At 70.1% G+C, this 47,150-nt stretch carries 40 protein-coding genes and 6 pseudogenes; 10 read left to right on the top strand and 36 right to left on the bottom strand.

The window, feature by feature from the left end; translation table 11 throughout:
- Positions 1 to 18: 18 nt before the first annotated feature.
- The 5 genes and pseudogenes from ABD993_RS32870 to ABD993_RS32885 all read right to left on the bottom strand — a co-directional run bounded on the left by ABD993_RS32870 (position 19) and on the right by ABD993_RS32885 (position 4,045).
- Positions 19 to 462, bottom strand: a complete 444-nt coding sequence (locus tag ABD993_RS32870; protein ID WP_345426947.1) for an MFS transporter — start codon at positions 460 to 462, stop codon at positions 19 to 21.
- A 133-nt stretch (positions 463 to 595) separates the two neighbouring features.
- Complete coding sequence (locus tag ABD993_RS32875; RefSeq protein WP_345426949.1) at positions 596 to 757, bottom strand: zinc-binding dehydrogenase; 162 nt, start codon at positions 755 to 757, stop codon at positions 596 to 598.
- Positions 758 to 821: 64 nt separating this feature from the next.
- Positions 822 to 1,142, bottom strand: a pseudogene (locus ABD993_RS37015) (zinc-binding dehydrogenase); the annotation flags it as partial.
- A 15-nt stretch (positions 1,143 to 1,157) separates the two neighbouring features.
- A complete protein-coding gene (locus tag ABD993_RS32880; RefSeq protein WP_345426950.1) occupies positions 1,158 to 2,075 on the bottom strand; it encodes a hydroxymethylglutaryl-CoA lyase in 918 nt (305 codons plus the stop codon).
- The gene (locus tag ABD993_RS32885) at positions 2,075 to 4,045 is read right to left on the bottom strand and encodes an AMP-binding protein (RefSeq protein ID WP_345426951.1); all 1,971 of its coding nucleotides are present in this window, start codon (positions 4,043 to 4,045) and stop codon (positions 2,075 to 2,077) included. The genes ABD993_RS32880 and ABD993_RS32885 overlap by 1 nt, the downstream gene beginning before the upstream one ends.
- A gap of 115 nt (positions 4,046 to 4,160) precedes the next feature.
- Between ABD993_RS32885 and ABD993_RS32890 the strand changes: the two genes are divergently transcribed.
- Positions 4,161 to 5,282: an NDMA-dependent alcohol dehydrogenase gene (locus ABD993_RS32890; RefSeq protein ID WP_345426952.1), complete on the top strand. Its 1,122-nt coding sequence runs from the start codon at positions 4,161 to 4,163 to the stop codon at positions 5,280 to 5,282.
- A 41-nt stretch (positions 5,283 to 5,323) separates the two neighbouring features.
- Here ABD993_RS32890 and ABD993_RS32895 read toward each other — a convergent pair whose 3' ends face one another.
- From ABD993_RS32895 to ABD993_RS32955, 13 genes are all read right to left on the bottom strand, one after another.
- Positions 5,324 to 6,130 (bottom strand): enoyl-CoA hydratase/isomerase family protein, encoded by an 807-nt coding sequence (locus ABD993_RS32895; protein ID WP_345426953.1) that lies wholly within the window; start codon positions 6,128 to 6,130, stop codon positions 5,324 to 5,326.
- Positions 6,127 to 7,359 (bottom strand): acetyl-CoA hydrolase/transferase family protein, encoded by a 1,233-nt coding sequence (locus tag ABD993_RS32900; protein WP_345426955.1) that lies wholly within the window; start codon positions 7,357 to 7,359, stop codon positions 6,127 to 6,129. The genes ABD993_RS32895 and ABD993_RS32900 overlap by 4 nt, the downstream gene beginning before the upstream one ends.
- Positions 7,359 to 8,525, bottom strand: coding sequence for an acyl-CoA dehydrogenase family protein (locus tag ABD993_RS32905; protein ID WP_345426957.1), 1,167 nt, complete (start codon positions 8,523 to 8,525; stop codon positions 7,359 to 7,361). The genes ABD993_RS32900 and ABD993_RS32905 overlap by 1 nt, the downstream gene beginning before the upstream one ends.
- 10 nt (positions 8,526 to 8,535) lie before the next feature.
- Positions 8,536 to 9,357, bottom strand: a complete 822-nt coding sequence (locus ABD993_RS32910) for a mycofactocin-coupled SDR family oxidoreductase (RefSeq protein WP_345426959.1) — start codon at positions 9,355 to 9,357, stop codon at positions 8,536 to 8,538.
- A gap of 105 nt (positions 9,358 to 9,462) precedes the next feature.
- Positions 9,463 to 9,780 (bottom strand): EthD family reductase, encoded by a 318-nt coding sequence (locus ABD993_RS32915; RefSeq protein WP_345426960.1) that lies wholly within the window; start codon positions 9,778 to 9,780, stop codon positions 9,463 to 9,465.
- 3 nt (positions 9,781 to 9,783) lie between these two features.
- The gene (locus ABD993_RS32920; protein WP_345426962.1) at positions 9,784 to 10,959 is read right to left on the bottom strand and encodes an LLM class flavin-dependent oxidoreductase; all 1,176 of its coding nucleotides are present in this window, start codon (positions 10,957 to 10,959) and stop codon (positions 9,784 to 9,786) included.
- A 40-nt stretch (positions 10,960 to 10,999) separates the two neighbouring features.
- Positions 11,000 to 11,830, bottom strand: coding sequence for a mycofactocin-coupled SDR family oxidoreductase (locus tag ABD993_RS32925; RefSeq protein WP_345426964.1), 831 nt, complete (start codon positions 11,828 to 11,830; stop codon positions 11,000 to 11,002).
- 140 nt (positions 11,831 to 11,970) lie between these two features.
- A complete protein-coding gene (locus ABD993_RS32930) occupies positions 11,971 to 13,611 on the bottom strand; it encodes a flavin-containing monooxygenase (RefSeq protein WP_345426965.1) in 1,641 nt (546 codons plus the stop codon).
- A gap of 22 nt (positions 13,612 to 13,633) precedes the next feature.
- The gene (locus ABD993_RS32935; RefSeq protein WP_345426967.1) at positions 13,634 to 15,148 is read right to left on the bottom strand and encodes an aldehyde dehydrogenase; all 1,515 of its coding nucleotides are present in this window, start codon (positions 15,146 to 15,148) and stop codon (positions 13,634 to 13,636) included.
- Positions 15,149 to 15,202: 54 nt separating this feature from the next.
- Positions 15,203 to 16,156: an alpha/beta hydrolase gene (locus ABD993_RS32940; RefSeq protein WP_345426969.1), complete on the bottom strand. Its 954-nt coding sequence runs from the start codon at positions 16,154 to 16,156 to the stop codon at positions 15,203 to 15,205.
- Positions 16,157 to 16,237: 81 nt separating this feature from the next.
- Entirely contained in the window at positions 16,238 to 18,193 is a 1,956-nt protein-coding gene (locus ABD993_RS32945) for a GAF domain-containing sensor histidine kinase (RefSeq protein WP_345426971.1), read from the bottom strand.
- A complete protein-coding gene (locus ABD993_RS32950; protein ID WP_345426973.1) occupies positions 18,181 to 18,843 on the bottom strand; it encodes a response regulator in 663 nt (220 codons plus the stop codon). The genes ABD993_RS32945 and ABD993_RS32950 overlap by 13 nt, the downstream gene beginning before the upstream one ends.
- Before the next feature lie 152 nt (positions 18,844 to 18,995).
- Positions 18,996 to 20,192: a CaiB/BaiF CoA transferase family protein gene (locus ABD993_RS32955; RefSeq protein WP_345426975.1), complete on the bottom strand. Its 1,197-nt coding sequence runs from the start codon at positions 20,190 to 20,192 to the stop codon at positions 18,996 to 18,998.
- A 109-nt stretch (positions 20,193 to 20,301) separates the two neighbouring features.
- Between ABD993_RS32955 and ABD993_RS32960 the strand changes: the two genes are divergently transcribed.
- Positions 20,302 to 21,030 carry an IclR family transcriptional regulator gene (locus ABD993_RS32960; RefSeq protein WP_345426977.1) on the top strand — a complete coding sequence of 243 codons (729 nt, stop codon included), beginning with the start codon at positions 20,302 to 20,304 and terminating at the stop codon, positions 21,028 to 21,030.
- 243 nt (positions 21,031 to 21,273) lie between these two features.
- Positions 21,274 to 22,290, top strand: a complete 1,017-nt coding sequence (locus ABD993_RS32965) for an LLM class flavin-dependent oxidoreductase (protein WP_345426979.1) — start codon at positions 21,274 to 21,276, stop codon at positions 22,288 to 22,290.
- 750 nt (positions 22,291 to 23,040) lie between these two features.
- On the opposite strand, the pseudogene ABD993_RS37020 reads toward ABD993_RS32965, so the two are convergent.
- The 7 genes and pseudogenes from ABD993_RS37020 to ABD993_RS32985 all read right to left on the bottom strand — a co-directional run.
- A pseudogene (locus ABD993_RS37020) lies at positions 23,041 to 23,316 on the bottom strand (SDR family oxidoreductase); the annotation flags it as partial.
- 29 nt (positions 23,317 to 23,345) lie between these two features.
- A pseudogene (locus ABD993_RS37025) lies at positions 23,346 to 23,495 on the bottom strand (SDR family NAD(P)-dependent oxidoreductase); the annotation flags it as partial.
- 35 nt (positions 23,496 to 23,530) lie between these two features.
- Positions 23,531 to 23,743: pseudogene (locus ABD993_RS37030) on the bottom strand (SDR family oxidoreductase); the annotation flags it as partial.
- Between the two features lie 102 nt (positions 23,744 to 23,845).
- Positions 23,846 to 24,814: an alcohol dehydrogenase catalytic domain-containing protein gene (locus ABD993_RS32970; protein WP_345426981.1), complete on the bottom strand. Its 969-nt coding sequence runs from the start codon at positions 24,812 to 24,814 to the stop codon at positions 23,846 to 23,848.
- A gap of 112 nt (positions 24,815 to 24,926) precedes the next feature.
- Positions 24,927 to 25,316: a nuclear transport factor 2 family protein gene (locus ABD993_RS32975; protein ID WP_345426983.1), complete on the bottom strand. Its 390-nt coding sequence runs from the start codon at positions 25,314 to 25,316 to the stop codon at positions 24,927 to 24,929.
- Between the two features lie 32 nt (positions 25,317 to 25,348).
- Positions 25,349 to 26,950: an FAD-dependent oxidoreductase gene (locus tag ABD993_RS32980; RefSeq protein WP_345426985.1), complete on the bottom strand. Its 1,602-nt coding sequence runs from the start codon at positions 26,948 to 26,950 to the stop codon at positions 25,349 to 25,351.
- Positions 26,951 to 27,291: 341 nt separating this feature from the next.
- A complete protein-coding gene (locus ABD993_RS32985) occupies positions 27,292 to 27,903 on the bottom strand; it encodes a VOC family protein (RefSeq protein WP_345426987.1) in 612 nt (203 codons plus the stop codon).
- Between the two features lie 402 nt (positions 27,904 to 28,305).
- Between ABD993_RS32985 and ABD993_RS32990 the strand changes: the two genes are divergently transcribed.
- Positions 28,306 to 28,740: a nuclear transport factor 2 family protein gene (locus ABD993_RS32990; protein WP_345426989.1), complete on the top strand. Its 435-nt coding sequence runs from the start codon at positions 28,306 to 28,308 to the stop codon at positions 28,738 to 28,740.
- 61 nt (positions 28,741 to 28,801) lie between these two features.
- Here the strand turns inward: ABD993_RS32990 and ABD993_RS32995 are convergent, their stop codons facing one another.
- The 10 genes and pseudogenes from ABD993_RS32995 to ABD993_RS33040 all read right to left on the bottom strand — a co-directional run bounded on the left by ABD993_RS32995 (position 28,802) and on the right by ABD993_RS33040 (position 40,888).
- Entirely contained in the window at positions 28,802 to 29,494 is a 693-nt protein-coding gene (locus ABD993_RS32995) for a GntR family transcriptional regulator (protein ID WP_345426990.1), read from the bottom strand.
- Positions 29,495 to 29,591: 97 nt separating this feature from the next.
- On the bottom strand, positions 29,592 to 30,305 hold the full coding sequence (locus ABD993_RS33000; protein WP_345426992.1) for an acyl-CoA dehydrogenase family protein: 714 nt from the start codon (positions 30,303 to 30,305) through the stop codon (positions 29,592 to 29,594).
- Positions 30,293 to 30,754 (bottom strand): acyl-CoA dehydrogenase family protein, encoded by a 462-nt coding sequence (locus ABD993_RS33005; RefSeq protein WP_345426994.1) that lies wholly within the window; start codon positions 30,752 to 30,754, stop codon positions 30,293 to 30,295. The genes ABD993_RS33000 and ABD993_RS33005 overlap by 13 nt, the downstream gene beginning before the upstream one ends.
- 146 nt (positions 30,755 to 30,900) lie before the next feature.
- Positions 30,901 to 32,664: an FAD-dependent monooxygenase gene (locus tag ABD993_RS33010; RefSeq protein WP_345426996.1), complete on the bottom strand. Its 1,764-nt coding sequence runs from the start codon at positions 32,662 to 32,664 to the stop codon at positions 30,901 to 30,903.
- Between the two features lie 130 nt (positions 32,665 to 32,794).
- Positions 32,795 to 33,367 (bottom strand): VOC family protein, encoded by a 573-nt coding sequence (locus ABD993_RS33015; protein ID WP_345426998.1) that lies wholly within the window; start codon positions 33,365 to 33,367, stop codon positions 32,795 to 32,797.
- Between the two features lie 84 nt (positions 33,368 to 33,451).
- Positions 33,452 to 34,624, bottom strand: a pseudogene (locus ABD993_RS33020) (2-oxo acid dehydrogenase subunit E2); the annotation flags it as partial.
- A 43-nt stretch (positions 34,625 to 34,667) separates the two neighbouring features.
- The gene (locus tag ABD993_RS33025; protein WP_345427000.1) at positions 34,668 to 36,992 is read right to left on the bottom strand and encodes a transketolase-like TK C-terminal-containing protein; all 2,325 of its coding nucleotides are present in this window, start codon (positions 36,990 to 36,992) and stop codon (positions 34,668 to 34,670) included.
- A gap of 88 nt (positions 36,993 to 37,080) precedes the next feature.
- Positions 37,081 to 37,929, bottom strand: coding sequence for a fumarylacetoacetate hydrolase family protein (locus ABD993_RS33030; protein WP_345427002.1), 849 nt, complete (start codon positions 37,927 to 37,929; stop codon positions 37,081 to 37,083).
- 65 nt (positions 37,930 to 37,994) lie between these two features.
- Positions 37,995 to 38,858: an NAD(P)H-binding protein gene (locus tag ABD993_RS33035; RefSeq protein WP_345427004.1), complete on the bottom strand. Its 864-nt coding sequence runs from the start codon at positions 38,856 to 38,858 to the stop codon at positions 37,995 to 37,997.
- Positions 38,855 to 40,888: an acetoacetate--CoA ligase gene (locus ABD993_RS33040; protein ID WP_345427006.1), complete on the bottom strand. Its 2,034-nt coding sequence runs from the start codon at positions 40,886 to 40,888 to the stop codon at positions 38,855 to 38,857. The genes ABD993_RS33035 and ABD993_RS33040 overlap by 4 nt, the downstream gene beginning before the upstream one ends.
- A gap of 123 nt (positions 40,889 to 41,011) precedes the next feature.
- On the opposite strand from ABD993_RS33040, the gene ABD993_RS33045 reads away from it, so the two are divergent.
- A complete protein-coding gene (locus tag ABD993_RS33045; RefSeq protein ID WP_345427008.1) occupies positions 41,012 to 41,275 on the top strand; it encodes a hypothetical protein in 264 nt (87 codons plus the stop codon).
- Positions 41,276 to 41,317: 42 nt separating this feature from the next.
- Here the strand turns inward: ABD993_RS33045 and ABD993_RS37035 are convergent.
- Positions 41,318 to 41,797: pseudogene (locus ABD993_RS37035) on the bottom strand (helix-turn-helix domain-containing protein); the annotation flags it as partial.
- A 686-nt stretch (positions 41,798 to 42,483) separates the two neighbouring features.
- Between ABD993_RS37035 and ABD993_RS33050 the strand changes: the two are divergent.
- From ABD993_RS33050 to ABD993_RS33070, 5 genes are read left to right on the top strand one after another with little or no spacing between them, the layout of a single operon-like run.
- The gene (locus ABD993_RS33050; protein WP_345427010.1) at positions 42,484 to 42,990 is read left to right on the top strand and encodes a hypothetical protein; all 507 of its coding nucleotides are present in this window, start codon (positions 42,484 to 42,486) and stop codon (positions 42,988 to 42,990) included.
- On the top strand, positions 42,987 to 43,259 hold the full coding sequence (locus ABD993_RS33055; RefSeq protein WP_345427012.1) for a hypothetical protein: 273 nt from the start codon (positions 42,987 to 42,989) through the stop codon (positions 43,257 to 43,259). Before ABD993_RS33050 ends, ABD993_RS33055 begins: the two co-directional genes overlap by 4 nt.
- A gap of 1 nt (position 43,260) precedes the next feature.
- On the top strand, positions 43,261 to 44,346 hold the full coding sequence (locus ABD993_RS33060) for a hypothetical protein (RefSeq protein WP_345427014.1): 1,086 nt from the start codon (positions 43,261 to 43,263) through the stop codon (positions 44,344 to 44,346).
- Complete coding sequence (locus ABD993_RS33065) at positions 44,343 to 45,806, top strand: SCO6880 family protein (RefSeq protein WP_345427016.1); 1,464 nt, start codon at positions 44,343 to 44,345, stop codon at positions 45,804 to 45,806. Before ABD993_RS33060 ends, ABD993_RS33065 begins: the two co-directional genes overlap by 4 nt.
- 15 nt (positions 45,807 to 45,821) lie before the next feature.
- Entirely contained in the window at positions 45,822 to 47,129 is a 1,308-nt protein-coding gene (locus ABD993_RS33070) for a hypothetical protein (protein ID WP_345427017.1), read from the top strand.
- Positions 47,130 to 47,150: the final 21 nt, after the last annotated feature.

Raw genomic sequence — 47,150 nt, forward strand, 5'->3', positions numbered from 1 at the left:
CCTGACAGAACGAGAAGATCACGCGGTAGTCGTCACACACCACGCCAGCGGACTTGACCGACCGCTGCGGGCGCCACGGCTCAGCGGGTGGCCAACGCTACCGGAGAGTCGAGCGAAGAGCGGGCGCCTGAGAAGCGGAAGGATGCTGGTCCGCGGCGTCGCGGAGTGGGAGGTGACTGATGCCGGTTTGCCGTGAAATCGTGGCATCAGAACAAAGACGATCACGGCGCAGGGCATGATTACGCCGCCGATCCACCAGTACCCGGTACGCCAGTCAGTCGCAAGTGTCGTGCCCAGGATGGCCGGGACGAGGTAGACGACGATGCCCGCGAAGGTGTTTGAGATGCCCAAGGCGATGCCGCGGGCCTTATCGAAGCGCTCGTTGACCGCGCGGGTGAGGGAGACCGGCGTGGACGGCGAGGCAAGGGCAACCATCGCTGTATACATCACCGCGTCGAGCACGAAGGACGACTCGCCCGCCTGGAGGACGGGACCTTCATCGGATGAGCCTGTCGTCGCGCGGGCCCGCACCCTTCTGGCAAGCCGAGAGCGCCGGGGATCTCTCCTGACGGGGAGCCATGGCGGCGGAGGTGGGTCAGGGCCGGAGCACGACCTTGCCGAAGGCGGCGCCGCTCTCCGGGTACCGGTGTGCTGTGGCGGCCTCGACGAGCGGAGACTCGCGGTCCACCAGCGGGAGCACGATCTCGTGCCGCACGACGAGGTCCAGGACGTCGACGAGGTCCGCGGGGCTGCCCATGGTCGTCCCCCAGGAGACTGAACTGACCGAAGTAGAACCTCCGTACGTCGAGGTCCGCCACCGCCGCGAGGGCCGAGCCGAGAACCACTATCCGACCGCCCGGCTTCAGGGCGTCGATCGCGCGTTGCCAGTCACCCACCGGGTCGAGCACCGCGTCGAACCCGGCCCCGTCTGGGGAGAGCGCGCGGGCCTTCGTCGGCCGGTCGTCGTCCCGGTAGTCGAAGTCGCCGACCGCGCCCAACGCCACCGCCGCCTGGGCCTTGGCCTCGCTCCCGGCGGTGACCGCGACGGAGCACCCGATCCCGTGCTCCGGCTCGGAGTCGGGCACCGAGCCGGGCCGGAGGCATTCGGGGCCGCCGAACTCGCTCAGGATCGCCGCGCGCATCCGTCTGGCCTTCGCTCAGGCGTCCTGCAGGTGCCACTCGATCGGGCCGGCGACCAACGAGTGGCTGGTCAGGGTGCGCCCGAGCACCCGCTGGGCCTCACGGGCGGCGTCGATGACACCTCGCAGGTCGACGCCGGTCTCGGCCCCCATCTCGTGCAACATGCTCACCAGGTCCTCGGTGGCGATGTTGCCCGTCGAGCCCGCGGGCACCGGGCAGCCGCCCAGCTCCCCGAAACTCGACTCGAAACTCGTGCACCCCGCCTCGAGAGCCGCATAGGCGTTCGCCAAGCCCTGTCCGCGGGTGTTGTGGAAGTGCGCGGTCACCTCCACGCCCGGAAGCCGCTCCAGCGCCGCCGCGAAGAACTCGCGGGCATAAACCGGGTTGCACATCCCGGTGGTGTCGCCGAACCCGATCTCCGTGGCCCCGGCCTCAGCGAACCGCTCCGCCAGCGACAGCACCCCGTCGAGCTCGACCTTGCCCTCGTACGGGCAACCGAACGAGGTGGCGACGACTGCAGCGCAGCCCAGGCCCTCGGCCCGGATCCGTTTCGCCATCACGTCGTTGTCCGCCATCGTCTCGTCGACGGTGCGGTTGACGTTCTTCTTGTTGTGCGTCTCCGAGGCGGACACGAAGATCGCGGCCTCGTGGAAGCGGTCCCGCACCTTCAGCGCGTTGTCCAGCCCCTTGCTGTTCGGGATCAGGACCATCAGCTTCACGTGGTCCGGCACGTCGATCCGGTTCAACACCTCGACGCCGTCCGCCAGCTGCGGGATCACGTCCGGCCGCACGAAGCTCGCGACCTCGATGCGGTCGAACCCCGCCCGGGCCAGCGCCTCGATCAACCGGACCTTGTCGTCCGTCGGGATGCGCTCGGGCTCGTTCTGGAAGCCGTCCCGCGGCCCGACCTCACGGATGTGTACACGCTTGCTCATCAGTCCTCCTGGGTGCTGTCGGGACGCACGGCCGCGCGGACGACGTCCAGGGCGCCGGGGTTCTCGGCCCCCGACAGGTCACCGGGGTCGAGACCCAGCACGGCGGCGCGGACGGCCCGTCGCATGATCTTCGCCGAACGGGTCTTCGGCAGCTCGGAGACGCGGCGGACCAGGCTGGGGGCGAAGGGCTTGCCGAGCTCGCCCGCGACCCGGGTCCGCAGCTCGGCGGCGACCGCGGCCTCGTCCCCGACCTCGGCACCGACCCAGAAGGCCCAGACCGCCTCGCCCTTCGTCTCGTCGGGGACCCCGACAACCGCCGCCTCCGCCACGGCGGGATGGGTGATCAGCACGGCCTCGACCTCGGCGGGCGCCAGCCGCTTGCCCGCCACGTTCATCACGTCGTCGGAGCGGCCGCGCAGGAACCACTGGCCGTCGGCGTCGACGATCGCGTGGTCCCCGTGTCGCCAGAGACCGGGGAACGTCGACCAGTACGCCTCGAGGTAGCGCTCGCGGTCCCGCCAGACTCCGCGCGTCATGGCGGGCCAGGGCTGCCTGCACACCAGCTCCCCCACCTCGCCGCGCACCGGCTCCCCCGCTGCGTCGACGACGTCCACGTCCATGCCCAGCGACGGCCCACCAAGCGAGCAGCTCGCGATCGGCTCGATCGGGTACGGCGCCAGGAAGGAGCCGCCCACCTCGGTCCCACCGGAGAAGTTGATGATCGGCACCCGGCCGCCGAGCACGCTCTCGGCCAGCCACTCGTAGGACTCGGGGTCCCAGGGCTCGCCGGTGGAGCCGAGCGTGTGGACCGAGGACAGGTCGAACCTGCCGACGGCCTCGGCGTCGACCCCGCGGATGGTCCTGATCAGGGTCGGCGAGACACCGAGCATCGTGACCCGGTGGCGCTGCACCAGCTGCCAAAGCCGGGTCAGGTCCGGCACGTCCGGGGAGCCCTCGAACAGAACCAGGCCGCCACCGTTCGCGTGCGTGCCCACGATCGACAGCGGCCCCATGATCCAGCCCATGTCGGTGATCCAGCAGAACATCCCGCCGGCGCCGAGGTCGAAGGAGTACGCGACCTCGGATGCGGTCTTGACCAGGAACCCCGCGTGGGTGTGGACCGCGCCCTTCGGACGTCCGGTCGTTCCCGAGGTGTACGCCAGCAGGAGGGTGTCCGAGGACCCGGTCGCCGCGGCGGGGCCCTCCTCGGGCGCGTGGGCGAGCAGGTCGGACCAGGCGACTTCACCGGGCTCCGGCTGCCCGACGACCACGACGTGCCGGACGCCGCGGCACTGCGCCACAGCGTCGCGGACCGCAGGCGGCATCTCGACGCCGCGCCCGCGTCGCACGGTTGACTCCGCCGTGACGACGGTGCGGACGTCGGCGTCGGAGAGTCGGGAGGCGATGGCGCCCGCGGCGAAACCGGAGAACAGCGGCACGGCGACCGCCCCGAGCCGGGCGACGGCGTAGAAGGCCACGACGGCCTCAGCGACCATCGGCAGGTAGAGCGCCACTGCGTCGCCCCGGCCGACCCCCAGGCCACGCAGCCCGGCCGCGACCCTGCGGACCCGGTCGTCGAGCTCGGCGAAGCTCAGCGAGTCGACCGTGCCGTCCTCCGCCTCGTGCACCACCGCGACCCGGTCACGGGCGACCGGATCGGCGGCCCACCGGCCCAGGCAGGCGTCGGCGACGTTCAGCTCTCCGTCGACGAACCAGTCGGGATCGGTCACGCCCTCCGAGAGGTCCAGCACCCGGCTGTAGGGGGCCCGGAACTCGATGCCCAGGTCCTCGACCACGGCACCCCAGTACCACCCGACGTCGGCGACGGAACGGGCGCGGAGCGCCTCGATCCCGTCGATGCCGTGTCTGCGGGCGAACCGGGCCACCCGGGACTCGGTGAGACGCGTCGCGTCGGGCCGCCACACGTAGGCCGCTGCGGACGTACTCGGGACCAGCGCTCCAGTCGACACGTACCCCACCGTGTCATCCCGGGAGGGGCCTGAGGACTGGCGGAACCGAGAGTCCTGCTATGCCCGGGGGGCGCCGACGATGGAGCCCTGAGACGGTGCTGTCGGAAGGAGTGCGATGAGGACGCAGGGCGCGGTCATCACCAAGGCCCCCGGTGAGTACGAGATCGTGGACCTCGACCTGGAGGACCCCCGGCCGGACGAGCTGCAGGTCGAGCTGGTCGCCGCCGGACTCTGTCACTCGGACGACCACTACGCCACCGGCGACCTCCACCTGGGCACCTACCCCACGGCGGGCGGGCACGAGGGCGCCGGGATCGTGACCAAGGTGGGGCCCAACGGCAAGGGCATCGAGGTGGGCGACCACGTCGTCTTCTCGTTCATTCCCGCGTGCGGCCATTGCCGCTGGTGCACCCGCGGGATGCAGAACCTGTGCGACCACGGTGCGTCGATCATGGCGGGCCCGCGCTGGACGGACGGCTCCTACCGCCTGCACCTGCCGGACGGCACGAACGTCGGGCAGGTCAGTGGCATCTCCACCTTCGTCCGGCACACCACGGCCTCGCTGGAGTCCGCCGTGAAGATCGACGACGACATCCCGCTCGACCTCGCCTGCCTCGTCGGCTGCGGGGTCGGGACGGGCTGGGGATCCGCGGTCAACTCCGCCGAGGTTCGTCCCGGACAGACCGTGGTGGTCATGGGCATCGGCGGGATCGGGACCAACGCGGTGCAGGGCGCCCGGCACGCCGGTGCGGCGAACGTCATCGCCGTGGACCCGGTGGCTTTCAAACGGGAGAAGGCCGAGGAGCTCGGCGCCACGCACACCTGTGCGAGCATCGAGGAGGCGGGCGAGCTCGCCCGACTGCTCACGAACGGCCAGGGCGCCGACTCGGCCATCGTGACGATCGGGGTGCTTACCGGGGAGGCCATCGCCCAGGCCTTCGCCACCGTCCGCAAGGCGGGCACGACCGTGGTCACCGCGGTCGGGAACCACGAGGCCGTCGGCGTCCCGCTGCCGCTCAACGAGCTCACGCTCTACCAGAAGCGCCTCCAGGGAGCGCTCTACGGCGGGTGCGGCCCGAACTGGGACATCAAGGCCCAGCTGCAGCTCTACCGGGAGGGCGCACTCAAGCTCGACGAGCTTCTTACCGCCCGCTACCGCCTTGAGGACATCACCCAGGGCTACGACGACCTCCGCGCGGGCAAGAATATCCGCGGCATCATCGACTACACGCTCTGAGAGCACCGCCGTGGGCGTGGCGCCCCGTCGCGCCCACGGCGTCAGCGCATCGCCCAGACCGGGTCGCGTTTCTCGCGGAAGGCGGCGACACCCTCCTTGATGTCCTCGGTGCTGAAGGCGAGGGCGAGGCGGGAGCGCAGGGAGTCCAGAGCCTCGGGCAGGGCCAGGTCCCGGGTGGCCGCGACGGCGTCCTTGCCCAGCCGCATCAGAAGGGGCGACTTCGCGGCGATCTTGTGCGCCCACTCGCGCACCGTCGCGTCGAAGTCGTCGGCGTCGACGACGGCGTTGACGAAGCCGAGCCGGTACGCCTCGTCGGCGTCGACCGCCTCGCCCAGCATCATCAGCTCGTTGGCCTTCATACGGTCGATCGAGCGATAGATCAGCGCGGAGATCATGAAGGGGAACACCCCGACGTTGATCTCCGGACAGCCGAAGCGCACCCCGCGCCGCGCGATCACCAGGTCACAGGCGAGAGCGAGGCCGAACGCGCCCGCGAGCACGTCGCCATTCGCGGCGCAGAGCACCGGTTTGCCCAGCTCGCCGAGGAGGCGGTAGAGGCGCGGGAACCGGTCGAGTCCAGCGTACTTCTCGATCAGCGGGGCGTCCGAGGCGAAGGCCTTGAGGTCGCCACCCGCGGAGAACACGCGCTCGTGGGAGGAGGTCAGGACGACCACTCGCACCCGGTCGTCACCCCGGGCCTCGGACAGCCGTGCGAGCAGAGCGTCGAGGAGGGCGTCGCTCAGCGCGTTGCGGGTGGCGGGCTGGTCGAGTGTCAGGGTCGCGACGCCGTGGTCGTCGACGCCGTAGCGGACGGCGTCGGCGTGGCCGGCGGTGTCGTCTGTCGTCATGCGCCGGCTCCGTGCAGGTCCTTCAACAGTGACTCGCGGTGCTCGGGCGCGGCGACCGCCGCGATCCGGTGCCCCCGCTGGGCGAGTGGACAGCCGCGCAGCATCGCGATGCCGTGCTCCGTCACGACGGCGTCGACGTCCGCCCGCGCCGTGGTGACGATCCCCTCCGGAAGCTGCGGGACGATCGTCGACAGGCCCCCCGCGGTGGATCGCAGGGCGATGACGGACAGGGCACCGGTGCGGGCCGCGGCGCCAGAGAAGTCGGCCTGTCCGCCGATCCCGCCCAGGTAGCGGCCGCCGGAGACCTCGGAGCCCACCTGCCCGGTGAGGTCCACGGCCAGCGCCGAGTTGATCGCGACGAGCGTGCTCAGCCGCCCGAGCACGCGGGGGTTGTGGGTGTAGCTCGCGGGGCGGAACTCGCACGGCAGGTCGCCGACCGCCTCGTACAGCGCGGAACTCCCGATGGCGGCGCCCGTGACGACCGTCCCCGGGTCGATCTCCTTCCGGCGACCGGTCAGGACGCCCCGCTCCACGAGCCGGACGACCGAGTCGGTGATCATCCCGCCGTGGAAGCCCAGGTCCACGTGGTCGGTGAGCCCGTCGAGGATCGCCGTGGGCAGTGACCCCACGCCCATCTGGAGGGTGTCGCCGTCGTCGACCAGCTCGGCGACGTGGCCCGCGATGGCGCGGTCGACCTCGTCGGGGGCCCGTTCGGGGACGCTCGGGAGCGGTCGGTCCGTCTCGACGTGGGCGGCGAGGTCGCTCAGGGCGATGCCGGGCGTGCCGATGGTCCTCGGCATGCGCCGGTTGATCTCGCCGACGAGGACGCGCGTGTGGCGGGCCGCGTCTCCGGCGTAGTCGGGTCCGATGCCGAAGGAGCAGAGCCCGTCCGGCCCGGGCGGGGAGAGCTGGACGAGCCCGACGTCCGTCGGCAGGGTGTGCTCGGCGAAGAGCCGCGGGAGCACTGAGTAGTGGGCCGGGACCACGTCGAGTCGCCCGGCTGCGGCGACCGCGCGGAGCTCGCCCATCGCCCCGTAGGAGAGCATGTGCAGCTCGGGGGGCAGCTCTCGAAGGCGCCGGTTCAGGCTCAGCCCGGTGAAGGCCCACACCGGGCCGATCTCGGACACCTGGTCGAGGAGGGCGTCGACAAGCGGGGTGGCCTCGGCACCGGCCTGCCCCCACCAGACGCCGTCCCCCTCCTTGAGGAACCTGCGTAGATCGAGGGCCATCAGTAGCTGCGGGGCAGGCCGAGGACGTGCGATCCCAGGTAGTTGAGCACCATCTCCTGCGGGAGCGGCGCGATCTTCAACAGCCGGGCCTCCCGGAAGTAGCGGGCCACGTTGTACTCCTCCGAGTACCCCATCCCGCCATGGGTCTGCAACGCCCGGTCCGCCGCCTGGAACCCCGCGTCCGCACACAGGTACTTCGCCGTGTTCGCCTCCCGGCCACACGGCTTGCCGTTGTCGTAGAGCCAGGTCGCCTTGCGCAGCATCAGCTCCGCCGCGTCCAGCCGAGCCAGCGAGTCCGCCAGCGGGAACTGAATGCCCTGGTTCATCCCGATCGGACGGCCGAACACCTCGCGCTGGTTGCCGTAGGTCACCGCACGGTCCAGCGCCACCCGACCCAGCCCGAGCGCCTCCGCCGCTACCAGCATCCGCTCCGGGTTCAGCCCGTCCAGGATGTAGGTGAACCCCTTGCCCTCCTCGCCGACACGGTCCTCCACCGGGACCATCAGGTCGTCGATGAACAGCTCGTTCGAGGTGACCGCGTTCCGCCCCATCTTCGGGATCGGCCGAATGTCGATCTTGGAGCGGTCCAGGTCCGTCAGGAACAGCGTGATGCCGTCCGTCTTCTTCGCCACCTCGCCCGGCTTCTGTGTCCGGGTCAGCAGCAGGACCTTCTCGGACTCCATGGCCTTGGAGATCCACACCTTGCGCCCGTTGACGCGGTAGTGGTCGCCCTCGCGCTTCGCGAAGGTGGTGATCTTCGTGGTGTCCAGGCCCGCACCCGGCTCGGTCACCCCGAAACACACGTGCAGCGAGCCGTCCACGATCCGCGGCAACGTACGCGCCTTCAGCTCCTCCGACCCGTGCTTGATCACCGGGTGCATGCCGAAGATCGACAGATGGATGGCGCTCGCGGCGTTCATCCCGCCACCGGACCTCGCGACCTCCTCGATCAGCAGCGACGCCTCGGTGATCCCGAAACCGTGCCCGCCGTACTCCTCCGGAGTGGTGATCCCCAACCAGCCGCCGGAGGCGAACGCCTCGTAGAACTCCGTCGGGAAGCGCTTGTCCCGGTCGTGCTCCATCCAGTACTGGTCGTCGAACTTCCCGGCAAGATCCCGGACCGCGTCCCGGATCGTGGCCTGGTCCTCCGTGAGCTCGAAGTCCACGACTCTCCTTCTACTTGATGAGGAACCCTGCGTCGACGGGCAGGGCGACCCCGGTGACGTACCGGGACTCGTCCGACGCCAGCCACGCCACTGCGGCACTGATGTCCCGCGGCGCGACGACCGGCACCGGCATGTGGTTGGCGAGGACGCCGGCGGCGTCGGGGTCCTGCTCCAACCACTCGGCGATGACGTCGTTGTTGACCATCGGGCTGTCGACGCCGGTCGGGTTGACCGTGTTGACCCGGATGCCCTTGGGCGCCAGCCAGTACGACCAGGTCCGCATCAGGCCGGTGACGCCGTGCTTCGAGGCGGTGTAGCCGTCCTGGGCGCCGGACCCGTTGCCGCCGCGGCCCGAGAGGGCCTGCGTGGAGCCGGTGAGGATGATCGACCCGCTGCCCTGCTCGATCAGCTTGTCGACGGCGGCGTGCACGGTGTTGTACACGCCGGTCAGGTTCACCGCGACCGTGTCGAGGAAGGTCTGCAGGTCGTCGCTCTCGCGGACGGACTGGCAGGCGATACCGGCGTTGGCGACGATGATGTCGATGCGGCCGAGCTCGGCGATGCCCTCGGCCACGACCTTGTTCAGCGTCGCGGCGTCGCGCACGTCCGCCTGGCGGGCCACGATCCGCCGGTCCAGCTTCTCGACCTCAGCGACCGTCTCGTCGAGGTCGGCCGGGTTGGACATCGGGTAGTGCACGGTGTCGATCTGGCCGCAGATGTCGACGGCGATGATGTCGGCGCCGTCCTCCGCCAAGCGCAGCGCGTGCGACCGTCCCTGGCCGCGGGCTGCGCCGGTCACCAGGGCGACCTTGCCGGTCAGTGGACCACTCATGGGAATCTCCTCTCCTCGCTCGCGGCGTCGTCGCCGCAGGTGGGGACCGGTCCGGCCCCGGGAACGGGCCGCCGTGGACCCGGGGTCCACGGCGGCCCGGAGGGTCTACTCCTCCCAGCCTGCGCCCGCCTGCAGGGTCAGGCCGTACCGCTCGACGAGATGTCCACCGTCGGCGTGCATCGCGTGCCACTCGTCCGAGCCCGCGCTCTCCGCCATCGCCTCCGGGGAGTCAAAGTACATCTCAGCGAGCCGGTAGAAGGCGGGCTCCGCGCCCGCGAAGCCCTCGCCCGCGCGGGTCAATGTGATCCTCCGCAGCCCGGGGACCGCCTTCGCCAGCGGCACGTGGACCTCGGCGTAGTGCTTCTCGAACTCCTCGACGTCCGCCTCAGCGGGTGCCGACCACAGACCGACCAGCTTGAACATCGCTCAGCCCTTCGCCGACTCGGCGGCGTGCTTGTTCATGGCGTTCACGACGCTCTGCATCTGCGCGCCGCCCAGGGTGCCGCGCTCGGTCGCCGCCCAGTCCGCGCTCGCCTGCAGCGAGTCCAGGCTGCCCTGGAACGCCGGGAACACCCGCTCGGCCATCAGCTCGTAGCTGTGCAGGGTGTCCGCCCAGTTCGCCCACTCGTGGGTCATCACCAGGTAGGCACCGAAGCCACCGTTGGACTGCGCCTGCAGCTTCGAGATCTGCTCGACCGCGTCGTCCGGCGTGCCGATGACGCCGAGCCCCGAGTTGATCACGAAGTCGATCCGCTCCTCGGTGTCCTTGCCCGCCACCTCGAAGTGCACCGCCGACTGGACGTCCTGGAAGTAGTCGAACCAGGCGTCGATCCCGTGCCGGACCTGCTCGCGAGCCTTCTCTCGGGTCTCCGCGATGTGCATCGGCCCGACCAGGCGCCACTTCGACCGGTCCGCGACCTGGCCGTACTGGGCGGCCTTCTGCTCCATGACGTCCCAGTGCAGCGCCAGGGTGTCCACGCCGTCCGGTGCCATCGCCGACATGGTGGCACCGATCGAGAGGATCCCGTCGCCGTACTTGCCCGCGATCCGCGGACCGGTGGGCGAGGCCACCGCCGCGACCGCGACCTCGAAGTCGGAGTAGGGACGGGTCTGGGTGCGGGCCTCGACCAGCTCGTAACGCGCGGTCTTGATCGACACGATCTCGCCCGCGAAGAGGCGCTTCAGCACGTCCACGTCCTCCTCGAGCGCGTTGCGCTGCTCGAGGGGGTCGAGGCCGATCATGTACGCGTCCGTGGTCAGCGCACCCGGGCCGAGGCCCAGCATCGCCCGGCCGCGGGTCAGGTGGTCGAGCAGGATGAAGCGATCAGCGACCCAGAGCGGGTTGTGGTAGGGCAGTGACAGCACGCCCGTGCCCAGCTTGATGTTCGACGTCTGGGGCGCCACGTTCGCGATGAACGTGATCGGGTCCGGGATGAGCTCGGACCCACAGGAATGGTGCTCGCCGATCCACGCCTCGTCGAAGCCGAGCTCGTCGAGGTGCTTCACGAACTTGACGTCGCGGTGGATCGCCAGGTTGGGGTTCTGTCCCATCGGAAGGTGGTACGGCGCATGGAAGACGCCGAAGCGGAGTCGGTCCGTCATTGGATCTCCTTGTCTCGGATGGACATCTCCTGCGAGGGCGTCAGGCCTTGACCACGATCCCGGCGTCGACCGGGAGGGTCGCACCGGTGATGTACCGGGCCTCGTCGGACCCCAGGAACAGGACCGCGTTGGACACGTCGACCGGTTCCACCCACGGCACCGGTATCAGGTTCATCCCGACCGATACGCCGACAATGTCGTCCTTGGTCGGGTTCTCGAGGTCCGGCCGGAACATCCGGTAGATCTCGTCGTGCATGATCATCGGAGTGTCCACCTGGGTGGGGTGGATGCTGTTGACGCGGATGCCGTGCGGGCCGAGCTCGTTGGCGAAGGCCCGCATGAGCCCGACGGTGCCGTGCTTGGCCGCGGCGTAATGCGCGAGGCCGGGCGGGGTGATCAGGCCCGCCGCGGAGCTGATGATCACCATCGAGCCCGACTTGCGCTCGATCAGGTAGGGCGTGGCGGCCTTGAGCGTCTGCCACACGCCGATCAGGTCGATGTCGATCATCTCGCGGAAGGCGGCGTCGGTGATCTCATGGGCCGCCGCGTAGCTGGCGATGCCCGCGTTGGCCACCACGATGTCCAGCCCGCCGAGCTCGGCGACGCCCGTGGCCAGCGCCTCCGCGACGGCCGCGCCGTCGCGGACGTCGACCTTGGCCGTGACGATCCGCCGGTCGAGCTTCTCGACCATGCTCGCCGTCTCGGCGAGGTCCGCCTCCGTGCCCGTCGCGTACGTCACCGTCTCGACCGGGGCGCAGATGTCGATCGCGATGATGTCGGCGCCCTCCTCGGCGAGGCGCACCGCATGGCTGCGGCCCTGACCTCGCGCGGCGCCGGTGATGAACGCGACCTTGCCCTCGACACGACCCACGGCCGTCCTCCTCGTAGTCGTCGTCGGCGTCCGCACCGGTGTGATCCCGGGGGGAGACCCCGACCCGTTCTGGACGCTAGGGGGCGCAAGACGCCCGCCCTACTGGTAGTTCCGCCAGGAATGGCGGACCGTCGCCCCGATCAGCCGCTGGCGGCCTCGGCGGGGTCGTGCTCCCGGCTCAGGACGAAGCCGTCATAGCCCTTCGCCGCGATCTCGTCGCACCGGTCGCGGTAGCGGTCGAGGCCTCCGGCGTAGGGCAGGAACCGGCGCGGCTTGCCCGGCACGTTCTCGCCCGTGTACCAGGACTTGGCCCGCACGTAGAGCGTCTGTCCGCCCACCTCGTCCACGTGGTCAGCCCAGGTCTCGTCGGACTCCGGGGTCGTCTCGATCGTGCCGACCCCGTTATCCCGCAGGTACCCGATGCAGTCGGTGATCCACTCGACGTGCTGCTCGGCGAACGCGACCACGTTGCCCAGCACGGCCGGGCTGCCGGGCCCGTTGACCAGGAAAAGGTTCGGGAAGCCCGCGACCTGCAGGCCCAGCGTGGCCTTCGGACCGTCGGCCCAGTAGTCCTTGAGCGACACCCCGTCCCTGCCGCGGACGTCGATCTCGGTGACGGCGCCGCTGATGGCGTCGAACCCGATGGCGAGCAGGATGACGTCGACGGCGTACTCCTCGCCGCCCGCGACGAAGCCACCCGCGGTCACCCGCTCCAGCGGCTTCTTGCGCAGGTCGACGAGCTCCACGTTGGGCCGGTTGTACGCCTCGAAGTAGTCCGTCTCCAGGCACAGCCGCTTCGCGCCGAACGGGAAGTCACGCTGCGACAGCGACTCCGCCGTCTCCGGGTCCCGCACCGTCTGCGCGATCTTCTCCCGCGCGAAGTCCGCGACGAAGACGTTCACCCCGGGGTCCGTCATGACGTCGGTGAAGCCGCGCAGGATCGCGGGCGCGCCGCCGATCGCCCACATCCGCTCGTAGACCTCGCGGCGCGCCGCGTCCGAGAGGTCCTTCCCCGGGCCGGGCTTGGCGGCCGCGGGCACACCGGACGCGGTGCGCCGCGCGTTCTGCCTGCGCTCGGGGTAGGTCGCCTTGACGGTGTCAAGCTCACCCTCGCCGAGCGGGCGGTTGCCCGCGGGCACGACGTAGTTGGGGGTGCGCTGCAGCACGTAGACCTGGTCCGCCTCGCGGGCGACCATTGGCACCAGCTGGACCCCGGTCGAGCCGGTGCCGATGATCGCCACCCGCTTGCCCGCGAACTCGACGCCCTCCTTCGGCCAGCGCGCGGTGTGGAAGCTCTGGCCCGCGAAGTCGTCGAGCCCCGCGATGTCCGGCTTCTTCGGCGCCGACAGGCCGCCCGACGCCATCACGCAGAACGTCGCCGACACCGTGTCGCCCTGCTCGGTGGTGACGACCCAGCCCGACCCGTCGAACTCGGCCGTGCTCACCCGCGTGTCGAAACGGATGTGTCGGCGCAGGTCGAAGCGGTCGGCCACGTGGTTCAGGTAGGCGAGGATCTCCTCCTGGGCCGCGTAGCGCTCCGACCACACCCACCCCTGCTGGAGCTCGTCGGAGAACGAATACGAGTAGTCGATGCTCTCGACGTCGCAGCGCGCCCCCGGGTAGGTGTTCCAGAACCAGGTGCCACCCACCCCCGAGCCCGCCTCGAGGACCTGCACGGACAGCCCCATCTGCGTCGCCCGGTGGGCGAGGTAGAGCCCGGAGAATCCGGCGCCGACGACCACGACGTCCACGTCGCGACTAGAGACCTCATCGTTCTGCACGTGCGCAGTCCTTCCTGACACGTCAGCCTCGTGGGACGGAGAACGGGTCGCGCGTCGCGCCCGAGAGCTCCAGCCACACCGACTTGACCTGTGTGTAGTCGAGAACGGCATCGAGGCCGTTCTCACGTCCGAACCCGCTCTGCCCCATCCCACCGAACGGCACGTGGGGCGAGGTGTTGCGGTAGCAGTTGACCCAGACGACCCCGCAGCGCAGCCGCTTCGCCATCCGGTGGGCCCGCTGGACGTCCCGCGTCCAGACACCGCCCGCCAGCCCGAACACCGTGTCGTTCCCCAGCTCCACGGCGTGCTCCTCGTCCCGGAACGGGACGACGGCGAGCACCGGACCGAAGACCTCCTCGCGGGCGAGGCGATCACCCGGCCGCACTCCACTGATGATCGTGGGCTCGACGAAGTACCCGTCCGCGTGGGTGGCCGGGGTGGCCCGCCCGCCCCCGGTCACGAGGGTGCCGCCGTCGGCGACCCCGCTCGCGATGAGGTCGAGCACCCGGTCGAGCTGGACCTGACTGACCAGGGGGCCCATCTCGCTCGCTGGGTCCTGCGGGTCGCCGAGCACGATGGCCTCGGCCCGCGCCTTGAGCCTCGCGACGAGCTCGTCGTGGATGGACTCCTGGACGAGCAGCCGCCCGCCTGCGATGCACATCTGCCCGCTGGAGGCAAAGATCCCGCCCACCACTCCGTTGACGGCGGCGTCAAGGTCGGCGTCGGCGAAGACGATGTTGGGCGACTTCCCGCCGAGCTCCAGGGTCACCGGCGCCACGTGCTCGGCCGCCGCCTTCATCACGGCGGTGCCCACCGCCGTCGAGCCGGTGAAGCTGACCCGCGCCACGCCGGGGTGCCGGGCGAGCGCGTCGCCCGCGGTGGCGCCCTGGCCGGTCAGCACGTTGAACGCGCCTGGGGGGAAGCCCGCCTCGGCGAACAGCTCGGCGTACATCAGGGTCGAGGTCGGGGTCTGGTCGGCCGTCTTGACCACCACCGCGCACCCGGCCGCCAGTGCAGGAGCGGCCTTGAACGTCGTGATCATGAGCGGGCTGTTGAACGGCACGATGGCGCCGACGACCCCGACCGGCTCACGCGTGGTGTAGACGAGGTAGTTCGGGTCACCGGTCGGCAGGGTCTGGCCCGCCAGCTTGTCCGCGGCGCCCGCGTAGTAGCGGAGCCAGGCCGACACCTGCCCCATCACCGGGCGGGTCTCACGGATGAGCTTGCCGTTGTCCCGGGTCTCGATCTCAGCGAGCCGGTCGGCGTCGCGATCGACGAGGTCCGCCAGCCGGTTGAGCAGCCGGGCGCGGGCGGGGCCCTGGGTGGCACCCCACTCCCCCGTCATCGCCACGTTGGCCGCGGTGACGGCGGCGTCGACGTCGGCGACACCCGCGGCGGGGACCTGGTTCCACGCCTTGCCGGTGGAGGGGTCGACCGTCTCCATCGTCGCCCCGTCGGCGGCGGTGACCCAGGCCCCGTCCACGTACATCGCCGTCGGGATGGGGCGCGTCCGCGCGACTTCGGTGAGCGAGGTCATGGCCCCTACGCTAAGGACGTGGCCCGGCGGTCGGACCTGGCTGTTCCACCAGTCTCAGCCCCGCGACACGGCGCCGCCGGCCCGGCAGGCGTCCGCGACGGCGAGCCCGACCGTCCGGATGGCGTTGTCGGCGACGGCGAGCGTGCCCGCCATCGGGAAGAATCCGTGCGCCACTGTGTCGTAGTGGAGCACCGTCGTCGGCACTCCCGCGCTCTCGAGGCGGCGCGCGTAGTCGAGGGCCTCGTCTCGCATCGGGTCGAACTCGGCCACGACGAACAGGGCAGGCGCCAGCCCCGCCAAGTCCTCGACGAGCCCGGGGGACGCGTCCGGCTCGGCCCGGCGCTCGACGTCGGGCACGTAGACCGACCAGAACCAGTCCATGTCGTCCGCGCTGATCAGCAGCTTGCCGCCGCGCTCGGTGTACGAAGGCGTCGCCATCCGGTGATCGAGCACCGGGTACACGAGCACCTGCAGTGCGACCTGTGGGCTCCCGTCCGCGCGGGCGTGCTGAGCGACGGCGGCGGCGAGCGTGCCGCCCGCGCTGTCCCCCATCAGCACCAGCGGAGCATCCCCGGCGAGCTCGCGGGCGATCCATCGCACGGCGTCGTCCGCGTCCTCGACGGCGGCGGGGTACGTGTGCTCCGGGGCGAGGCGGTACTCGACGCTGACGACGTCGCAACCCGTGATGCCGGCGAAGACGCGGCAGAAGGTGTCGGACTCGTCAAGGCTGCCGAGCACCCAGCCGCCGCCGTGCAGGTACACGACCACGCCCGCGGACGGCCCGTCCTGCGGCCGATAGAGCCGGACGGGCACCTCACCGGACCGCCCCGAGACCGCGATGTCGCGCACCTCCGCGAGCTCGACCGCGGGCGGCACCGAAGACCGCAGGGCTGCACGGCGGGTCCGTACCTCGGCGGCACCGAGCTCGCGCATCGGCTCGCCGAGATGCTGTCGGAAGACCCCGATGACCGCTTGCATCTGCGGGTCGGACGGCAGTTCCACAGTCATCGGGGTACCTCCGGTTCGGGCGGCTGGGCACGCCCCATGCTTCGCATACGCCTCGCCTCGCAGAACTGGCGGTTGCGCCAGTCAGCCCGCCGCGGCCTCGACGACGACCTCTGTTCCGCCGCCGGAGCCCGTGCGCAGGACCAGCGAGGCACCCTGCTCAGTCAGCCTGCGCCGGATGGCGGTGAGGCCGTAACCGGGGCGGGAGCCGGGTAGGCCGACGCCGTCGTCGCACACGCGCAGCACGACGACCTCGGGCGTCCGTGCGGCGAACGACACCGAGATGACGCAGGGGCCCGCGTGCTTGGCGGCGTTGACCATCGCCTCCCGAGCCGCGCCGAGGACCGCCGCGCGCCGTGGTGTGGACAATGCAGGCAGGGCGTCCCCGTCGGGCAGGTCCAGCTCGACGACGATGCCGAACTGCTGCTCCACTTCGGCAACGATCGCGCAGAGTTCCTCGACCTGCGAACGCGTGGGCTCCGCGGTCTCGGCGAGCTGATGGATGACCTCACGCAGCTCCCGGTCGCCCCGCTCGACCATCTCCAGCGCCCGGCGCGCGTGCTGTCGGGCGCGATGGTCGCCAGGCATGTCGCCGGGCAGGGCATCGTGCAGGTTCTGCAACGACAGCCTGCCCGCGAACAGCAGCTGCGCGACGCGGTCGTGGATGTCGTCCGCGATCCGGGAACGTTCGGTCATCCGGGCAGCCGCCGCCTGCTCTTGCAGGTAGCGATCCGTGGTCCAGGCCAACGCGACGGTGTCGGCCATCTTCCGGATCGCATGACGCTCGTGGCGACGGAAAGGGACCCAGGGAACCCGGAGCAGGGCCAGCGTGGCCCGCACCTCACCGTCGACGATCACCGGGACCTGGGTGGATACCCAACCGAAGCCGCCGGGCTGTTCCGGGCGGCGCATGGCGCTGCGCATCCCTGCCGTGTCGGCGTCGATCCCCGACAGGAACCCGGTTTCGGGTTCGTACGGCCGCGCGTCGCCACACGACACGCGATGGCCGTCGTCGGCGAAGGTCAGGACGACCGCCTGACACGACAGGACCGCGCGGAAGGCATCCAGATGTGGGCCCAGACCGGCGGTGCCCGCACCTGCGGCGATGGCCTGTGCCGCGCGGCTGGTCGCCAGGACGAGCTCCTCACGCTGGTGCATCTCCAGCCGCTGCCGGACCTGCGCCACCGCGGCGGCGACGAACGGGGTCAGTCGCTCGGCGAGGCGAGCGTGCGCCTCGGTGAACTCCTCCGCCGGGTTCGCGACGTGGCACACGCCGAGCCGTTCGCCGCCGACGATCATGGGCATGGTCATCAGCCGTTCGACTCCGAACCCGTCGACCCACTCGGGGAACCGTGGGATGTCGACCTCGGGATTGTTGGCGAGCATGGTCCGCCCCGAGCGGAAGACCTCCGCCGTGGACGTCGCCACCTCGGTGCGCTCCACCAGCGCTGAGCCGATCAGCTCCCGGCTGGCGCCGAAGGAACCGGGCAGGACCTGCAGGAAACCGCGGTCGGTCAGGACAGCGACCCCGGCGGCGGTGCCGCCGACGAGCAGGCCGAGCGCAGCGGTAACCCCGCCGATCAGCTCCTCGACGGACTCGGCGGTGAGCGCGAGCTCGGCGAGAACACCACCCCCGCTGACCACGAGCCGCTCCTCGACGGGATAGGCGGCATTCTCCAGGGCCACGGCGGCCGCCGCGCTGCGGGCGAGTGCCCGGGTGATCACCTGGAGTCGAGGCTCGATCTCCCGCTCGGCCGCCCACTCCACCGTGAGGTTGAGGTGATGGTCGGGATCGTCTCCCGCGACGGTCGTGACCGTCCCGTCCCGACCCAGGTGCTGGAGCGGGACCGGAGTGCGCAGGGGCGAGAGATCCGCAGCCAGCACCGGCCCGACCACCGCCGGGCTCCCCCACGAGGCCAGGATGCCGTGTGCGTCGCTCAGCGTGACCGCCCGGGCGTCCAACATCCCACAGGCCGTCTTCGCGAACCACAACGCCCGAGCATCGTCGACCGGAGCGCGGAGCCCGCTCAGCCGACCCATGACGCCGCCTCCGCCCCCGCCTCCGGCGCGACCAGCGCCTCCCGGAGGGCCGTCACGATCAGCTCGGCCTTGCTCCGCACGCCGAGTCTGTCCTTGATGCTGCTGATGTGGAACCGGACGGTCGACTCCGAGACGTGCAGACGCCGCGCGATCTGTCCGTAGGTCATGCCGTCCGCGACGAGCTCGAGCACCCGGAGCTGGTGTTGGGTCAGGTTTCGCCCGACCACCCCGTCGGCGGCCGCGATCACCGGTACCGGCTGGTCTCGGAAGACGACTCGCTCGCCGCCTTCGGCGACGGCCGCGATGGCCCGCTTCAGCTCGCAGAGGCCGGCACCCTTCGTCACGTAGCCCGCCGCGCCCGCCTGCAGGCAGAGCTGAACGACGTCCTCACCCGCGGAGCTCGTCACGACGACGACGGCGGTCTCGGGCCGCGCCGCCACGAGCCTGCGACACAGACGGTCCCCCGTCGTGTCCGGCAGGCGGTAGTCGACCAGGAAGAGCTCAGGACGGTGGTGGCGCTGTGCGATCAGGGCGTCGGCTGCCGTGCCGACCTCGGCGACGACCTCGACCACCGGGTCGGTCAGGGACTCCAGCAGCAGCCGGAGCCCCTGGCGGACGATCTCGTGGTCATCGACGATGCACGCCTTCATCACGGGCTGCCCTGCCTCTCGTACGGCCGGCCGTCGGACCCGCTGAGCATGCGCGACGACGAGCAAGCTGTCCGTAATTCCGGATATCAGTCCGGATATCTGCAGAGACGGTATCCAGCGGAGTTTGACCGGTCAACCGCCGTACCCCGTACTCAGATCACCCGGTCCGCCACGAGTCGGGCGATCGCGTCATCGTCGAGGCCGAGACGCTGACGCAGGACCTCGACGGTGTCCTCGCCGAGCAGCGGGGCGGGGGTCGCGACGGGGACCGTCGACGCGGACAGCACGAGTGGGGAGCCCAGAACCGTGCCCGCGCGGTCACCCTCACCGACCTCGGCGAGCATCCCGCGGTCGCGCAGCACCGGATCCTCGAGCACCTCCTGCAGGGAGCGCACGGGGGCGGCGGGGATGTCGGCCTCCTGGAGCAGACGGAAGGCGGTGTTCTTGTCGAGACGACTGGTCCAGGCCGCGACGGCGGCGTCGACGTCGTCCATCTTCTGGACGCGACCCGCGGGTGTGGCGAGCACGGGATCCTCGCCGAGGTCCGGGCGCCCCATGAGCTTGCAGAGGTCGGTCCAGTGCTTGGGACGCAGGCAGAGGACCGCGAGCCAACCGTCCTCGACCGGGTAGACGTTGTACGGGCACACGGACAGCCCGCCGTGGCGATTGCCGGTGCGCTCGGGGAAGTCGCCGCCCTCGGCCTCGAGGAGCCCCGCGATGTTCGAGGTGAGCGTGGGCAGGATGGCGTCCTGCATCGCGACCTCGACGTGCTGCCCCACGCCGGTGCGGGAGCGTTGGAACAGCGCGGCGAGCACCGCTGACGCGAGGTGCGTTCCGGCCGCGAAGTCGACGACGGCGCCGCCCGCCTTCACCGGCGCGCCGTCGGGGAAGCCCGTGGTGGACACGATGCCCGTCATCGCCTGGACCGTGACATCCATCCCCCGCAGACCCTCGGCGGCGGGATGGCGCCCATATGCCCGCGCCGAGGCCAGGACGAGCTCGGGCCGGACCGCGTGCAGCACGTCCCAGCCGATCCCGAGCCGCTCCAGGACCCCGGGCGCGAAGTTCTCGACCAGCACGTCCGCCTGCCGGACGAGATCCAGCAAGATCTCCCGGCCGTGCGGGCTCTTCAGGTCGAGTCGGATCCCCTTCTTGCCCGCGTTGAGCATGAGAAAGGCCTGCCCGGAGCTGTCGCCGGTGGACCGCCAGCGGATGGGCTCGCCCCCGAAGGGCTCGACCTTGATGACGGTCGCACCGAGGGAGCGGAGCAGGTGCGTGCAGTAGGGGCCCGCGTAGACCTGGCCGAGGTCCAGCACGACGATGCCGTCGAGCGCCGCGGAGTTCGTCATCAATGCTCCATCTGTATATGCGGATCAAAGTCCGCATCTGCGTACGTGAGGGTAGGAAGCTCGGCGCGCGGCGTCAACGCGCCGAGGTGATCGCGGCTACCATCCGCCGGTGCCTCCGCGCCATCACCGCACCGTGGACCGGGTCGCCGCGATCCTGGAGATCGTCGCGCCGATCCGACAGGGTCTGACCCTGGCCGCACTCGCCGAGCGCCTGCAGGCGCCGAAGAGCTCGATACACGAGCTGGTGAACGGCTTGGTGGCCACCGGCTACCTGGTCGAGCGCGATCACCGCTTCGGACTCGGCCCCGCTCCGTTCATCCTGTCGCTCAACGGGAACCGTCTCGCCACACAGGACATCGACCGCGACCTGCTCCCACGGGTGCACGCCGAGGTCGGCTGCAGTGTGCTGATCGGCGTGCAGGTCGGCATGTCGCTGGTCTACATCGACCAGATCGGCGACGAGCCCGCGCTGGAGTTCGCGGCCCGCAACCACTCCCGGCGCTCGCTCTACGCCACGGCCTCGGGCAAGGCGATCCTCGCCGCGATGCCCGTCCGCGAGATGGACGCCCTGCTGCACTCCGCCACCTCGCAGGAGCAGCCGGAGGTCGAACGCTTCCTCGCCGACCTCCCCGACATCCGAGCCACGGGACTGGCCTACAACCCGGGGCTGACCGTGCCGAACGTCTACTCGGTCGCCACCGTTCTGCGCAGGCCGGACGGGGAGATCATCGGGGCCGTCTGCGCGATCGGGCGTGCCGAGCTGCAGGACTCGCTGCCCGGGATCGGGCGTCGGGTACAGGCCATTCTCGCTGAGCAACGGGCGACGACCTCGGCCTGATCCCGACCGCACGGCTCCGCCGGCCCGGAGCCGGACGTGGTGGCAGGACATGGGCACCTCGAGCAGGTCGCGGATCACGGGCGGCGGCGGGTGCCGCCCTTACAGCGATACGGCGGCGCCGAGCGCCCCACAACTGTCAGTAAGGACAGCGCGCGACCATCGAGACGATCGCTTCCGCCAGTTCCGCCCGGTGCCCGGTTCCCTCACCGTCGTCGGTGTCCCCCTCGAGCCCGGAGGTCAACGATGACTACCCGCTACAGCATTAGCCTCGTCGCAGCGGAGCCCCAGACCACGATCGACTCGGCGCGCGCCGCCGAGGCCGCCGGTTTCGACCTCGTCTACACCGCCGACATCCAGTCCACGCACCGCGAGGTCTACACGCACCTCACCCTCACGGCGACGGCGACCGACCGGGTCGCGATCGGTCCCGGGGTGACGAACCCCGTGACCCGCCATCCCGCTGTCACCGCGGGCGCCATCGCGTCGCTGGACGAGATCTCCGGGGGGCGGGCCTTCCTCGGTCTCGGCACCGGGGACAGCGCCGTGCGCAATCTCGGGCTCAAGGAGGCGACCATGTCGCGGACGGCCGAGTACCTGGCCGCCGTCCGTTCCTACCACGAGACCGGCAGCGCCGTCTGGGACGGGATCGAGGGGGCGGGCAGGCGCTGGGACCGTCGCATCCCGGTGATCTACTCGGCCCACGGGCCGCGCAACCTACGGCAGGCGGGCCGGATCGCCGACGGGGTCGTGGCGGGCGTGGGAATCACGCCCGAGGCGGTCGACTACGTCCGGGAGCACGTCGCGGCGGGCGCCGCCGAGGTGGGCCGCGAACCCTCGGAGATCGACCTGTGGTTCATGGCCTACCCCTCGCTGGCGGACACCACCGGCGAAGCGCGCACCTCCGTCGCCGCCGCGCTGGCGGCGGGCGGCAACCTGCTGGCTCGCGGCCCGGCCCTCGCGACGGTGCCGGACCGGTTCCAGGGTCCGCTGCGTGAGCTCGCGGCGAACTACACCTACACCCAGCACATGAACAACGAGGGCCACGAGTCCAACGGCGCCCTCGCCACCCGGCTCGGACTGATCGACTACCTCGCCGATCGGTTCTCGCTGGCGGGGACCCCCACCGAGGTCCGCGCGCAGATCGCCGGACACGAGAAGCAGGGGGTCGACAGGTTCTGGCTGATCGACGGCCGCCCCGGGCTCGCTCCCTTCCTCGCCACCTGGGGGGCCGAGATCGTTCGCCCGCCCAGCGCCCCGTGATGTCGCCCGGTGCCGGTCGGAGTCGTCACCGGCACCGGGCGGACCACTCAGGCGGGCGGCGCCGGGTTGAAGGTCGACAGCACCAGGTGCCCGCTGTCCACGGGCATCTCGATCCCGGTGATCCGGGAGGCCTCGTCGGAAGCCAGGAACACCACGGCCCCCTGACCTCAGACGGCTCGATCAGCCCGCCGAAGGCGTGCCAGTGCCGGGCCGCGACCTCGTGCCCCGCGCGGGTGCCGCCCGGATGCCCACTGGTCATGTCCCACGCGCCCTGCTCCAGCGCTGCGGTCTTCATCAGCTCGAGCACGCCGTGCTTGGCCGCGGTGGAGTGCGCCGCCCCGGCCAGGATGTTCGCCACACCCTGCCCCACGTGTCGTGACCGTGGAGGACCACCCGCTCCTCGGGGCGCTCCCGGTGCACCCGCCCGGTCAGCGCGGACAACTCGTGCGGCTCGGATCGGCCCAGGATGTCGCACACGACGACGTCCACGGCGCCCGTCGTCCAGGGGTCGGTTGCGATCCGCAGGATCTCGGTGAAGTGGCCCGGCGCCAACAGACGATGCTTTGAGGATGCAGGGGCCTCGTAGACGCTCATGAGGCGAACCCTGACCCCAGCGACGCCGACGAAAGTGCCCGCGGACGCGTCCGTCGTCGAACGGCGACGTCGTGAGCTGCCGGAACTGAGGAGCCGGCAGGTTTCACCGACCGACTCCCGCTCGTCGCCGGGCACCGAAGACTGCGTGAAGGACCGTTACAGGTTGCCGGTCAGTCCTCCGTCGGCCGGTGGTACGACAGCGTGAATGTAGTCCGATTCGTCGGAGACGACGAACAACGCCGCGTTCGCGATGGCCTCAGGGCGTCCTAGACGTCCGCCGGGCTGGGTTGCGAGCCACGACGCCGTTTCTTCGGTGCGGGAGAGATCAGCGACCATGGGTGTACCGATGGGCCCAGGGGCGATGGCGTTGGCGCGAATTCCCTGCTTGCCGTATCCGGCGGCGAGCTGGCGCGTGTACCCGATGACAGCGTGCTTGGTGCTGGTGTTGCCGCACCCCCACCGCCACCCAGGAGGCCGGCTCTCGAAGCGATCGAGACGACCCTCCCGCCGCCGTGTGCCAACAGGATCGGCAGCACGGCGTCGGTGACGAGGTACCGGCTCGTGATGTTGAGGGCGATGAGCTTCCCCCACAGCTCGCGGGGCGTATCGAGCGTCTGCCGGTAGTGGTCGAAGGTCCCGGCGTGGTGCTCAGCACATCGATGCGTCCGAACCTGGAGGTCGCGGCATCGACCGCGGCTTGAACACTGGCCTCATCGCTGACGTACATCTTGACGGCGAGACCGGCTCCACCGGCCGCGTCGATCCTGCTAACGACCTGCTCTGCGCCGTCGCCGTCGAGGTCGGCCGCGACCACTGCTGCGCCCTCGCGGGCGAACAGCAGGGCCTGAGCGCGGCCGATCCCGGAGCAGCCCTGGTGATGAGGGCGAACTTGCCTTCAAGTTTGCTCATCAGCACCTCCGTGTGGGGTGGGCCACGACGGCCCGCCGGTGTGGCTGTGGCGTCAGTGCGGGACGTCTGCAACGAAGCGCCTGCCCGCCCCTTCGCCGCGTTCGAGCGCTTCCAGGCCGGCTGGGATGTCGTCGAAGGCGATCGACTGGGTCGCGATGGTCAGCTCCCCGGAAGCGATGAACTTGAGTACCTCGACGGTGTCCTCGGGCGTTCCGCCAAGCGAACCGAGTAGCTCAAGCTGCTTCAAGGTGAGGAGATGGGTGCTGATCGTCGACTCCGGACGACCGAGCCCCACCTGAACAACCCGACCGCCGTCTCTGATCACTTCGATGGCGCCCGATGTCGTGATTCCGAACCCGGCGAAATCCGCGATCATGTCGAGTTCTAAGGGGGCGAGATCCCTCACGTCGTTGACGACCTGAGTGACTCCGCGCTCGAGACCAGCTGCGTGGACCTCGTCGTTGATCTCAGCGGCATAGACCTCAGCGCCGCCGAGTACAGCCAGGCGGGCGGCGGTCATGCCCAGCCCTCCGAGGCCGATGATGCCGACCCTCATACCGGGGCGCAGTCCACCGCGGACGAACACGGCGTGATAGCAGGTCATGCCCGCGTCTGTAGCAGCGGCTGCCTGATCGAACGGCATGTCACCGATGGGGAGGAGCTCACTCGCCGGCGAGAGCGTTCGCTGCGCATATCCGCCGTGGCGGCCGACACCGATGTTCTTCTGCCCGATGACGCCGCTCTTGCCGTCCCCCATCGCGCTGATCGCGACTCGATCACCGACCCTGACGTTGTCGACCGCGTCGCCGACCGCGGTGACCACGCCGGCCGCTTCATGCCCGAGGATGATCGGCGTGAAACCGAGGACCCCCTGCAAAGTGCCGTCCATGAAGCCCACGTCAGTGTGACAGAGCCCGGCCGCCATCACATCCACGACCGCCTCACCGGGGCCTGGAGAGGGGTCGGGCAGATCCTGCAGCTCCAGCGGGGAGCCGACCTGGTTGAACATCCATGCTTTCACGTTTCGCTCACTCCTTGCTCGCTCTCAGGGCGGTGTCGTAGCGGCTCCGTCGAGCGGTCGCAGGCCTGCCCTCATGGGAGCGCTACGCCTGGGGTTCGCGGTGCGGCGCAGGTCAGGCCAGCTGGCTCGTGTCGACGTAGACGCGCCAGCCGCTGATCGACTCGCCCTCGAATTGGACGAAGGAGCAACCTTTCACCTTCACCTCGTTGCCGTCGGGGAAGACATAGCTGACGACAATCTCTACGCCCACCCGGCTCTCGGCGTCGTCGACGGTGAGGGACGAGAGCTCGTGGGTGACCGAGCGGAAGTTGCTCTTCCAGGCCGCGACGAAGTCCGTGATCGCGTCCGGCCCGTTGACCGGGTCGAGGTCGTTGAACGCGAAGACCGCGTCCGGGGTGAGTCGTCTGCGGAAGACCTCCGGGTCGTTCGCGTCGATCTCGGCGTAGTAGGCGCGGGTCGCGCCGTCGATGTCCAGCGTGGCTTGGGTCATCGGTGTCCTCATCTCCATATGGTGGGTGATGTGCTGGTGCCGGGTCAGGCGGTCACGGCACGGCCTGCGAGATAGGCCGCGCACTGGATGAAGCCGATCGTGTGGCCACCCGCCCAGTAGGCCTCGCCTGAGGGGGCGGCAGCGCAGTTGCCGACCGCGAACAGACCGGTGATCGGGCTTCCGTCCGGCCGAAGAACCTGCCCGTCGGGCTCGCAGCGGGGGCCTCCGGCGGTGTCGATCAGGGCAGGGCCGAGGATGGTGGCGTGGTAGGGCCCGTCGGACGCCAGTGGCGCCATCATCGGGTTGGGCCCCGTGCCCACCCCGAAGAACGCGCTGAGGCCCTGCTCGATCGGCGTGCTGCCGCGGCGGAAGTCGTGGTCGACGCCCTCGGCGGCCATCGCGTTCCACCGCTCGACCGTCTCTGCGAGCGTCTCGCCGAACCGCGCGTCCAGTTCGGCCTGCCCGATCAGAGCACGAAGCTTGTCGAGCTTGGTGGCGATCCCCTTCTCGAGGTCGACCATGTTGTCTGCTGTGACGACCCAGTAGGGGTCGGCATCCGGCGGGGGGATCGGGTTGCCGAAGCCCTCGCCGCCGTACCGCATGGCGGCGTCGTCCCAGATCACGATGAGTGGTGTGTTCGGGTAGCCGCCAAGTTGGCCATCCCACTCGAAGAACGCACGGGCGAAGTCGTGGTACGGCAACTTCTCGCTGACCACTCGTCGACCGAACCGATTGACGATGATCATGGAGTCACCGGGCAGCATGAAGGACCCGCGAACGCCGGCGGGGTCCTCGATGAGCCGCTCCAACACCATCGGAGCGCGCATGCCGAGGTTGAGATTGGCGAGATCGGCCCCGGCCTCCCGCGCGATGGTCAGGAGGTCTCCGGTATTGGTCCTCGCGGCGCAACCGCCCACGTAGGACTGATCGAGGAAACGCAGCCGCAGCTCGGGATCCTGCGTGAACCCCCCCGTGGCGAACACCACGCCACGCCGGGTCCGGATACGGCGGAGCGAGCCCTGCTGTTCGACCTCGGCACCGACGACGGCACCGTCCTCGAGCAGCACTCTGGTCACCCGGGCCTGGACCGCGATCGAGACGCCCGCACGCTCGCAGGCCGTGGCGAACTTCTCGACCAGGACTTGGCCACCGGTCGGGCCGCCCTGACTCTCGGCCGGGAAGAGGATTCGACCGGTCGGCGCGGCGTCCTCGGGGAGGTGGGCATAGTAGTCCGGGAAGTCGGATGCATGGCCGAACTCGAGGACCCCGAGACGCTCGTATGTCTCGGCGGCTTCGGAGGCGTTGTCGTAGAACGCCGCGATGCCTCGATACTCCCACTCCGGCAGACCGAGTGTCGGGCCGTCGGGGTCGTAAAGCCGCGGCCGGGACAGTTTCGCCATGTACTGCAGAGCCTGGGGACGCGGGTCCAAGCGCCCCGACGCTCGGAGGTAGTGGTTGTTGGGGATCCACATGTAGGCCGCGGACTTCGCTGTGGTCCCGCCGATCGTGGCCGCCTTCTCGACGACGGCCACCTCGGCGCCACACGATGCCGCAATCACCGCGGTACCGAGCCCGCCTATACCGCTGCCGGCGACCAGGACATCGAGCTCCTGGTCCCACTCGGCGGCGGTCTCGCTGTTCGTCATCGTCCACTCCAGAGTTGGAAGCGACGCGACGGTGCGGTATCACCGTTGAGCAAAGAGATCATCTCGAGGCTTTCCAGGTCGTGGATCATTCACATACTCCCCTTGTCGTGTGACCGGCAGAAGGCGGAAACGGTCAGGCGGGATCCGCGACGACCGTGAGGGCGATGTGCATCCTCCGGGAAACGCCGGCGGCAGGAGGCAGCATCGGGAACATCCGCGGAACTCGAGGCTGTGAATCGTTATCGGCAGAAGGTGTCGCGTGAAGGGTTCGCCCGTCGGCTGGCGACGTGCCGGTCGACGGGCACGGCCAGGGTGCGCAGCGCACCCCGGCCGTGGGGCGGTCAGTAGACCTCGGGGAGCAGGATGTCGTTCGGCGGGTTCTCGGGCAGGTACTTCCCGGCCCGGGCGCCCGCGTGGATCTCGTCCTTGGACAGTCCCTGCTCGCGGGCCTCGACGAGCTTGTCCGGGTCGAAATACGAGCCGATGGGGTTCTCCGCGAACTCGCGGGAGGCCCACATCCACTCCTTCGATGCCGCCCAGTCGCCGAAGGCGTCAACCTGAATCTCCACGCCGTTGCCCTCCGGATCGGCGTAGTACAGCGACATGGTGATGCCGTGGTCGAGGCTCATGAACGGGACGATGCCCTCGTCCTTGAGGCGCAGGTAGTTGTCGAGCCACTGATCGAAGTCCGTGTACTCGAAAGCCGTGTGGTGAAGACCGGCGCTCGTGGGCTTGTCGATCGGCTTCTTGATCGCCGGGTGTGCGACGAACGCCACCCGGTGGTTGGCCTCGTCGTTGGTCAGCCAGGCTGCGCCCTCCGCGTAGTGCACGGGAGTCAGGCCAGCGACCTTCTCATACCAGGCGACCATCTCGTCGAGCTTGAGGGTCAGGAAGGTCGTGTGGTGCAGCTTAGGCGCGATCACCGGCCGCGGCTTGCGGATGTTGGGGGCCATGACGTTCTCCTCGCGGTGATGGGGACCTGTACCGGAGCCGACGATCAGTCGGTGAAGCAGCGTGGGGACACCCCGGACGCCGGGGTGGCGGGTACCGCATCGGTCGAGCCGTTGCGATCGGTCTCGAGAACCGGGGGCCGAGACACGCCCGTCGACGGCGGCAGGGGCGGAAAAGCCCGGACGGCCCCGGTCGCGCTCTGCAACGTCAGCATCGTCGTCGATACCTCGTGGTCGAGTACCTGGGCCCCTCGGCGACGTGCCTGCGGCCCGATGTCGTAGCTCACACTAGCGGTCGATATTCGTTATAACAACCCCGATGTTTCGTTGTGTTATTTCATATAGCTCTCTACCGTCGAAGCTGCCCGCCGCGGGGAACCGCGCCAACCAGGGATTGGGATCGACGTGGATCAGTCTGAGCAGATGCTCATCGAGTGGCAGCTGACGGCGCTGAGCCAGCGCTTCGTCTACTTCCTCGACAACGGCGAGTTCGACGCCCTCGTGAACGTGTTCACCCCAGAGGGCGTGTTCGACCGGGGCGGGACGCCACTGCGGGGCCACGGGGCCATCCGCACAGCGATGGACGAGCGCGCTCCGCTGACCACCCGGCACCTGCTGACGAACTTCTACTACCCCGAGGTCACAGCGGACTCCGCCCGCGGGGTGGTCGGGTCAGTGGTGTTCCACGGCCCGGTACCCGAGGGCGAAGGGCCTGTGCCGTACGCGACCGAGCAGGGGCGGGTCCTGGAGTTCCACGACAGCTACGTCCACACCTCGGAGGGGTGGCGGTTCGAGTCGCGCGTGGTGCGTCCGATCCTTCAGCCGCTGATCTGGCCCTGATCGGGCCCGCACGTCAGAACGGCCACCGGGATCGCCGGTGGCCGTTCCGCGTACGACCGGCCTACTGAGCCTCGGCCTGCGGTTCGAGAGCGCGCAGGGCTATCTGCTCGTTGTGGGCAAGGTGGTCGTGGACACCCTGGCGCACGAGGTCCACGTCTCGGCTGCGGAAGGCGTCGAGAAGGTCGTGATGGGCGTGCTCGCGCCGCCCGTGCTCGCGTGGGTCGGGGTCGAGGCGGCCGAACCCGATGCGGATGTAACGCTCGGCGGCTCGCCACAGGGTTCCGAGGATGCGGACGTCCCACTCGGTCGCCGCGGGCTTGAGCAGCGCGAGGTGGAAGGCGTGGTGGGCCTCGTAGATCTCGTCGATCCCGAGTTTCTCGTCGCCGAACTCGGTGGCGTGCCGATCGAGCTCGTCGAGCTGGGCGTCGGTCAGGAGACTGCACGCGTGGGCGGCGATGTTGGGCTCGAGCTCGTGGCGCAGTCGGTAGATGGCGTGCAGGTCGTCGAGGTCGAGCGGGGCGACCATGGAGCTGCGACCCGGGCGGTTGATGACCAGCCCCTCCGCCTCGAGGCTGCGCAGGGCCTCGCGCACGGGGATGAAGCTGACGTTGAGCATCCCGGCGACCTCGCGCAGAGAGAACTCCTGGCCAGGAGCCAGCGCACCGCCCAGGATGGAGCGGCGGAGCTCCGAGGTGACCAGCTCGGCGACCGACCGCGACGCGATCGGCCGCACGGTCGAGCCCGACGACGCCATGGTGCACTCGCTCTCTGTCCGGAGGCCCTCCGGACGGTGTTATTCACTATAGCCAAGCGCCATGTCTCGCCGACCGTCTGACGCGCGGCCACCTGCGTCAGATCAGGCGGTCCTCCACCGGCAGCTGCAAGGCCATGCGGCCGAGGGTCTCGGACGCCGTGTCGAGGTCCAGGAAGGCGTGGACCGCAACGACGTTGATGTCGCGAAAGAACCGCTGCAGCGGTGAGTGGTCACGGAATCCGTCGCCACCGATATCGCGGGCAATGTCGTTGACCGCATCCCGACACAAACTGGTGCTGAAGGAGCCCTTGAGCTTCATCTCCGCGCGTTCGGCCGGGTCGAGGTGGCCCTGAGGGCGAGCCAGGATGCGGTCGATGTAGGGCTGCAGAAGGGTCTCCGCCGCGTCGGCGGAGGCGATCGCTCGACCGAGGCGGATCTGAGCGGCCTGCTTACCGGCTGCCTTCTCGAGGCTGAGCGCGCCTTGGCGCTCGGCGGTGCGCACGGTGAACGCCTCGGTCGCGCCGCGGAGGGCGCCCACGACGACGGGCACGACCTCGCACATGGTGAACGGCACGAATGGGAGTTGGTACATCGTGTTCGGGTGCAGCTGCTGACCTTCGGCGGTACCGGTCAGCGCGTCGAGGAAGGAGGCCGCGCGGTACTCCGGGACGAAGACCTGCTCGACGCGGACGTCGTTGCTGCCGGTCCCCCGCATCCCCGCGATGTACCAGGTGTCGAGGACCTCGGTCTCCTCGCGGGGGATCATGAACAGTGTCGGCGCCGGCGCCCCGTCGTCGATCACGACGCCCATGAACATGATTCACTCGGCGTGGACCGACCCCGAGCTCCATGGCGTCTGGCTGAGATGAGATAGCCACCCGGGACCCGCCGGGCCTCCCGCAGGGGGGCCGCCTGACCGGCACCCAGGACATAGGGCTTATCGGCGAAGATCTCTCGCTGGACCCGCTCGCCGAACAGGTTCGCCCGCCAGGCCGCGCCCATGTAGAACGTCGAGACCCAGCCGGTGGACGGGCGTGCGGCCGACAGAATCCGAACGATGTCGATCATATCGTTGATGCTCAGCTCTTGGCCGTCGTAGACCTTCGGCGTGAGCGTGGCCAGCAGCCCGGAGTCGATGAGGTCTTGGACCGTCTCGCTGAGCGGGGCGCGCGCGTCCTCCGTCGCCTGAGCGCGTGCAGCGAGGACCGGGGCGAGCTCGCGAGCGCGTCCGACGAGCTCTGCGGCTGTCGGGCCCAGCACCCGACCGGTAGAGCTCGAGGTGAGTGTCTGAGTCATCGATTCGGACTTTCCACTGGCTGCCATAACCGGGCTTGGCTGACGAAGTGGTGCTGAGATGGCGCCGCCGCGTCGCTGAGCGGCGGCGCCACCTACGGAGGGCGTCTCGATCAGTGCCCCAGCAGGCTGCCGACCGTGCGGGTGAGTGCCTCATGAGCGTCGGCGACCGGCTCGGTCGCGCGGTAGGCGACGTGATTGTCGGGCCGGATCAGAACCGCGCCGCCGTCGGAGACCTCCCGCAGCCGGGCCCAGGTGCCGTCGGCATCGGCGAGATCCCCGCCGTCACCGATGACCGCAGTGGAGATGGTGACGCCGAACTTCTCCGCGGCCGCCTCTGCCGCGGCGACCCAGGCCTGCCCGGCGGCGTCGGTCAGCAGTACGAACCCGTCGCGGTCGACGAGGTCATGGGTCGAGACCCGCTCGCCGCCGCGCTCCAGCCAGGCGTGCGGGAGGCGGTGCCCCGGCCGTGTGGTGGGGTGGTAAATCGTCCCCATCGGGTCGGTGGGCGGGGGCTGCGTGCCGTCGGGTACGAGTGCGCCCTCGTCGTAGCGGAACCCGATCTCCAGGTCGTGGGCCTGGAACTCCATGCGCTGGGTCTCGATCACCTCGGCGGCGCGGGCGCGGCGGGTGGCGCCCATCGGGGTTTCGGCGAAGTAGGCCTCCATCGCGGCCCGGTTGGCCTCGGCGGGCTGTCCCGGCATGAGGCCCATACCCGCGTCGATGAGCATGTGGTTCATGAAGGTGAACATCGCCCAGTCGACATTGCGCGCCCCGATGGCCTGCCGCTCGGGTTCATAGCTGTCGAGCAGCGAGGGCGCGGCCTGACCCTTGATCACTGCGGCGAGCTTCCAGGCCAGGTTGTGGGAGTCCTGGATGGCGGTGTTGAGGCCCAGGCCTGTGGTCGGGGGGTGACGGTGAGCGGCGTCCCCGGCGAGGAAGACCCGACCGACCCGGTAGCGCTCGGCGAGCACGCCCTCCAGTACCCAGTGGCTGATGCGCAGGACCTCGATCTCGAGGTCGGGCAGCTTCATGAGGCTCTTCAGCCGGGGGACGATGGCGGCCTCGTCGAACCGCTCGGGGTCGTCGGGCCCGAAGGCGAAGATGAAGTTCCACTCCTCGGAGTGCTTGCCCCAGGTCGGGCCCATCGGCACCATGGCGCCACTGCCCCAGGATCCGGCGCCATCGGGGTTGAGGAGCCAGGTGATCAGGCAGGTCTCGTCGGCATAGGCGGACATGTCGGCCTTGAAGTGGCAGCTGACCATGTCCAGCAGCCCGCCGGGGCCGTTCATGGCGACACCGATCTTCTCGCCCACCGTCTTACCGCCGTCGGCGCCGATCACGTAGCGGGCCCGCACTTGGTAGGTCTCCCCCGAGGAGAGGTCCTGGACCGTGGCGGTGACGCCGTCACCGTCTTCGGCGAGAGCGACGAGCTCGTGGCCGAACCGGACCCGCCCGGGGGCGCGGTCCTCGGCGTGACGCTTGAGGATCGGCTCCAGCCGGATCTGCGGCAGGTTGCTCGACGGGCAGGCACTGTCGCGCATGTAGGGCTCGAACAGCTTCCCGCCACCGAACCCGTCGATGGTGTAGAGGATCTTCGCGTCGAGCGGGCCGTCGCCACCCAACGAGGTCGTCCAGCGCACCTTGCCGAACTTCTCCAGGCCCGCACCCGCCTCATAGACCGAGTCGGCGATGCCGTACTGGCGGAAGACCTCCATGGTGCGCTGGTTGAGGTAGTGCGCCTTGGGCAGGTGCGAGGTGCCGTCGTGTCGCTCGACGAGCAGCGACTCGACACCCAGCTCGGACAGGAAGATCGAGGCCGACAGGCCGCAGCCGCCGCCACCCACGATCAGAACAGGAACATCGATGTCAGCCACCGGAATCTCCTTTAATTGATCCGGTCCACGGGAGGCGGGAGCTCGTTCCGAAGCCCGTCGATCGCCATGACCGGCCTCACACTAGCAACTGCTATTCGTTATAACAACGGAGCTCTTTGCTCTTAGGCGTTCAGGACGTCAAGACCGTGAGCGGGTTCGGTAGGTCCGGAGTGGTCGTGAGCGCCCACTTGCGGGTCTGCAGTTGCTCGGCGGGTACACCGCTGCGACGCTCCGCGATCATGAGGTCCGGCGAGAACGACACCCCGACCGGGTCCTGGTCGTACTCCTCGCCCTCCATGTAGGCCGTGGCGTCGTCGGCCGCTTCGAAGTTGTCCACCTGCAGCTCGACGAAGTTGCCGTCGGGGTCGCGGTAGTACAGCGAGGTGGTGACTCCGTGCTGGATCGGTACCGCGGGCTCGATGCCCTTGTCCTTGAGCGACGTGTAGCGCTCGAGGAGCGCGTCGAGGTCGTCGAAGGTGTAGGCGGTGTGGTGCATCCCGGCGGCGGTGGGCGCCTTCGGGTCCATCGGGACCGGGGGCTGCATGAACGCGACGCGGTGGTGCTCGTCGTCGAAAGTCACGAAGCACAGGCCATGGCCCTGGTAGACGGCGTGCCCCTCAAGGAGGTCGCAGTACCAGTCGCGCATCTGCTCGAGCCGGCCGGTCTGGAAGACGACGTGCGCGAACTTGGGGATGGAACCCATGGCGGGTCCGCTCCTTTCGGTGGAGACGTGATCGGATGGATGTGTGCAGCGGACCGGCGAAAGGGGGCGAGGTGGCGTCAGGGCTCATAGCCCGAGCTCGCCCTCGAACGCACCTTCTTCCAGCCGAGCCCTGACCGCGCTGACGAATCGGCCGGCGTCGGCGCCGTCGACGAGCCGGTGGTCGTAGGTCATCGGGAGGTAGCAGCGCGAGCGGACGGCGATTTGGTCATCGCCATCGGGCCCTGCGATGACGGCGGGCTCCCGGTGGATGGCTCCGGTGGCGAGGATCGCGACCTGGGGCTGGTTGATGATCGGGGTGTCGAACAGCGCGTCCACACTGCCGATGTTGGTGATGGTGAACGTGCCGCCGCTGAGCTCGTCGGCCTTGATGGCGTTGGTGCGCGTGCGCTCGGCGACGTCGGCGATGTGGCGGGCAAGCCCGGCGATGCCCAGGTCCTGGGCGTCGCGGATGACCGGGACCAGCAGTCCGCGCGGGGTGTCCACGGCGATCGCCAGGTGCACCCCGGAGTGGTAGGTGACCGACTTGCCGTCCTCGGAGATCGAGGCGTTGAGCGTGGGGAAGGCCCCGAGGGCCTCGACCACGGCCTTGGCGAAGAAGGGCAGGAACGTCAGCCGGACCCCTTCGCGGCGCTCGAAGTCCTTCTTGGCGGCTGCGCGAAGCCGCGCGATGCGGGTGATGTCGACCTGCTGCACGGTCGTCAACTGGGCGTAGACCCGCAGAGACTCGGTCATGCGCTCGGCGATGATCTGTCGCAGCCGGGACAGCTTCTCGGTGGAGCCGATGGGCCTCCCGGCTGTCTGGGTCGGCGCTGTCCGTGTCGCCGCCTTCCCCGAGGGCGCCGCCGGTGCCGTCGGTGCCGGCGGCGTTGGTGCGGGGTCTGGTTGCTGTGGCTCTGCGTCCGAACTGGGTTGCTGCGGCTCCGGGTCGACTGCGGGAGCCGGCTCGGGCTCCGGTTCCGAACTCTGTTCGGGGACCTGCTCGGCGGCGGCCGAGCTGCCGGCCTCGGCGGCCTCGCCGACGTGCGCGAGCAGACCGCCGACCTCCACGGTCTCGTCCTCGCCCGCCAGCAGCTCGAGGAGTGTTCCGGCCACCGGGGCCGGGATCTCGGTGTCGACCTTGTCCGTCGAGACCTCAAGGAGGGGCTGGTCGACGGCGACGGTGTCACCGACGTCCTTGAGCCAGCGGGTCACCGTCCCCTCGGTGACGCTCTCCCCCAGTTCGGGCATGGTGACGGGAACGGGCATGGCGGATCAGGACTCCTAGTCGCGAGAGGGCAGGTCAGATCAGATCGAGCGCCGCGGCAACGATGCTGTCGCTGTCCAGGCCGTGGTGTCGGTAGACGCTGTCGAGGTCGCCGGACTGGCCGAAGCGGGTCACACCGAGGTGAGTCGCTCGGACCTGGTTGATGCCGGCCAGGAAGGCCAACGTGTGCGGGTGTCCGTCGAGAGCGGTCACCAACGGAGCCGAGCGACGGGCGGGGAAGGCGGCGTCGAGGATCCAGGTGTCGGTGTGGGCGCTGCGCGCGGAACGGCCCGCGCGGGCCTGCACGGCGTCGAAGAGCAGACCCGGGCTGGTGACACAGACGACGTCGACCGCGGTCCCGAGCGAGTCCAGCCGCTCGGCGGCGGCGAGGGCCTCGGGGGTGACGGCGCCCATCACCGCGATGGTCACTGCCGGAGCATCGGTGTCGCTGCGGCGGATCGCATAGGCACCTGCGACGACCTGTTTGCGCCGCCGTTCGCGAGCCGCGGCGTCGGAGGGGACCGCGGCCAGGGTCTGGTCCACCGGGCGGGTCGACAAGCGCAGGTAGGCGCTGGTGCCGTCCGGGCGGCCGAGCCGCGCCAGGGACGCGAACAGGGTCCACTCGGTGTCGATCGCGAAGGCCGGCTCGTAGGTGATGCAGCCCGGCTGCTCCAGCCCGACCGACGGGGTGGTGATCGACTGGTGCGCCCCGCCCTCGGGTGCGAGCGTCACTCCGGACGGGGTGCCGACGAGGATGGACTGGCCGCCGGCGTAGATCCCGTAGGACCACGGCTCTAGCGCTCGCTCGACGAAGGGGTCGTACAGGACCCCGATCGGTAGCAGCGGCTGTCCCCAGCGCGACCACGTCGCGCCGAGCTCGCCGAGTAGTCCGACGAGGTTACCTTCGGCGATGCCCAGTTCCAGGTGCTGCCCGGTCGGCTTCTCCCGCCAGTGCAGGATCGTCTCCGGGTCGTCCTCGAACCAGTTCTGCCGCTCGTCGGGCGACCAGACACCCACCTTGTTGACCCAGCCGCCGAGGTTCGTCGATGAGGAGACGTCGGGGCACAGCGTGACCACGCGCTGCGCGGCCTCGGGCGAGGAACGGGTCAGGTCCAGCAACGCCCGGCCGAGCGCGGCCTGTGTGGTCGCGGTGCCCGACGGGGTGCGGCCGATGTCGGTCGGGAGACTCCCGACCGCCGTCAGCGGGTGGTGCTCGCGGTGCAGCCTCGCCGCGGCGTCGGCGCACGCTCTCCCGGCTGCGGAGTCGGCGGCCAGCCGCTGCCACGGGTCGTCCAGGGAGGTGCCGCTTCGCTCCGCGAGCTCGCCGACCTGCTCCGCCGACAGCAGTGAGGAGTGGTTCTGGGGGTGGCCCTCGCTGGCCAGGCCGCGCCCCTTGACCGTGTACGCGAAGATCACGGTCGGCCGGGTGTCGTCGATTGCGCCGAAGACGTCACCTACCGCGCGCATGTCGTGCCCGCCGAGGTTGCGCACCGCGGCGTACAGGGTGTCGTCGTCCAGCGTCGCGACGAGGTCCTTGAGATCCGGGGAGTCGGGGAGCCGCTCGCGCAGCTGGGCCGGTGTGCAGCGCAGCAGACGCTGGTACTCCGGGTTCTCCATCTCGTCGATTCGACGGCGCAGCGCATCTCCGCCCGGGCGCTCGAAGAGCTCATGCAGAAGCCGCCCGTACTTGACGGTGAGGACCTGCCAGCCGGCGGCCTCGAACATGCCCTGCAGACGGGTCGCGCCGATGTTGGGGACCACCCGGTCCAGGCTCTGCCGGTTCAGGTCGACGATCCACACGACCTCGCCCAGCTCGCCGACCATCGGGTCGAGGATGGCCTCCCAGACGGCGCCCTCGTCGAGCTCTGCGTCGCCCACCAGGGAGTACTGGCGTCCGCCGCCCGCGTCACCGCCATGGGTGTTGACGTAGCGGCGCGACAGCGCGCCCCAGATCGGGGCCGTCGCTCCGATGCCGACCGAGCCGGTGGAGTAGTCGACGGTGTCGGGGTCCTTCGACCGCGACGGGTAGGACTGCAGCCCCCCGAAGGAGCGCAGAGTCGTCAGGTACGACTCGTCGAGCTCGCCCAGCAGATAGTTGATGGCGTGCAGCACCGGTGAGGCGTGCGGCTTCACCGACACGCGGTCCTCGGAGCGCAGGTGCTCGAAGAACAGCGTCGTCATCAGCGTCGTCATCGAGGCGCAGGACGCCTGGTGGCCGCCGACCTTGAGTCCGGTCGGGTTGGGGCGGACCCGGTTGGCGTGGTCGATGATCGCTGTGGAGAGCCACAGGACTCGACGCTCGATCTCCTCGAGCACCGCGAGACGATCCGCGTCCTGCTCGATGGGCGTGACTGTCGTCATCACGGCTCCTCTCGATCCGAAGATCACTGCTATTTCGTATAGCAGCTAGGTGTGTGCGGCCCCCGGGCCACGACCCGGGTGCCGGAGGTCAGGCGGGGCGGAAGGTGTGGCGCATCTGCCCGATCCCCTCGGCCACGGTGACGAGCTCGTCGTCCGGGCCGATGAGCAGCTTCGGGTCGCGGGACCATCCGGTGCCGGACGGTGTGCCGGTGAAGATGACGTCGCCCGGCCACAGTGTCGCCACTGAGGAGAGGAACTCGACGATCTTCGGGATGGAGAAGATCATGTCGCTGGTGCGGGTCTTCTGGACCTCCACACCGTTCAGCGCGCAGCTGATCTCGATGTCGTCCGGGTCGGCGAACTCGTCCGGTGTGACCAGGACCGGGCCGATCGGCGCGAAGCCGCGGTAGGACTTGCCCATGTTGAACTGTTGGGGTGCCGGTCCGGCGAGCTGCAGCTCGCGCTCGGAGAGGTCCTGCCCGACGGTCAGCCCCGCGATGTGGGCCCAGGCGTCCGCCGTGCTCACTCCGGCGGCCTCCCTTCCCACGACGGCGACGAGTTCGACCTCGAAGTCGACGGAGCCCTTGGGGAGGTCGATCACGCCGCCCGGCCCGGTGACCGCGGACGGGAACTTCGTAAACACCATCGGGATCTCGGGCAGATCGAGGCCGGCCTCCTCGGCGTGCTCGCGGTAGTTCAGACCGACGGCGAACACCTGGCGCGGGCGCGGGGCGGGCGCGCCGAGTGCGGTGTGGTCGACGGTGACGCGGGAGGAGATGGGCAGGTCGCCGCCTGCCCAGGTCACGAACTCGTCCCACTGGTCGTAGACCGAGTGGGGATCGGGGCCGAAGCGTCCGTCGCTGGCGGTCGCCACGTCGACCGCGTAGGAGCCGTCGATGTCGACGGCCAGGCGACCCGACAGGTTGAGGATGCGCATGTCTTCCTCTCACGGCCGTCGACGCACGACGAGATGGCGGGCGTCGAGGGGCCGATGGGTTCGGTTCAGGAGGTGAACAGCTCGCGGTGGTCGGTGACGAAGTCGGCGACCGTTCGCGGTGGCCTTCCGATGAGGGCGGGTAGGTCGGCGACGACGGCTTCGGCGGCGCCGGTGCCGAACAGGTGCAGCATCTCGGCGAGGTGCCCGGCCTCCCAGGCACTGAGTCCCTTCGCACGCGCCGCCTCCCCGGCCTGCTCGGGCGTCACGTCGACCACCGCGACCGCACGCCCGAGCACCCGCCCGATGTCGTCGGCCATCTGCGCGTAGGTCGGAGCCGCCGGACCGGTCAGAACGTGGTGACGGCCGTCGTGGCGACGGTCGCAGAGCACCTCGGCCGTGGCGGCTCCGACGTCGGCGCAGTCGACCACCGCGATCCCGGCGCCGCCGAGCGGGTTGACCACTACGCCGCGTTCACGCACGGTCGCGGCCATCCCGACCACGAGTGTCTGCATGTACCCGTTGGGCCGCACGACGGCCCACGGCACGCCGCTGCCGGCCAGATGCTGCTCGGTGTCGTAGTGCTGGCGGCAAGCGTCGGGTCCGGCGGGGCCGATGCCCGAGCTGGTGCCCGACACCTTGACCACGCGAGTTCCGCTCTGTGCCGCCAGGTCGATGAGCGCGTTCTGGGTCTTGGCCATGTCCGGGCCGTGCGGCGTGAGCAGACACAGTGCGTCGACCTCCCCCAAGGCGTCGGCGACCGTGGCGGTGTCGGCGAACGACCCGACTACCAGCATGGGCCGCTCACCGAGGATCCTCCTCGCCCGCTCGGCGTCGCGCACCAGCGCACTGACCTCGACATCGCGGGCCAGTAGCTCGTGCACGACTTGAGGGCCGAGCTTGCCTGTGGCGCCTGTGATCAGGACCTTCATGGTTGACCTCCGACAGTGGTGTCGTCGACCTTGCGGCGTCGTTCTCCGAGCTCGGTGAACCAGTCCAGCGCTTCCGGGCTGTCGACGACGCCGGCGTTGACGGCGCGAGATGGCTCGAAGCCTTGGAGCAGTCGCTTGACCGGGACCTCGAGGCGTTTGCCGGTCAGGGTGTGCGGGATGGCCGGCGCCACGAGGATCTCGTCGGGCACGTGGCGGGCCGAGCAGTTCTCTCGGATCTCCCGTGCGATCCGCGCCTCGAGGGCGTCGTCGAGCTCCGCGCCCTCGGCCAGCGTGACGAACAGCGGCATCCAGTAGCGGCCGCTGTCGAGCTCGGCGCCGATGACGAGACTGTCGGCGACCTCGGGGATCCGGTCGACCGCCGCGTAGATGTCCGCGCTGCCCATCCGCACGCCGTGGCGGTTGATCGTGGAGTCTGAGCGGCCGTGCACGATCGCGGTGCCGCGAGAGGTGATGGTGATCCAGTCGCCGTGGCGCCACACGCCCGGGTAGATCTCGAAGTAGGCCTCCTGGAAGCGGTGCCCGTCGGGGTCGTTCCAGAAGCGCACCGGCATGGACGGGATCGCCGTGGTGACGACGAGCTCGCCGACCCGGTCCGTGGCGTGCTGCCCCTCAGCGTCCCAGGACTCGACCCGCGTGCCGAGGAAGCGGCACTGCATCTCCCCCGCGTGGACCGGGGCGAGCGGGTTGCCCCCGACGTAGGGGGTACACACGTCCGTTCCCCCGCACGGGGCGTCGAGCCACACGTCGAACTTCACCGCGGAGTAGACCCAGCGCCAGCCCTCGACCGGGAGCACCGAGCCGGAGTACAGGACCGCCCGCAGGGCGCTCAGGTCGAGGTCCGCGCCCGGAGTCAGTCCGGCCTTCTCCGAGGCGGTCAGGTAGCCGGCGCTGGTGCCGAACTGGGTGGCCCGGACCTGCGCGGCCAGCTCCCACAGCCGTCCCGGCCCGGGGCGGTTCGGCGCGCCGTCGTACAGCACGACGGTCGCACCGACCAGCAGGCCCGCGATCGAGGCGTTCCACACCATCCAGGCCGTCGAGGTGAACCAGAAGAAGCGATCACCTGGGCGGACGTCGTCGTGCAGGCCGAGCCACTTGAGGTGCTCGAGCACGATGCCGCCCTGCGAGTGGACGATGCCCTTCGGCAGCCCCGTGGTGCCCGAGGAGTAGAGGATCCACAGGGGGTGGTCGAACGGCACCCGCTCGAACACCGGCTCGGCGGGCTCCGCGACGGCGTCGGCCCACGCGATCGTCTCGACGTCGGTCGTCACAGCGACGGAGTCGTGGACGCGGGGCACCACGACGAGCTTCTCCAGCGACGGCAGCCGTGCGGCGATCTCCTCGATCGCGGAGACCCGGTCGACGTCCTTGCCACCGAAGCGGTAGCCGTCCGCGGCGACGAGCACCTTGGGCTCGATCTGGGCCAGCCGGTCGACCACGGCGTCGATGCCGTAGTCGGGCGCACAACACGCCCAGACCGCCCCCACCGCCGCCGTCCCGAGCAGCGCAACCACCGTCTCCGCGAGGTTGGGCAGATAGCCGACGACGCGATCGCCGGGACGGACACCCCACCGCCGAAGCTGCGAGGCGAACGACCCGACCTGCCCACGCAACTCGGCCCACGACACGTCGACCGGTTCGTTGCTTTCGCTGAGCTGCACGAGTGCGGGGCCGTGGGCGTCCCGGCCTCGCAGGGCCTGCTCGGCGTAGTTCAGCCGGACCTGCGGGAACCATCCGGCGCCCGACAGCCCCGTCACGTCCGGATCCCGTTCGACCGACCAGTCCCCTTCGGCGGAGACGTCGAAGAACTCGGCCAGCGACGCCCAGAAGCCGCTCCCGGTCTCAACCGACCAGCGCCACAGGGTCTCGAAATCGTCGGCGGGCAGACCCTCGCGGTGCGCGATCCACTGCGCGTAGCGGGCCATGGCGGTACTCGCAGCACGTTCCGCGGACGGTGCCCACAGAACCTCGGCGTCCGGCTCATCCGCCTCGGACACGCCACTGGAAGCCACCGCGATCTCCTTCGATCAGAGGCCGGGTGCCAACCTTCCCAGCCGTCCTTAGGCACCCGACAGTAGGCGGTATATGTAATAACAGCAACCCTCAACACGACGACAGCAGTCAGAGAAAGCGCGATGGAACTCGGGATTTACAGCTTCGGGGACGTTCAGCAGGAGCAGGCGACGGGCCGCCTCGGCAGCACCGCCGAGGGTCTGCGCAACCTGCTGGAGGCGATCCAGCCGGCTGACCAGGTCGGGTTGGACTACTTCGGCGTCGGGGAGCACCACTCGAAGCGCCACACCGAGTCCGCCTCGCGCGCCCGACGATGGCGCCGAGGCCCCGCGCATCGGCCGACGTCGCACCCAGCGGCGCTGCGACGGGCCCGCGGCGCGCTGTAGCTCAAGGTCCAGGCGCGCGACCGCCATCGGCGACCCGCCGGAGCGCAGGGCTTCCGCGAGGCGACGCGTGGTCGCCTCCGACACCCGCCGCCCGCCACCCTCGAGCCGCGCCGACCGGCGAGCACCGAGCCCGACCGCTGCGTCGAGATCATCCTGTGACCAGCCCCGCGCGACCCGGTTCCAACGCAGCACACCGCCCAGCTCCGCGGCCAGTCGCACCCGGTCCGCCGGGGAGGGGTGTCCGGAACACGCGCGCGCGACGTCGCCCTCTGCTCGCTCACGAGTCACCGCCGGCCCCGGTGCACGGGTGGGGTCAAAGCGGTGGTCCGGCACGGGTGCACGGGTCTTCGTGCGGAAACTTCCTCTATAGAGACTCGTGCAGAGGTCTCGAACAAGACTTTTCAGGGAGAAACCTGTGCCCCGAATTGGCCTCTGAACTGCCCGAGCACAGGTGCACGCTGCCCCTCGCGGGCGCCGCTGGTCTCGTGGTGCCGGGATGTTGATCCGGGTCGGCGGCACCACCGCCGAGGATTAACTGACCCGGGTTCTCCGGTTCCGTCGAGCCCGCGCCTCGGGATGAACCGAGCTCTCCGGCGGCCTGCTCACCGACCACCCACGCGCCACCGACCTGTCCGGAGTCCTCGCACCGATCGTCCCCGTCGAAACGGACGACGGCCGCAGAGGACGCCAGTGCCTGCTCTGGGACCGCCGAAACGGTCGACTCGCCGCGATCCTGATGCGCTCCCCCCGTCGGGCTCGACCTCGCCGACGCCGACCATGCCGACATCTGGGTCGCCGGATGGGGGTCGCTGGTCGCCGATATCGGCGACCGCCACCGCGCCCTGCAGTGCGCCCGCGAGGAAGCCGAAGGCGCAGGCATCGGTCGCTTCAGCCTCTGCGTCATCACCACCGTCACCGACGAACGCGACCTCCCCTCCGCGGTCGCCGACGCGGAGAACCGCGCAGGCCGGGCCAAGATCCGCCTCCGCCGCCTGCGCGGCACCCAGGCCGCCGGCTTAGGCATCGCCGTCCCCTAACGATGCCTGCCAACGGTAGAGAGGTAGGGGTGTTGGAGTGACTCACGGTGCTGCGTAGCGGCATAGGAGCGAGATCGCCCTGTTCGCGGCTGCTCGCGAGCGAATGCGATCGGGTCGTGAGCGCTGTAGGGCCAGCGTGGCTGGCGACCCCTCGCCGTCAGGAGATCGCTCATGTCCTCTGTTCAACCCAGTGCACATCGCCCGCACGTAGCAGGCGTCGCCGGTGGTGTCGGAGTCACCACCATCGCCCACGCCCTGCGCGGGCATGACGCCGGGATCCACCGCGGTCAATCGATCGAGATTCTGGTCTGTCGCGCCACCTCCGAGTCCCTCGTCCGCGCCGCGCACGCGATCGGCAGACTCGATCAGCAGCCGATCCTGGCAGTCAACTGCACGGACTCCGGCCGTCCCGGCAGGGCCGTGATGACGCGCCTGCACATGATCGCTCCGCACACCGCGCGCACAGTCCTACTCCCCCACGTCGACCACTGGCGCGCCCTCTCCAAACCGCTCGACGCCGTCCGGGAACTCGTCGACTCGCCCCGCCGGGATCTCGGCCGCCAGGCACGACGCTGGGCCGAGGCCGTCGAGCAGATCGCCGGGGCGACACCGCGCATCGCCTCGACGATCGTGCCGCTCCCGGCCGGTGGGGTCCTGCTGCCGGAGCGTCCGCGATGAGCGCGGACCTGCTCGCGCAGCCACCGAACCCGGCGCCAGTCCGCCCGCCCGGACTCGAGGCCATGGCCGAGATGCTCATCGGCTGGCTGAAATGGGGCGTCATCGTCGCGGGGGTCGTCGGCCTCCTCGTCTGCGCCGCGATGATCATCATCGGCCGCCGCAACCGCTCCGCCACTGCCTACGAAGGCCTGATCGGCTCGGCCTGGATCCTCGGCGGCCTCGCACTCGCGAGCGTCGCCGCGGTCGTCGTCGGCGCCTTCCAGGTCTGACATGAGCATCCTCGCGCAGGAAGCCGCCGACTGTGGCGTCTTCGACCTCGAATGCAAGTCCGCCGGGCTCATCCAGTCCGCCCTCGACGAGCTCGTCATCAGGATCACCGAAGCCGCGGCAGAGCTCATCGTGGCCGCGACCTCGTGGTGGGCACAGACCGACAGCGTCGACCCGATGGACCCGGCCGTTCTCGCAGCGCAGGGACAGACCCAGCTGCTAGTGCTGGTGATCCTCGTCGTCTCCGTGCTCGTGCAGGCGATCCGGATCATCCTGTCCCGCAAGGCCGAGCCGCTGATCCAGGTCGCCGGCGGGCTACTCCGCTTCGCGCTCGTCTCCGCGCTGGGGCTGGTCGTGCTCCAGGCGGGGTTGCGGGCCGGGGACGAGCTCAGCCGCGTGGTGCTCGACAACGCGGCCAACAACTTCGCCGTTCTGATGGTCGACAACCTGACCTACCAGGAGGGGATCAAGAACAACTTCAGCTACGTGCTGATCGGGATCGTCGCGGCCGTCCTCGCCGCGCTGCAGTGGTGTTTGATGCTGGGCCGCCAGGCCGGTCTGCTGGTCCTCGCCGCGATGCTGCCGCTCGCGGCGTCTGGCTCGATCAATCGGGCCACCCGAGGGTGGCTGGGCCGACTCCTGCCCTGGCTCATCGCGATCGCCGTCTACAAGCCCGCCGCAGCGCTCATCTACTTCATCGGCTTCACCTACCTGACGACGACCAGCTCGAACCAACCCGGCGAGGTCACGACCATGCTGGCCGGTCTCGTGGTGCTCGCGCTCGCGCTCGTCGCGATGCCCGCACTGATGAGGTTCTTCTCCTGGTCCGGCACCCAGATCGGCGGGCAGGGGCTCGTCGGCGGTTCACAAATGCTTGGGGCCGTCGGCGCCGCGGCCGCGCTGCCGATGCGCAGTCGCGCCGTGCATCGGGCGGCGACGCAATCAGCCGCCGGTCCCGGATCCCGGAACGCCCGCCCCCAGGGATCAAGCGGATCCGCCGGCCGCAGCCCACGGATGGTCATCACCGTCTCCCCGGTGCCCACCGGGACGGGCGACCAGAAGCCGAACAAGAGGAAGGGCGACTCATGACGGAGAAGACACCGCGCCTGTACGGGAACTGGCGAGCCGAACGCGGGTGGGGCATCGGCAACCTCAGCACCACGACGACCGTCGTCCTGTTCCTGGCGATCCTCGGCCCGCTCCTCGCCTTCTCCACCGTCCCCCGAGCCGCGCTCCCGATGGCAGGGATCTCGGTCCTGCTCATCGGAGCGCTGGTCATCCGCGTCAACGGGGTTACGCTGGCGGAGTTCTTCGCCCGCGTCGGACGGTTCCGCCGAGCCCGCGCCGCCGGCTGGACGGAATGGACCGGCGGAATCCTCACCGCTCACCCCCGCGGGGCCGATCTGCCCGGCATCCTCGGACCAACCGTCCCCGTCGACGCCGACGACGGCCGCGGCGGCAGGCACTGCTGGCTCTGGGACCGCCGCAGCGGACGCCTCTCGGCGGTCCTGCGCATCTCTCCCGTCGGCCTCGACCTCGCCGACGACGAGCAGACCGACCGCTGGGTCGCCGGATGGGCCGCGCTGCTCGCCGACCTGGGCTACCAACGCCTCGTCGTCCACCTCGCCGTCACCGTCGACACCGCACCCACCGGCGGCACCACGACCCGCGACCACGTCGCCTCCTCACTCGACCCCCACGCACCCGCACTCGCCCGCCGGGTCCTCGACGAGCTCGTCGCCGCCCACCCGGAGAGCACCGCCGATATCGACGCCCGGGTGACCGTCACGATGGACCCCCAACGTGCCTCGCCCAAGCCCGCCGACCTCGTCGAGGCCACCATCGACGCCGGACGCGGCCTACCCGCGATCGAACAGGGCCTGGCAGGAGCGGGCGTCGCCGTCCTCGGACGCGCAGGCACGGCGTGGCTGACCAACCGGATCCGCGCCGCGTTCGACCCCGCCGCCCGGCGAGACCTCAGCACCGACCGCTCCCTCGTCGACAACTGGTCGGCCGCTGGACCGATCGCCGCATCGGAGACCTGGGACGACTACCGCCACGACTCCGGGCTCTCGGTCACCTGGGGGATGCGGGAGGCACCCCGGCAAGCCGTGAGCGCGCACGTCCTCACCCCGCTCTTGGCGCCCGGCCCCTACCCGCGGCGAGTCACCGTCCTCTACGAGCCCTACGACGCGCAGGACGCCGCGGCCAAGGTTGAAGCCGAGATCACCAGCGGACAGGTCCGCCGAGCCTGGGCGGAGCGCACCCGTCGAGACGAGACCCAACGCGACCGCGACGACCGCGACCGCGCCCTCCAGTCCGCCCGGGAGGAAGCCGAGGGTGCCGGGCTCGGGCGCTTCAGCGTCTACGTCACCACCACGGTCGTCGATCCCGACGATCTCGCCGCCGCCGTCAGCGACGTCGAGACCCGCGCCGGCCAGGCCAAGATCCGCCTCCGCCGTCTGCGAGGCAGCCAAGCCGCCGCCTTCGCAGTCGCTCTCGGTGTCGGACTCGAACCCGTCCATCTCGCTCGCCGCGGCCACCGCTGAATACGAGGAGCACCGATGACTTCCGTCCCCCGCCGCTGGGGCTGGCCGATTCGCGAGGGCGGCCGCGCCGCCAACGTCGAGACCGCTGCCCGCTACACCGCGACCACCAGCCAGGTGTGCGGCCTCTACCCGTTCGCGGTGTCGTCCGGGGCCGTCGTGCAGGGCGTTCCGATCGGCCGACACCTGCACACCTCCGAACCCGTCGGCCTGGACCCGGCCGAGTGGCTCCGCACAGGGCTGGTGTCCAACACCGGGGTCTGGGTGCAGGGCCAGCCCGGGATCGGGAAGTCGTCGATCACCAAGCGGCTCGTCGTCGGGCTGGTCGGGTTCGGCATGACCGCTGTGATTCCCGGTGACGTGAAGGGCGAGTACAGCGACCTCGTCGACGCACTCGGCGGGTCGGTGTGGCGCATCGGCCGCGGCGCGCACACGCTCAACCCGCTCGACGCAGGGCCTCTCGCCGCAGCTCAGGGCCTCGCGAACGAGCGCGAACGGGACCGGATCGACGAGACGATCAGAGCCCGCCGCCTCTCGCTGCTCGAAGCGCTCACCATGATCGTCCGACGCGGCGAGATCACCGTCACCGAACGCCGACTGCTCGGCGCCGCCCTCGACCTCGTCGTCGGCGTTCGCGGCACGAGCCAGCCGCTGATCCCCGACATCCTCCACGTCCTGACCGCGCCTACCGAGGACCTCGTCCGGATCACCGCGTCCACCGACGCCCAGGGCTTCCTCGTCGTCGCACGGGACCTGATCAACACACTGGGCCTGCTCTGTGAAGGCAGCCTGCGCGGGATCTTCGACCGAGCCTCGACAGTCAGCCCCGACCTCGACTCCCCCGCCCTGTCCCTCGATCTCTCCCTGCTCGACGACGAGGACGACGACGCCATCGCCGCCGCCATGCTCTGCGCCTGGGCCTGGTCGGCCGGCGTCATCGACGCCGGAGCCGCACAAGGTCGACGCCGCAACGTCGTGCAGATCCAGGACGAGCTCTGGCGCGCGCTGCGCGTGGCACCCGGTCTGGTCGAGCGGTCGGACCGGATCACCCGGCTCAACCGCCACCGCGGGGTGGTCTCCGTGCAGGTGCCCCACTCACTCGACGACCTTGAAGCCCTCCCCACCGAGGCGGATCGGGCGAAAGCCCGCGGCATGGCCTCCCGAACCGGGATCCTCGTCCTGGGCGGTATGGCCGAGAAGGAGCTCGACGGCCTCCGCCGTATCGCCCCGCTGACCGATGCCGAGGCCTCACTGGTCACCTCGTGGGCGGCACCACCGACTTGGCACTCTGAACCGTCCTGGCCGGTGGAGAGGCTCCTGATCTAGCAAGGAGACTGGAGCTGTGGG

Origin of the sequence: Pseudonocardia xishanensis (genome assembly GCF_039541715.1) — a bacterium.
Classification (GTDB): Bacteria; Actinomycetota; Actinomycetes; order Mycobacteriales; family Pseudonocardiaceae; genus Pseudonocardia; species Pseudonocardia xishanensis.

Excerpts from the sequence above, each read along its gene's own strand:
- ABD993_RS32875 (WP_345426949.1), bottom strand. The coding sequence starts at position 757 with ATGGGCAGCCCCGCGGACCTCGTCGACGTCCTGGACCTCGTCGTGCGG.
- ABD993_RS32880 (WP_345426950.1), bottom strand. The coding sequence starts at position 2,075 with ATGAGCAAGCGTGTACACATCCGTGAGGTCGGGCCGCGGGACGGCTTC.
- ABD993_RS32890 (WP_345426952.1), top strand. The coding sequence starts at position 4,161 with ATGAGGACGCAGGGCGCGGTCATCACCAAGGCCCCCGGTGAGTACGAG.
- ABD993_RS32895 (WP_345426953.1), bottom strand. The coding sequence starts at position 6,130 with ATGACGACAGACGACACCGCCGGCCACGCCGACGCCGTCCGCTACGGC.
- ABD993_RS32900 (WP_345426955.1), bottom strand. The coding sequence starts at position 7,359 with ATGGCCCTCGATCTACGCAGGTTCCTCAAGGAGGGGGACGGCGTCTGG.
- ABD993_RS32910 (WP_345426959.1), bottom strand. The coding sequence starts at position 9,357 with ATGAGTGGTCCACTGACCGGCAAGGTCGCCCTGGTGACCGGCGCAGCC.
- ABD993_RS32915 (WP_345426960.1), bottom strand. The coding sequence starts at position 9,780 with ATGTTCAAGCTGGTCGGTCTGTGGTCGGCACCCGCTGAGGCGGACGTC.
- ABD993_RS32920 (WP_345426962.1), bottom strand. The coding sequence starts at position 10,959 with ATGACGGACCGACTCCGCTTCGGCGTCTTCCATGCGCCGTACCACCTT.
- ABD993_RS32935 (WP_345426967.1), bottom strand. The coding sequence starts at position 15,148 with ATGACCTCGCTCACCGAAGTCGCGCGGACGCGCCCCATCCCGACGGCG.
- ABD993_RS32940 (WP_345426969.1), bottom strand. The coding sequence starts at position 16,156 with ATGACTGTGGAACTGCCGTCCGACCCGCAGATGCAAGCGGTCATCGGG.
- ABD993_RS32945 (WP_345426971.1), bottom strand. The coding sequence starts at position 18,193 with ATGGGTCGGCTGAGCGGGCTCCGCGCTCCGGTCGACGATGCTCGGGCG.
- ABD993_RS32950 (WP_345426973.1), bottom strand. The coding sequence starts at position 18,843 with ATGAAGGCGTGCATCGTCGATGACCACGAGATCGTCCGCCAGGGGCTC.
- ABD993_RS32955 (WP_345426975.1), bottom strand. The coding sequence starts at position 20,192 with ATGACGAACTCCGCGGCGCTCGACGGCATCGTCGTGCTGGACCTCGGC.
- ABD993_RS32965 (WP_345426979.1), top strand. The coding sequence starts at position 21,274 with ATGACTACCCGCTACAGCATTAGCCTCGTCGCAGCGGAGCCCCAGACC.
- ABD993_RS32975 (WP_345426983.1), bottom strand. The coding sequence starts at position 25,316 with ATGAGGACACCGATGACCCAAGCCACGCTGGACATCGACGGCGCGACC.
- ABD993_RS32980 (WP_345426985.1), bottom strand. The coding sequence starts at position 26,950 with ATGACGAACAGCGAGACCGCCGCCGAGTGGGACCAGGAGCTCGATGTC.
- ABD993_RS32985 (WP_345426987.1), bottom strand. The coding sequence starts at position 27,903 with ATGGCCCCCAACATCCGCAAGCCGCGGCCGGTGATCGCGCCTAAGCTG.
- ABD993_RS32995 (WP_345426990.1), bottom strand. The coding sequence starts at position 29,494 with ATGGCGTCGTCGGGCTCGACCGTGCGGCCGATCGCGTCGCGGTCGGTC.
- ABD993_RS33000 (WP_345426992.1), bottom strand. The coding sequence starts at position 30,305 with ATGGGCGTCGTGATCGACGACGGGGCGCCGGCGCCGACACTGTTCATG.
- ABD993_RS33015 (WP_345426998.1), bottom strand. The coding sequence starts at position 33,367 with ATGGGTTCCATCCCCAAGTTCGCGCACGTCGTCTTCCAGACCGGCCGG.
- ABD993_RS33025 (WP_345427000.1), bottom strand. The coding sequence starts at position 36,992 with ATGACGACAGTCACGCCCATCGAGCAGGACGCGGATCGTCTCGCGGTG.
- ABD993_RS33030 (WP_345427002.1), bottom strand. The coding sequence starts at position 37,929 with ATGCGCATCCTCAACCTGTCGGGTCGCCTGGCCGTCGACATCGACGGC.
- ABD993_RS33035 (WP_345427004.1), bottom strand. The coding sequence starts at position 38,858 with ATGAAGGTCCTGATCACAGGCGCCACAGGCAAGCTCGGCCCTCAAGTC.
- ABD993_RS33045 (WP_345427008.1), top strand. The coding sequence starts at position 41,012 with ATGGAACTCGGGATTTACAGCTTCGGGGACGTTCAGCAGGAGCAGGCG.
- ABD993_RS33050 (WP_345427010.1), top strand. The coding sequence starts at position 42,484 with ATGTCCTCTGTTCAACCCAGTGCACATCGCCCGCACGTAGCAGGCGTC.
- ABD993_RS33055 (WP_345427012.1), top strand. The coding sequence starts at position 42,987 with ATGAGCGCGGACCTGCTCGCGCAGCCACCGAACCCGGCGCCAGTCCGC.
- ABD993_RS33060 (WP_345427014.1), top strand. The coding sequence starts at position 43,261 with ATGAGCATCCTCGCGCAGGAAGCCGCCGACTGTGGCGTCTTCGACCTC.
- ABD993_RS33065 (WP_345427016.1), top strand. The coding sequence starts at position 44,343 with ATGACGGAGAAGACACCGCGCCTGTACGGGAACTGGCGAGCCGAACGC.
- ABD993_RS33070 (WP_345427017.1), top strand. The coding sequence starts at position 45,822 with ATGACTTCCGTCCCCCGCCGCTGGGGCTGGCCGATTCGCGAGGGCGGC.